At 61.2% G+C, this 40768-nt stretch carries 40 protein-coding genes, 1 tRNA gene and 1 pseudogene; 28 read left to right on the top strand and 14 right to left on the bottom strand.

Annotated features, from left to right (window positions below; genetic code table 11):
• The 4 genes and pseudogenes from VJV58_RS20715 to VJV58_RS20700 form a co-directional block, all read left to right on the top strand.
• A pseudogene (locus VJV58_RS20715) lies at positions 1-2068 on the top strand (helicase); the annotation flags it as partial.
• 77 nt (positions 2069-2145) lie between these two features.
• Positions 2146-2415, top strand: a complete 270-nt coding sequence (locus VJV58_RS20710) for an RNA-binding S4 domain-containing protein (protein ID WP_324139231.1) — start codon at positions 2146-2148, stop codon at positions 2413-2415.
• Positions 2416-2535: 120 nt separating this feature from the next.
• A complete protein-coding gene (fdxA, locus tag VJV58_RS20705; RefSeq protein ID WP_324139230.1) occupies positions 2536-2874 on the top strand; it encodes a ferredoxin FdxA in 339 nt (112 codons plus the stop codon).
• 370 nt (positions 2875-3244) lie between these two features.
• Positions 3245-4066, top strand: coding sequence for a CarD family transcriptional regulator (locus VJV58_RS20700; protein WP_324139229.1), 822 nt, complete (start codon positions 3245-3247; stop codon positions 4064-4066).
• Positions 4067-4221: 155 nt separating this feature from the next.
• Here VJV58_RS20700 and VJV58_RS20695 read toward each other — a convergent pair whose 3' ends face one another.
• Both VJV58_RS20695 and VJV58_RS20690 read right to left on the bottom strand, forming a co-directional pair.
• Complete coding sequence (locus tag VJV58_RS20695; RefSeq protein WP_324139234.1) at positions 4222-5676, bottom strand: M48 family metalloprotease; 1455 nt, start codon at positions 5674-5676, stop codon at positions 4222-4224.
• 65 nt (positions 5677-5741) lie between these two features.
• Positions 5742-6545 (bottom strand): thermonuclease family protein, encoded by an 804-nt coding sequence (locus tag VJV58_RS20690; protein ID WP_324139228.1) that lies wholly within the window; start codon positions 6543-6545, stop codon positions 5742-5744.
• Between the two features lie 276 nt (positions 6546-6821).
• Here VJV58_RS20690 and VJV58_RS20685 point away from each other — a divergent pair, with 276 nt between their 5' ends.
• From VJV58_RS20685 to VJV58_RS20675, 3 genes are all read left to right on the top strand, one after another.
• Positions 6822-8027: an ABC transporter substrate-binding protein gene (locus tag VJV58_RS20685; protein ID WP_324139227.1), complete on the top strand. Its 1206-nt coding sequence runs from the start codon at positions 6822-6824 to the stop codon at positions 8025-8027.
• A gap of 60 nt (positions 8028-8087) precedes the next feature.
• Positions 8088-8876, top strand: a complete 789-nt coding sequence (locus VJV58_RS20680; protein WP_324139226.1) for an enoyl-CoA hydratase — start codon at positions 8088-8090, stop codon at positions 8874-8876.
• A 75-nt stretch (positions 8877-8951) separates the two neighbouring features.
• The gene (locus VJV58_RS20675) at positions 8952-9713 is read left to right on the top strand and encodes a hypothetical protein (RefSeq protein WP_324139225.1); all 762 of its coding nucleotides are present in this window, start codon (positions 8952-8954) and stop codon (positions 9711-9713) included.
• Positions 9714-9893: 180 nt separating this feature from the next.
• Here VJV58_RS20675 and VJV58_RS20670 read toward each other — a convergent pair whose 3' ends face one another.
• The 3 genes from VJV58_RS20670 to VJV58_RS20660 all read right to left on the bottom strand — a co-directional run bounded on the left by VJV58_RS20670 (position 9894) and on the right by VJV58_RS20660 (position 13052).
• The gene (locus VJV58_RS20670; protein ID WP_324139224.1) at positions 9894-10700 is read right to left on the bottom strand and encodes an enoyl-CoA hydratase/isomerase family protein; all 807 of its coding nucleotides are present in this window, start codon (positions 10698-10700) and stop codon (positions 9894-9896) included.
• Positions 10701-10761: 61 nt separating this feature from the next.
• On the bottom strand, positions 10762-11922 hold the full coding sequence (locus tag VJV58_RS20665; RefSeq protein WP_324139223.1) for an acyl-CoA dehydrogenase family protein: 1161 nt from the start codon (positions 11920-11922) through the stop codon (positions 10762-10764).
• Positions 11923-11987: 65 nt separating this feature from the next.
• Positions 11988-13052, bottom strand: a complete 1065-nt coding sequence (locus VJV58_RS20660) for an acyl-CoA dehydrogenase family protein (RefSeq protein WP_324139222.1) — start codon at positions 13050-13052, stop codon at positions 11988-11990.
• A 269-nt stretch (positions 13053-13321) separates the two neighbouring features.
• Here VJV58_RS20660 and VJV58_RS20655 point away from each other — a divergent pair, with 269 nt between their 5' ends.
• Entirely contained in the window at positions 13322-14104 is a 783-nt protein-coding gene (locus VJV58_RS20655) for an SDR family oxidoreductase (protein WP_324139221.1), read from the top strand.
• Positions 14105-14127: 23 nt separating this feature from the next.
• Here the strand turns inward: VJV58_RS20655 and VJV58_RS20650 are convergent, their stop codons facing one another.
• Together VJV58_RS20650 and VJV58_RS20645 are read right to left on the bottom strand one after the other, a co-directional pair.
• Positions 14128-14406: a GlsB/YeaQ/YmgE family stress response membrane protein gene (locus tag VJV58_RS20650; RefSeq protein WP_324139220.1), complete on the bottom strand. Its 279-nt coding sequence runs from the start codon at positions 14404-14406 to the stop codon at positions 14128-14130.
• Positions 14407-14460: 54 nt separating this feature from the next.
• Positions 14461-15021 carry a YidB family protein gene (locus VJV58_RS20645; RefSeq protein WP_324139219.1) on the bottom strand — a complete coding sequence of 187 codons (561 nt, stop codon included), beginning with the start codon at positions 15019-15021 and terminating at the stop codon, positions 14461-14463.
• 151 nt (positions 15022-15172) lie between these two features.
• Between VJV58_RS20645 and VJV58_RS20640 the strand changes: the two genes are divergently transcribed.
• From VJV58_RS20640 to VJV58_RS20610, 7 genes are all read left to right on the top strand, one after another.
• Positions 15173-16177 carry a 2-dehydropantoate 2-reductase gene (locus VJV58_RS20640; RefSeq protein WP_324139218.1) on the top strand — a complete coding sequence of 335 codons (1005 nt, stop codon included), beginning with the start codon at positions 15173-15175 and terminating at the stop codon, positions 16175-16177.
• Positions 16178-16264: 87 nt separating this feature from the next.
• Positions 16265-16495: a hypothetical protein gene (locus tag VJV58_RS20635; protein WP_324139217.1), complete on the top strand. Its 231-nt coding sequence runs from the start codon at positions 16265-16267 to the stop codon at positions 16493-16495.
• A complete protein-coding gene (locus tag VJV58_RS20630; protein WP_324139216.1) occupies positions 16485-16940 on the top strand; it encodes a CAP domain-containing protein in 456 nt (151 codons plus the stop codon). Before VJV58_RS20635 ends, VJV58_RS20630 begins: the two co-directional genes overlap by 11 nt.
• 156 nt (positions 16941-17096) lie before the next feature.
• Positions 17097-17173: transfer RNA gene (locus VJV58_RS20625), tRNA-Arg, on the top strand.
• A 78-nt stretch (positions 17174-17251) separates the two neighbouring features.
• Positions 17252-17572 (top strand): monooxygenase, encoded by a 321-nt coding sequence (locus VJV58_RS20620; RefSeq protein ID WP_324139215.1) that lies wholly within the window; start codon positions 17252-17254, stop codon positions 17570-17572.
• A gap of 66 nt (positions 17573-17638) precedes the next feature.
• Entirely contained in the window at positions 17639-18064 is a 426-nt protein-coding gene (locus VJV58_RS20615; protein WP_324139214.1) for a DOPA 4,5-dioxygenase family protein, read from the top strand.
• A gap of 228 nt (positions 18065-18292) precedes the next feature.
• Complete coding sequence (locus VJV58_RS20610) at positions 18293-18436, top strand: hypothetical protein (protein ID WP_324139213.1); 144 nt, start codon at positions 18293-18295, stop codon at positions 18434-18436.
• A gap of 2 nt (positions 18437-18438) precedes the next feature.
• Here VJV58_RS20610 and VJV58_RS20605 read toward each other — a convergent pair whose 3' ends face one another.
• Positions 18439-18726, bottom strand: coding sequence for a hypothetical protein (locus VJV58_RS20605; RefSeq protein WP_324139212.1), 288 nt, complete (start codon positions 18724-18726; stop codon positions 18439-18441).
• A gap of 127 nt (positions 18727-18853) precedes the next feature.
• On the opposite strand from VJV58_RS20605, the gene VJV58_RS20600 reads away from it, so the two are divergent.
• The 5 genes from VJV58_RS20600 (at position 18854) to VJV58_RS20580 (ending at position 23928) form a co-directional block, all read left to right on the top strand.
• Positions 18854-19657: an enoyl-CoA hydratase-related protein gene (locus VJV58_RS20600; protein WP_324139211.1), complete on the top strand. Its 804-nt coding sequence runs from the start codon at positions 18854-18856 to the stop codon at positions 19655-19657.
• A 70-nt stretch (positions 19658-19727) separates the two neighbouring features.
• Entirely contained in the window at positions 19728-21092 is a 1365-nt protein-coding gene (locus VJV58_RS20595; protein WP_324139210.1) for an FAD-dependent oxidoreductase, read from the top strand.
• A gap of 17 nt (positions 21093-21109) precedes the next feature.
• Entirely contained in the window at positions 21110-22138 is a 1029-nt protein-coding gene (locus VJV58_RS20590) for an ABC transporter substrate-binding protein (protein ID WP_414641537.1), read from the top strand.
• Positions 22139-22325: 187 nt separating this feature from the next.
• Positions 22326-23099: an ABC transporter ATP-binding protein gene (locus VJV58_RS20585; protein ID WP_324139209.1), complete on the top strand. Its 774-nt coding sequence runs from the start codon at positions 22326-22328 to the stop codon at positions 23097-23099.
• On the top strand, positions 23092-23928 hold the full coding sequence (locus VJV58_RS20580; RefSeq protein ID WP_324139208.1) for an ABC transporter permease: 837 nt from the start codon (positions 23092-23094) through the stop codon (positions 23926-23928). The genes VJV58_RS20585 and VJV58_RS20580 overlap by 8 nt, the downstream gene beginning before the upstream one ends.
• Before the next feature lie 34 nt (positions 23929-23962).
• Here the strand turns inward: VJV58_RS20580 and gtdA are convergent, their stop codons facing one another.
• Positions 23963-25003 (bottom strand): gentisate 1,2-dioxygenase, encoded by a 1041-nt coding sequence (gene gtdA / locus VJV58_RS20575; protein ID WP_324139207.1) that lies wholly within the window; start codon positions 25001-25003, stop codon positions 23963-23965.
• Between the two features lie 106 nt (positions 25004-25109).
• On the opposite strand from gtdA, the gene maiA reads away from it, so the two are divergent.
• From maiA to VJV58_RS20560, 3 genes are read left to right on the top strand one after another with little or no spacing between them, the layout of a single operon-like run.
• The gene (gene maiA / locus VJV58_RS20570) at positions 25110-25739 is read left to right on the top strand and encodes a maleylacetoacetate isomerase (RefSeq protein WP_324139206.1); all 630 of its coding nucleotides are present in this window, start codon (positions 25110-25112) and stop codon (positions 25737-25739) included.
• Positions 25729-26238: a MarR family transcriptional regulator gene (locus tag VJV58_RS20565; protein WP_324139205.1), complete on the top strand. Its 510-nt coding sequence runs from the start codon at positions 25729-25731 to the stop codon at positions 26236-26238. Before maiA ends, VJV58_RS20565 begins: the two co-directional genes overlap by 11 nt.
• On the top strand, positions 26238-27431 hold the full coding sequence (locus VJV58_RS20560) for a 3-hydroxybenzoate 6-monooxygenase (RefSeq protein WP_324139204.1): 1194 nt from the start codon (positions 26238-26240) through the stop codon (positions 27429-27431). Before VJV58_RS20565 ends, VJV58_RS20560 begins: the two co-directional genes overlap by 1 nt.
• Before the next feature lie 58 nt (positions 27432-27489).
• Here the strand turns inward: VJV58_RS20560 and VJV58_RS20555 are convergent, their stop codons facing one another.
• From VJV58_RS20555 to VJV58_RS20545, 3 genes are all read right to left on the bottom strand, one after another.
• On the bottom strand, positions 27490-29127 hold the full coding sequence (locus tag VJV58_RS20555) for a benzoate-CoA ligase family protein (protein WP_324139203.1): 1638 nt from the start codon (positions 29125-29127) through the stop codon (positions 27490-27492).
• Positions 29124-30275: an FAD-dependent monooxygenase gene (locus VJV58_RS20550; protein ID WP_324139202.1), complete on the bottom strand. Its 1152-nt coding sequence runs from the start codon at positions 30273-30275 to the stop codon at positions 29124-29126. Before VJV58_RS20550 ends, VJV58_RS20555 begins: the two co-directional genes overlap by 4 nt.
• A gap of 66 nt (positions 30276-30341) precedes the next feature.
• On the bottom strand, positions 30342-31343 hold the full coding sequence (locus VJV58_RS20545) for an NADP-dependent oxidoreductase (RefSeq protein ID WP_324139201.1): 1002 nt from the start codon (positions 31341-31343) through the stop codon (positions 30342-30344).
• A 219-nt stretch (positions 31344-31562) separates the two neighbouring features.
• Between VJV58_RS20545 and VJV58_RS20540 the strand changes: the two genes are divergently transcribed.
• Both VJV58_RS20540 and VJV58_RS20535 read left to right on the top strand, forming a co-directional pair.
• The gene (locus tag VJV58_RS20540) at positions 31563-32864 is read left to right on the top strand and encodes a dicarboxylate/amino acid:cation symporter (RefSeq protein WP_324139200.1); all 1302 of its coding nucleotides are present in this window, start codon (positions 31563-31565) and stop codon (positions 32862-32864) included.
• 70 nt (positions 32865-32934) lie between these two features.
• Positions 32935-33804: an amino acid ABC transporter substrate-binding protein gene (locus VJV58_RS20535; RefSeq protein WP_414641538.1), complete on the top strand. Its 870-nt coding sequence runs from the start codon at positions 32935-32937 to the stop codon at positions 33802-33804.
• A 6-nt stretch (positions 33805-33810) separates the two neighbouring features.
• Here VJV58_RS20535 and VJV58_RS20530 read toward each other — a convergent pair whose 3' ends face one another.
• Positions 33811-34755: a RimK-like protein gene (locus tag VJV58_RS20530; RefSeq protein WP_324139199.1), complete on the bottom strand. Its 945-nt coding sequence runs from the start codon at positions 34753-34755 to the stop codon at positions 33811-33813.
• Between the two features lie 314 nt (positions 34756-35069).
• Between VJV58_RS20530 and VJV58_RS20525 the strand changes: the two genes are divergently transcribed.
• The 3 genes from VJV58_RS20525 to VJV58_RS20515 all read left to right on the top strand — a co-directional run bounded on the left by VJV58_RS20525 (position 35070) and on the right by VJV58_RS20515 (position 38707).
• On the top strand, positions 35070-35843 hold the full coding sequence (locus VJV58_RS20525) for a ferredoxin--NADP reductase (RefSeq protein ID WP_324139198.1): 774 nt from the start codon (positions 35070-35072) through the stop codon (positions 35841-35843).
• A gap of 126 nt (positions 35844-35969) precedes the next feature.
• Positions 35970-36872, top strand: coding sequence for a patatin-like phospholipase family protein (locus VJV58_RS20520; RefSeq protein WP_324139197.1), 903 nt, complete (start codon positions 35970-35972; stop codon positions 36870-36872).
• 209 nt (positions 36873-37081) lie between these two features.
• Entirely contained in the window at positions 37082-38707 is a 1626-nt protein-coding gene (locus VJV58_RS20515; RefSeq protein WP_324139196.1) for an FMN-binding glutamate synthase family protein, read from the top strand.
• Between the two features lie 18 nt (positions 38708-38725).
• Here VJV58_RS20515 and VJV58_RS20510 read toward each other — a convergent pair whose 3' ends face one another.
• Positions 38726-40717 (bottom strand): carbohydrate porin, encoded by a 1992-nt coding sequence (locus tag VJV58_RS20510; RefSeq protein ID WP_324139195.1) that lies wholly within the window; start codon positions 40715-40717, stop codon positions 38726-38728.
• Between the last annotated feature and the right edge of the window lie 51 nt (positions 40718-40768).

Here is a 40768-nt window from a genome sequence, read left to right as displayed (position 1 = left end):
GCTGCATGAACGCCTCACGGAGCGTTTCGTTGACCGTCGGACCAGTGTATTGATGCGCCGCCTGCGGGAAAACACGATGTTGAATACGGAAATCGGCAAGACCGGCGAAGTGATCGTAGAAGGCCATGTGATCGGCCGACTCGACGGCTTCACCTTTGCGCCCGACGCGGCGGAGGCCGGCTCGGACGCGAAGGCGTTGCAGGCAACCGCGCAAAAGGCACTGGCCGGCGAGATCGACGCGCGCGCCGACAAATTATCCGCAGCTCCCGACGATCAGTTCGTGCTGACCTCGGACGGGACCATCCGCTGGACCGGCGATGCGGTGGCGAAGCTGACGGCGGCCGAAGACGCGCTGCATCCGCGCATCCGCATTATTTCCGACGAGCGGCTGAGCGGTGCGGCGCGCGAGGCGGTGCAGACGCGGCTCGATCTGTGGCTGAAGACGCATATCGAAAAGCTGCTGGGTCCGCTGTTCGAACTGGGCAAAGCCGAGGACATCACCGGGATCGCGCGCGGTATCGCGTTTCAACTAATCGAGGCGCTCGGCGTGCTGGAGCGCTCGAAAATCGCGGCCGAGATGAAGGATCTGGATCAGCCGTCGCGCGCGAGCCTGCGCAAATATGGCGTGCGGTTCGGCGCCTATCACATCTATTTTCCGGCGCTGCTCAAGCCGGCGGCGCGCGCGCTGGCTTCGCTGCTGTGGGCGTTGAAGCATGACAATGTCGATATGTCGGCGTTGTCAGGCGCGCAGCATCTGGCCGGCTCGGGTCGCACTTCGTTTCCGGTCGACAGGCAACTCGATCGCGACGCCTATCGCGTGCTCGGCTATCGGCAATGCGGCGAGCGCGCGGTGCGGGTCGACATCCTGGAGCGGCTCGCCGATCTGATCCGTCCGGCGCTGGCATGGCGCGAGTCCTCGCCCGGCGAGAAGCCGGCCGGCGCGTTCGACGGACGCGGTTTTGTGGTGACCCAGGCGATGACCTCGCTGACCGGTTCGGCTGGTGAAGATTTCGCCTCGATCCTGCGCGCGCTGGGCTATCGCATGGAGCGGCGGCCTGCGCCCCCGCCGAAACCGGCGGTGGTCGAGCCTGTGGCGGCGGAAACGGATCTCACGGCTCAGGTCGAGACGCCCGAGCCACAAACGCCCGAGGCACAGGCGGACAACGCCGTGACGGATCCCGCGCCAGAGACGCTGTCGGAAGCGGCGGCGGTTGAGGCTTCGGCGGCCACCGTCAATGTCGCTGCCGGCAATGACGAGCCGTTTGCCCCGGATGCCCAACACGGCGGTGAAGAGGCAGCCGCGCCTTCGGCAACGCGGCTTCCCGAACTCGCATTTTCGGAACCGGAGCGCTCCCTGGCCGAAGCCAATCCCGAACCAGCGGTTTCGACTGAAGGGGCGCCGCCCGAACTGACCCCCGAGCAGAGTGCCAGCCAGTCCGCAGCGGCTGCGGCCGAATCCAGCGATGCGCCGTCGAGTGGCGTTGATTCCGCCACGCCGGACGTTGTTGCCGCGCCGGAGATGGTCGAAGTCTGGCGACCGGCGGGCCGATCGGAGGAGCGCCGCCCGCGTCACGATCGAAGCCGCCGCAGTCATCATCGTGCGCCAGAGCCATCTGCAACTGCGGTCGCGGCGGGCGCGGCCACTGAAGCCGACAAGAGCGAGCGGCATGGGCGCGGGCGGCGTCATCGCCACAACGAGTTCCGTAAAGACCGCAACGCGCCGGCAGAGGGCGCGACGACCGCTCCCGATGGGGCGTCAGCTCGCGAGGGCGCGACTCATTCGCCGCGCGAACGCTTTCAAGGGAAGGGCCGGGAAAACGATAAGGGCAGGGACAAGGACCGGGCGAAATTCGGCGGCCGTGACCAGGGCAGCCGTGAGAAGGGTGGCCGCGATCGAGGCGCGCGCGAAAAGGGTGGTCGCGACAAGCGCCCCGATAGCGGGCCGTCGCACCGGCAATATGCCACCAGCGCCAGCCCGCGCGAGCGCGACCGGCCGATCGATCCGAATTCGCCCTTCGCGAAATTGGCGGCGCTGAAAGAACAACTCACCGCCGAGCGCAAGGACTGAGGGTTTTTACGAAAAGCCGGCGGCGGTTCGGCTGAAGGCTGCTTCAAGTGAACAACTAATCATTGCGGTGGTGTGGTTTGGAGCGCCAGCGTCTCGATAAATGGTTGTGGCACGCGCGAGTGGTGAAGGCCCGCACCAGTGCGGCCGCCCTGGTCGAAGCAGGTCGCGTCCGTATCAATGGCGTGCGCGAGAAGGCACCCGGTCATGCAGTCAAGGCCGGCGACGTGCTCACCATCGGGCTCGATCGCAGCGTGCGCGTGCTCAAAGTGCTGGGATTTGCGGAGCGGCGGGGGGATGCGTCCGCCGCGCGCGTTCTCTATGACGATTTGCAGGACGGCCAGGAATAACTATCTGCATCAGGACGACAGGACCAAGGACAAGCAGGCCTGGACCTTGGCTTCACTTGCGGCTGCGATGTTCCTGCGCTACGCAACCCACTCAAAATTGATCGTTTTTCGGAGCCTTGGATGACTTACGTCGTCACTGAAGCCTGCATCAAATGCAAATATACCGATTGCGTTGAAGTCTGCCCGGTGGACTGCTTCTACGAGGGCGAGAACATGCTGGTCATCCATCCGGACGAGTGCATCGATTGCGGCGTATGCGAGCCTGAATGCCCGGCCGATGCGATCAAGCCCGACACCGAGCCTGGCCTGGAGAAATGGCTGGAGGTAAATACCGAGTACGCCAAGAGTTGGCCGAACATCACCCAGAAAAAAGAATCTCCGGCCGACGCCAAGGAATACGAGGGCATGGAGGGCAAATTCGACAAGTACTTTTCGCCGAATCCCGGAACCGGCGACTGAGATTTTACTCGTTCCAATTTAACCGTAATCCGGAACTGATCGCCAAAACCAAGCCCCCGCGCCCGTTCGAGGGCGTAAATCGTTGATTTTTGCGGAAAATGTGCTATATTGGGCACACTACGAGCCGGACCCGTCAGCCCGCGTATGGCCCCAATGGGTTCTCCCGTGCAAACATCCAACAGGGGCGTGGCAGTTCCGCGCGCAGGCTGTGTCACAGAAAACGCGTAAAAAGAGTGCTTCCAAGGTGTCGAAGAAAGCCGCTGCGGTCAGCCGCGGTGCAACCAAACGCCGTGCCCGGACGTCTCTAAGGGATACCCGGACCGCCACCAAGGCCACGGCCGGAAAGTCCTCAAAAAACAAAAGAAGCGCAATGCCAAACAAGACTGCAAGAACTGCCGCGAAAGCGACAGGCTCGAAGCCTGCTGCCTCAAAGGCCTCCGGTTCGAAGGCCGCCCCAAAGACAGCTCCGAAGACACTCGCCAAATCTCCCGCTCACAAACCGGTGGCGCAGAAGCATGCTGCCGGCAAGCATGTCGCGCACAAGCCGACCGCCAAGGCTGTAGCAGCGGCGCCTCGCATCGAGGAGCCGAAGAAGGTGCTGACCCAGCGTCAGGGCTTCAAGACCAACGAATTCGTGGTCTATCCGGCTCACGGCGTGGGACAGATCCTCGCCATTGAGGATCAGGAGATCGCCGGCGCCAAGCTCGAGCTGTTCGTGATTAATTTCATCAAGGACAAGATGACGCTCCGGGTTCCGACCGCGAAGGTGGCCAATGTCGGCATGCGCAAGCTGTCCGAGCCGGTGCTGGTGAAGAAGGCGCTCGAAACCCTGAAGGGCCGCGCGCGCGTAAAGCGCACGATGTGGTCCCGTCGGGCCCAGGAATACGAAGCCAAGATCAATTCCGGAGACATTGTCGCGATCGCGGAAGTGGTGCGCGACCTCTATCGTTCGGAATCACAGCCCGAGCAGTCCTATAGCGAACGCCAGCTCTATGAAGCGGCGCTCGACCGGCTGTCGCGGGAAATCGCGGTGGTGCAGCACGTCACTGAAACCGAGGCGGTGAAGGAAATCGAAGGCCAGCTCGCCAAGAGCCCGCGCCGCGGCGCCAAGGCCGAAGTCGAAGCCGAGGCGGATGCCGACGGCGACGCCGACGCCGACGGCGATACGGCAGTAGCTGACGAAGCCGCGTAAGTAGCTTCCTGCTCGACAATCAAAAAGCCCGGTCCGCAACGGCCGGGCTTTTTTGGTGTCGGGGGCGCAATTCAACCGTGTTGCGGGAAACCGAAAGAGTTCTGCGTGCTCCAGAGCTATAAAGTAGACGTCTGGAGCTCTGTCGAAATGATCCGCTAATCCACCACGATCTTCACGAGGTCGCGGACCTTGACCTGGGCACGGGCGTCCAACCCGTTAAGAATGCGAAAGCGCTCCGTCGGGCGGTCGACCCCAGCCATGCGGTGGGACAGCGATTCCACGGTGTCGCCCGGTTGCACCGTGATGACCTTGATGCGCAGCGGCCGCGCGGCCTGGATTTCCTCAAGCGTCAGCCGGCGGAATGAATTGACGGTCTCCCGTGCGTTGCGTTCGCTCTCGGTGTTCTTCTGCCGTGCCGCGAAAATGAATCGATAGACGTCGCTGCCGAACCGCAGCGCGTAGACCTTGAACTGCCATTGGTCGCCATGCGCGCTGGCGGATGCGGCCGGGAATCCATTGATGGTCAGGTCCTCGGTCGAGGACTTGTCGACGTTGTCCATCCAGCCGGAATTGAGATAGTCACCGAGGGTCTGTTCGGCGGGCACCCGCACCACGTCGAAGCGCATCGCCTGGCTGCCGCCTTCGCGGACCCCGATCACCGCTTGCGCGGTATTGTCGAGCGTGAAATTTTCCGGCGCTGCGAAGGTGAAGCCAAGCTTGGGATGCAGGAACCGCCGCCCGCGCACGAAGCCTTCGCTCGGATCCTCACCATAAACGATGTTGTCCACGGCGGTCAGGTAGGTTTCGCGGTCGCGTTCGCCGCCCTCAGGCGAGACATATTGCCGGGCGGTATTCTGCGCGTTCTGAATCCGCTCCGGCGTCGCCGGATGCGACGACAGGAAGTCCTGCGCGCGCGGGTCGATCGAGGTCTTGCCCGCCTTGAGTTCCGCGTTGCGCTCCATCGAGGTAAGAAAGCGCGCCGCGCCATATGGATCGAAATGGGCGCGCGCCGAGATGCCCACGCCAATACCGTCGGCCTCGAACTCCTGCGCGCGCGAGAAGCTCGCCATGGTCAGCTTGGTTTTCGCCAAGGCCAGCGCGGTGAGATCGGGATCGTTGCTCATGTCGGTCACGACGCGGGTCACGACGGCCGCCTGGCGCGCCTGGTCTTCGCGGATGGAGGCGTGCTTCGCAAGCACATGGGCCATCTCATGCGATAGCACCGATGACAATTCGGAGGTGTCGCTCGCGAGCGCGATCAGTCCGCGAGTGACATAGAGCTGACCGGTCGGAAGGGCAAAGGCGTTCACGGCGCCGGAATTGAGGATCGTGACCTTGTAGGCCTGATCGGGGCGATCCGATGCGGCCACCAGCCGATCCACCGTCTTGGTGATGAGAGCTTCGAGCTTCGCATCCCCGTAGGTGCCGCCATAAGACGCGAGAATGCGCTCGTGCTCCCGCTCGGCGGCCGGGGTCTGCGCCACGGTGCGGGCGGGCTTGACCGGACTTACCGCGGGAGCGGCGGTCTGAAACCGATTCATATCCCCGCAGGCGGCAAGCGTGAGTGCCGCGCACAACACAACCGGCGCAGCCCAGAGGCTGCGGCCCATCCTGTCCTCGCGCCCTCCCGCAAAGTTCGCCACTTCAGCTACTCTTATTGCGCGCGCCCCACGCGCTACTTCCCGCCGATGACTTCCAGCTGTCCAACCCGCAACACTTCTATTCGCGGGCCGCCGCGCGCCTCAACCCAGCCACGGACACGAATACGACGATGTTCCAGCGATTTAATCAGAACTCCGCCAGCCTCAAACGCCGGCAGCGACCGCTTTGGAATAGTCACAGCGAAGTCCCGTGTCCAGTTTTGTCCGAAGTTCAGGTAAGTCGTTGCGCCCGCTTGGCGGACCGACAATACCTTACCCTCCACCACCGTAAATCGCCCGATCTCCGCCAAAATATCGCCCGGACTTTCCGCGTTTTTTATGGCCGCGGGGTCGGCCCAGGTCCCCTGCCGTGTCTGGCGGGCGGTTGCTTCAGCCGATGTCAGGACGGCCGCGCACTCTCTGTCGGTGACAGTAGCCGAAGCCAGCGCCTCGCCGCGCGAGAGCAGCAACGCCTGCACGGGACTATCGGAGGTGGCGAGAAACACGAAAGCGGTTTGACGACCGTACCGGTCGGGCGCGTCGTCTTCGGCGCGCAAAGTCACGTCCCGCCCCGCCACAACGGCCGATAGCGCCGCCGCTCCCTTTGTCTTGTCGAGTGAAGCCGGCTCGATGCCGGCGAGCCGTACCTCGCGACCATCCTCCAGCCGAAACGTGCGCGCGTCGATAATGGCGGCGACACGGCCTTCTCCCAGCGATTCGAAGGCGCAGCCTATCGCTCCTGCGGGAGAGGCTGCGGCAGCGAGAGATAGAATTAGGCTCCAGGCCGTCAGTTCAGCAAATAACCGAGGATGGCCCGGGGTTGTTGATATCGGTTTCATGGCCGCTCGAGGTCTAGCCTGTTTTCCTGCGGAGCGGGCGATTGTTGTTGGGAAATGGGCTGTGTTGGCAACAAGCATTTTCCGCAAACCGGAATGCCAATCTCGCAAACGCTTCTCGCCGTGATAACTCGCGCATGTTCCGGGTTGGCGTGCCCCACGTAGCAGCACATGCCTCTGCCTCGCGGGTTGCCGGTCGCAAGCGCATGCGGCATGATCAGCCGCGAAATAAATAAAAGGCCCCGCAAATCAGATGCGGCGTGCCAAAGGGAGGCTTTGATGAAACGAGTTCTTTCGGGCGTCTTCGCGCTGGTGTTGGCGTTGGCCGCCAGCGATGCATCGGCGCAAGGCAAGCCTCCGCTGAAGCTCGGCGGCATTCTCGACATGTCCAGCCTTTATGCCGACATCACTGGTGCCGGGAGCGAGGAAGCGGCGAAAATGGCGGCGGAGGATTTCGGCGGCGAGGTGCTGGGCCGCAAGATCGAGATCGTCGCCGCGGATCATCTCAACAAGGCCGATCTTGCCGCCAACATCGCGCGCGACATGTTCGATAATCAGGGCGTCGAGATGCTCTATGACGTGGCCGCCTCCGCTACCGCGCTCGCGGCCGGCGAGATCGCCAAGGCGCGCAACAAGATCGTGATATTCAACGGGCCGGGTTCGATCCGGCTGTCCAACGAAGCCTGCGGCCCATACACCGTGCACTATGTGTTCGACACGTTCGCGCAGGCCAACGTTACCGGTTTGGCCGCGGTCAAGCAGGGTCTCGACACCTGGTTCTTTCTCACGGCCGATTACGCGTTCGGGCAAGATCTGGAAAAAGATACCACCAATGTTGTGCTGAAGAGCGGCGGCAAGGTGGTTGGCAGCGTCCGTCATCCGCTCAACACCTCTGACTTCTCGTCATTCCTGCTACAGGCGCAAGCTTCGAAAGCCAAGGTGATCGGACTTGCCAATGCCGGCGGCGATACGGTCAACGCCATCAAGCAAGCTGCCGAATTCGGCATCATGAAGGGCGGACAGAAGGTGTCGCCGCTACTGGCCTTCGTTACCGATATCGACAGCATCGGCCTCGAGACCGCGCAGGGTCTGTTGCTGGCCGAGGCTTTCTATTGGGACCTAAATGACGACACCCGCGCCTTCTCCAAGCGCTTCATGGAGCGAGTCAAGCGGGTACCGACCTCGGCGCAGGCCGGCGTCTATTCATCCGTGACTCATTATCTGAAGGCGGTGAAGGCCGCCGGCACGACCGATTCAGCCGCCGTGATGAAAGTGATGAAGGAAACGCCGATCAACGACTTCTTCGCCAAGAACGGCAAGATTCGTGAAGACGGCCGCATGGTCCACGACATGTATCTGTTCGACGTCAAGAAGCCCTCGGAGTCGAAAGGACGTTGGGACGATTACCAGCTGCTGGCGACCATCCCCGGCAGCGAGGCTTTCCAGTCGCTGGAGTTATCGCGTTGTCCGCTGGTGAAGAAGTGAAGCGTTCTTGCGGACCGTGCTTCTCGCAATCACACTGAAAAATGTCGAAAGTGAAACCAGATGAACGACATCGTCCTGCAAGCGCTCGACTCCGGATTGCTCACGATTACCATGAACCGTCCCGACCGGCGCAACGCGCTTGATGCGGAAATGACGCGGGGCTTGGTCGATGCAGCGCGACGGGCCGCTGAAGATCACGAAGTCCGCGCCGTTCTGCTCAAGGGCGCGGGCGGCACGTTCTGCGTCGGCGGCGACGTGAAATCGATGGCGGAGGGTCGCGCGCCATTGCCGTTCGAGGCCAAGATGGCGAATCTGCGTCGTGGAATGGAAGTCTCCCGCATCCTGCATGAGATGCCGAAGCCTGTAGTCGCGCAGGTCGATGGCGCGGCTGCCGGAGCCGGCCTCTCGATCGCATTGGCATGCGACCTTCGGGTCGCATCTACGTCGGCCAAAATCACTACTGCCTTCGCCAAGGTCGGCTTGTCCGGTGATTACGGCGGCACGTATTTTCTGACCCATTTGCTCGGCAGCGCAAAGGCGCGCGAGCTTTATCTGATGTCGCCGGTGCTGACCGCCCAGGAAGCCTTGGCGCTCGGGATCGTTACGCGCGTCGTTCCCGATGCGGAGGTGGAGGCCAGCGCGCGCGATCTCGCGATGTCACTGGCGCAGGGCCCGTCGGTGACGCTGGGCTACATCAAACGCAATATCAACAATGCCGAGCATTTGTCGCTGGAAGCGTGTTTCGACGCCGAAGCGATCCATCACTCGCGGTCGGGCGAGACCGCCGACCACAAGGAAGCGGCCAAAGCCTTTGTCGAAAAGCGCAAACCTGTATTCGCCGGGCACTAGCTTCTTCTGACGCGTTTTCTTCACGCAAACCGGCGTCTACTTCGCTCAATACTTTTAATTACCGGGGTGACCGAGATGGCGAGCTACATCCGGCTGCGGCAAATCTGTTTGGTGGCGCCGCATCTGGAGCCCGTGATCAGCCACATCGCTGAGATCATGGGGCTGAACGTCTGTTACCGCGACGGTAACGTGGCCAAATATGGTCTGGAGAACGCATTGCTGCCGGTTGACACCATCCTGTTGGAGGTGGTCGCGCCGATTCAGCAGGGTACCGCGGCCGGCCGCTTTCTCGACAAGACCGGAGGTCGCGGTGGCTACATGGCGATTTTTTGCTGCGATGATCCCGACGAGCGCGGCCGGCACGCCAGGGAGATGGGCGTACGCATCGCCAACGTCATCGATCACGCGCCCTATCATGGCGTGCAGTTGCATCCGCGCGATTGTCGGGCGGCCTTTATCGAGTTCAACCACACCGCGGGTAGCGACGACATTCTCGGGCCCTATCCTCCGGCCGGCCCGGAGTGGCAGAAATCCATCCGCAAAGACGTGACGCAAGTTTTGACTGCCGTTGAAATGGAAAGTCCGGGGCCGCGGCAATTGGCCGAGCACTGGGGCAAGATCATCGGCATTCCCGTCGGCGAAAGTAAAGGCCGCGAGCCTGAACTCAGGCTTCCCAATTGCGTATTCCGCTTTGTGCCGGGCGAGAGCGATTCGATGAGTGCGCTGACGTTCCGGATTGGCGATGTCGCTAAGGTGCGCGAGGCCGCCAAATCCAGAGGCTATGCGGTGTCAGGTAATTCGTTTGTGCTCGGCGGCGTGACATTCCATCTGTCGTGAATCCACCATTGCGAGCGCAATTCGACGGGGCACGGCAAGAGCGGATTGCCTCATCGCTCCGCTCCGCAAAGACGCAGTGCGCAATGCCCCACAACGGCGCTGTTGGGTGGCTGGCCAAACGCCGGCTGGCGAGGTAGGTAGCGGACTGCTTGCGCTCCGAATAGCGGGACACCGCGAAGATTACCGTCCTTTGAAATTCGCGACCCGGCGCTCCGCGGTTGCCTTGACACCCTCCTTGAAATCCTCGGTCGCGCGCAGCCGGCTTTGTTCCGCCAATTCATGGTTGGTGGCGGCGAGTACGCGGTCGGCGAGGCCCGCGCGCATGGTGGCGCGGGTCGAGAGCAGACCGAGCGGCGAGCATTCGGCGATCTCCTGGGCCAGCTTCATCGCCTCGGCTCGCACTCGATCCTGCGGCACACAGACGTTAGCGAGCCCCATTCGCGTCGCGTCTTCGCCGGTCACCCGGCGACTGGTGTAGAAAATCAATTCGGCATTGTTCTTGCCGACCAGCTCCGGAAGCGTCGCGGTCAACCCAAATCCCGGATGAAAGCCGAGCTTGGTGAAATTGGCGGCAAATCGCGCTTCCGGGCAGGTGACGCGGAAATCCGCCGATACGGCAAGGCCCAAACCGCCACCAATGGCGGCACCGTGAACTGCCGCGACGATCGGCTTCTTGTTGCGAAAAATGCGCACGGCCTGGACGTAGAGGTGGTTGATCTGCCCGAGGCTATCAGCCGGATCGCCCTTGGCGGCGCGCGCTTCCTGTTCCTGCCGCGCCGGATCATTGAAATTGGCGCCCGCGCAGAACGCCTTGCCCTGCGCCGCGAGCACCGACGAGCGAATCTCGACGTCGCGATCGAATTCCTCCAGCGCATCGGCGATCTGATTGATCAGCGAGATGTCGAAAAAATTCAGCGGCGGCCGCTGGATTTCGATGATGCCGACATGTCCGATTTTTTCGACACCAAGGTCCGTAAACTTGCTCATGGTAATCCTCGATTGAGACGAATTGCGAAATCCCGCCGCCGCTGCCGCGGAGGAAGCCTGGCTAGCGCAGGCCGAGCCCGCGCGCGATGATGCCTCGCAGCACCTCCGTGGTACCGCCCTGAATGGTGAGCTTCGGCGCGGTTTTGATCGCGAATGATAACTGCTTTTCCAGGGTTTCGTGATTGGAAGCGTCGGGATCGACGAACGCGGCGAGGTCACGGACCCGATGCGGCAGTTGCTGTTCCCACACCGTGCCGATGTCCTTGACGATCGAGGCTTCGACCACCGGCTCCTTGCCTGCCTGCAGCATGCCGGCGACCGACACCGACATCCGGCGCATGGTGTGAAGCTGCGCGACCAGCCTGCCGATACCTTCGGCGCTGCGGGTGTCCGGCTTCGATCCGACCGCGCGAACCAGTTCGGTCAGCACATAATAGGTTTCGAGAAACCGCTCCGGGCCGCTGCGCTCATACGCTAGTTCGCTGGTCGCCTGTTTCCAGGCACCGTCAATCTCGCCGAGCACATGATCGTCGGGCATGAAAGCGTCAGTGAATACCACCTCATTGAATTCGAATTGGCCGGTGATCTGGCCGATCGGGTTGACCTTGATCCCCGGCGTTTTCATGTCGACCAGGAATTGCGTGAGACCGTGTCGGCGGTTTTCCTTGGTCGGCGGCGAGGTGCGGAAAATCGCGATCATGTAATCGGCGATGTGCGCCGATGAGGTCCAGATCTTGGTGCCGTTGATGAGCCAGCCGCCGTCGGTCTTGGTTGCCTTGGTCTTGGCCGCGAACAGGTCGGAGCCGGAATTAGGTTCGCTCATACCGATCGCAAAACAAACCTCGCCACGACAGATGCGCGGCAGGATATCCATCTTGATGTGCTCGGGCGCGTATTTCAAAAGCACCGGTCCGCTCTGCCGGTCGGCCACAAAGAACCGCCGGGTCGGCGCGTTGGCGACGCGCATTTCCTCGGTCACTACATAACGCTCGAGGAATGAACGCTCGTGGCCGCCATATTTCTTCGGCCAGGTCATGCCGAGCCAGCCGCGTTCACCGACGCGACGGCTGAATTCCCGCGCGTCGGCGTCCTCGCGATTGGGCTTGTGCGGATCGAAAGTGCCGGCGCCGATTTCTTCGGCGAGAAACGCGCGCACTTCCTTGCGCAGCTTTTCGCATTCCGGGGGAAGACGGATCGGATCGAAACGAAGGGCTGCGGTCATTTCAAAATCTCATCGAGGATCGGATGGGGACTAGAAACCTGATACGAAGTTTTCGACGGGCATGCTCAACGCGAGGCCACCAACGGCCATAGCTCGTCGGCCCCACGCGCGGCAACGAGCTTGCCCAGTTCCACGGCCCAGTAGCTCTCGGATCCGAAATCGTCACGCCACGCCAGCGCGCGCAAGGTATAGCGATGCAGGATGTGCTCGATGGTGAAGCCGATCGCGCCGTGCACTTGGTGGGCAATCGCAGAGCCCTTTTCGGCGGCTTCCGAGCAGCGGATTTTCGCCGACGCCGCCTCGAGGAACACCTCGTCATCGAATGTCTTGCAGTTGGCGATCGCATCGGCAGCCGAAGTCGCCGCCGCCAGTGCCGCGGCGGACTCGCCGGCGAGCCTTGCGAGATTGTGCTGCACGGCCTGGAATTTCGATATCTTTTTCTCGAATGCGACGCGCTCGTTGGAGTAGCGCACGCTGACTTCAAGCATGGATTCAAGGCTGCCCGCGATCTGCAGGCTTCGCGCAACCCCGCCCATCAGCATCAACTGCGTCTGGTTGAATGGCTTCGGCACTGGCGCGATCGCGACCGGCTGGATGTTGTTGAGCATGACCGTGTCGCTGGGATCGCTGGCGAGATTAAGTCCGGCCTCGATGCGACATCCAGCAGCGTCAACCAGCGCGATCGACAAGCCGCTCGAGCCATGCGCCAGCACCGCGATATGTCTGGCCTCCTTGGCAAAGGGAACATCGCGCGCGCGTCCGGATAATGTGCCGTCGGTGTTGAGCGTGATGCGGTCTTTGGGGCTTGCGGGCACCACAGTCATCGGCCCCTCGGGACATCCGATTTTTGCAAGCGCCAACAGCCATCCCGCCAGCATCGTCTCGGCCAGCGGTACGGCCACGGCGAAACGCCCGGCCCCGCTCAAGACACTGAAGCCTTCGGCCAGGCTGGCGCCGGAACCGCCGCAAGCTTCAGGCACCCATGACAGCGGCAAGCCGGCTTCGCTCAGCGCCTTCCATAGCGGCGCTTTCCAATTGCCCTTTTTGTCGGAGTTAATGGTTTGCGCGTCGGCGAGATCGGCGAATATTTTTTCCGCGGTCTCGGCGACGATGTTATCACTCTCCGCCACAGCGTTCCCCAGCTTTCGTTCTCGGCTGTTGGTGCGCAGTCCAATCGGACGGCTTCAGCCCAGGCCAACTGCGCACTTTTCTTGCACCTCATGATGAGGAAAAGCCACCGCCATGACAAGCGCTCTCCGCAAGGCGCTCTGCGCGGGCGGTATGCGGCGCTGGAAGCACTAATTCCGCGCAACGGAGTTTGGCGGTTTGCGCGCCTTTCCGCAGGCGATATGGTAGGTCGCCGGCAGCGGCATTGGCCGAAATCATATGAGGAATGCGGATGTCTGGGGATGGTTTGTGCGCGATCGTAACCGGCTCGGCCTCTGGACTGGGAGCGGCCACCGCCTCAATCCTTGCCAACGGCGGGGCACGGATCGTTGTCAATTATTCCTCCAGCAAAAAGGAAGCCGAACAGACCGCCGATGCTTGCCGCTCAGCGGGTGGCGAGGTCGTCGTGGTGCAGGGCGATGTATCGCGCGACGATGACTGTAAGAGAATCGTTGCGGCGGCGGCGCCCTGGGGGCGCCTCGATGCGCTAGTCAATAATGCCGGCACCACCAAGCACATGGCACACGGCAATCTGGATGGATTGTCGGCCGAGGATTTTCAACGGTTGTTCGGGGTGAATACCATCGGCCCATTTCAGATGGTGCGCGCGGCGCGGGCTCTGCTGGAAGCCGGCGCGAAAGCCTCGGGGCGCGCTTCCGCCGTGGTCAACGTGTCATCGATCGCCGGGATCAGCGGCATTGGCTCGTCGGTCGCCTATGCAGCGAGCAAGGGCGCGCTGAACACCATCACGCTGTCGCTGGCGCGCGCGCTGGCGCCGCTGATCCGGGTCAACACGGTTTGTCCCGGCTATATCGACACGCCCTGGTTCACCAAGGGACGCGGCGAGGAAGCGGCCAAGCAAGTGCGCGACAACGTGATCGCGAGAGTGCCGCTCAAGGTTGCCTCGTCAGCGCAGGATATCGCGGCGCTGGTGTGTTTTCTCGCCACGCCGCAGTCGAGCAACATGACCGGCGAAATCGTGCGGATGGACGCCGGACTGCATCTGATCACGTGAACGAACGATTCGCTGGTGCGCGGTCACCTTCGGCCGACGTCTGAAATGGTGCCGCTCGCCACCAGCCGGTTCCAGATGAACAGCACCACCAGCGCGCCGATGGTGGCGGTGATGAAGCCCGCGCCCTGATTGGGACCGTAATGGCCGATGGCCTGACCGACAAACGTCGCGAGAAATGCGCCAGCGATCCCGAGCACGGTGGTCAAAATAAATCCGCTCGGATTGTTAGGTCCCGGCGACAGCAACCGCGCAATGATTCCTGCGACAAAGCCGACGATGATCACCCAAAGAATGCCGCTCATGATTGCCGTCCTTTCGTGAAAAGAACACCGGTTAAAACTTTGCTGCTGGTGGCCTCAGATCCGGCCTGATAGTTCGTCTTCGCTCGGCAGACGGCCATCGGGAGTTAAGTGATTGATGACCTCCGGCAGATGCCGGCTCAGTCCGGCGAGCAATTCGTCACGCGACAGTCCGGTCTGTGCCGAAAGCGCATTGAGTTGATCGGCGCCCAAGGCACGGCCGAGATCGTCAGGTGAAATCTGCTTGTTGGGGCCGTTGCTGACCCATGAGTTAGCCGCGTCGCCTTGGCCATGCTGCTGGAATTGCCTGAGCAGGTCGCCAAGCCCGCCGCTGATGACGCTTCCCGCCGCGCCGCCTGCGAGCAGACCGCCGAGCCCGCCCTTAAGAACATCGCCCAGACCTCTGCCCATTCCGCCGCCTGTGGCGTTGCCCGGTGATGGCGCCGATCCGGCCGTGGCGCTCGCCTGGTTGCCGCTGAAATGCTTGATGGCCTTCCAGGCGAGCAGGCCGAGGATCGCCATCGTCATCGGCGACATGCCGCCGCTGCTCTGGGTGTCGGGATTGCTTGGACCACGCGGTCCCTGCTGCATTCCGTTGAGTACATCGAGTAAACCCATTGCTTGCTCCTGCCGAATGCTGCCCGGGCGAAAACATAAGGACCTGCCACGACCGTTACAAGGCGGCCCGATGGTCCCGCGCGGCGCTGCGCGCATTCAATGCGAAACTCTGCTATCGAAGCCTTCGCACAACCTGATCGGATCACGCGCAATGATTTTGGACAGACCGATCGCCATCGCAGGCGCCGGCAGCATCGGATGCTTTGTCGGCGGCATGTATGCGGCTGCCGGCCACCGCGTCACGCTGCTGGCGCGCCCGCGCGTGATCGAGGAGATCGAAGCCAATGGTTTGCGGCTGAGCAGCTTCGAGGGTCTTGAACGTAACATCGCATCCAGCCAGCTCACCATGTCGGAAGATGCCGCGGTTCTCGGCAATGCCGGCGCAGTGCTGGTAACGGTAAAGAGCACTGATACTGCGGCCATGGCCGAAGCGATTGCGCGGCATGCGCCGGCGGACGCCGTCATTGTCAGCCTGCAGAACGGCGTGGGCAATGTGCCGGTGCTGCGTCAGCATTTGCCCGGTCACCGCGTGCTGGCCGGAATGGTGCCGTTCAATGTTGTCGCGCCGGGCAAGGCGCGGTTTCGCCGCGCCAGTTCCGGCGACATCGTGATCGAACAAGACGACGCCGGCACGGCAGCCCAGCTCTCGGTTCCGGGTTTGCGAGTGCGCTCCACGACGCGTATCGCCGGTGTGCAATGGGGGAAGTTGCTGTTCAATCTTACCAACGCGGCCAATGCGCTTGCTGATCTGCCGCTGCGCCAGCAGCTTGCGCAACGCTCGTGGCGCAGGCTATTGGCCGACCAACTGGCGGAAGGGCTTCAAGCGATACGGGCGGAAGGCATCCGGCCGGTATCGCCGACCCCGCTGCCCTCGGGCTGGACGCCACATTTGCTGCGCCTGCCCGATCCGCTGTTCGCGGCGCTGCTCGGCAGCCTCATGAAGATCGAAGCCGACGCGCGCTCGTCGATGTCCGAAGATTTGCGGCGCGGCCGCCGCACGGAAATCGACTACCTGCAGGGCGCCATCATCGAAATTGCCGAACGGCGCGGGCTTCAGGTGCCGCTGGTCCGGCGCGTCGTTGCGTTGATCAAACAGGCGGAGGCTGCCGGCAAGGGCTCGCCCGGGCTGACGCCGGAGCAGGTCCGGCCCGACTGATGCTTTCGCGAATTGCCTTGAAAAGGCAATTTTTCACGGGCGAATGAGTGGGAGCGGCCATTCCCAAATGGCGGGCAGGGAGGATTTATGAAATCAACGAACGCAATTTCGGTGAGTGCCGCCGTCGCGGCGCTCGGCTGGGCGATGATGGTTGCGGCCAGCGCCGCGCCGCCGACGGTGACGCCATCGCCGGGCTATGACGCAAGGCTGCAGGAGCAACACGCCGCGCTGAACCATCGTGCACCGGCGTACCAAGCCTTCGTGAGCCGCAGGCCGGCCCGCCGTCATCATCATAGGCGGATGCATGATGGCCATTGAGATTCGGCGGGCGCGAGTGCCGATCAGGTTATTGCTGCTCACGCTCGGCTTCGGCCTGAGTTTTGCGACGGTGGCGAACGCAAGCGATTATGCGAGTGCTATCAGCGCCTACCGCCATGCGCATGGGTTGCCACGGGTGCGGTTGGATAGCCATCTCAACGCGCTGGCGCTGAGACAGGCCCAGGCCATGTCGCTCACGGGCTCCGTGAGCCACAGCGCGGCCGGCAGTTTTGAGTCTCGCCTGGGCAGGTTGCGCATGTCGAGGGCGGCGGAGAACATCGGCGCGGGCTATTTGAGTTTCAGCGAGATGCTGAGGCAGTGGGAAGACTCCGCCGGCCACCGCCAGAATTTATTGATGTCCGGCGCCCGCCGCGTCGGCGTGGCTTCGGTCACTAACTCCAAGTCGCCATACCGGAAGTTCTGGGCCATGGTGATTACCGACTGACCAGTTCCCACCAGAGGAGGCACGGCCAGCCATCCGACAAGGCAAACGCGCGGGTAGAAAGATTTCCGATTCCGCCGGCGGTTGCCGGACGCTGGCGATCAGGCGCCGGCTCTGATATCTAACGCGCCAGTACCCGTTGAGATCGGCGGGTTCTCCGGTCCCGTAGCTCAGCTGGATAGAGCGACGGTTTCCTAAACCGTAGGTCGCATGTTCGAGTCATGCCGGGATCGCCATTTAAATGAGCCACTATTTGCCTGAGCCAGTAGCCGTGGCTTGAACCCGAATTCAACACGTGCGTGGAGGATGTGCCGATGATTACCGCCATTGTCCGTTTCAAGCTGCCCGTATCGATCGACGCCGCCAAAGCCGCCGAACTGTTCCAGGGTTCAGCGCCGAAGTACCAAGGCTTGGCCGGGCTTGTTCGCAAATATTACCTGTTCGATGAGCAGAGCCGGACCGGCGGCGGCTGCTATCTGTGGGAGAGCCGCGAGGCCGCCGATCGTCTCTATACCAGCGAGTGGCGCAAGATGATCACCGATCGCTACGGCGCCGCCCCCGAGATCAGCTATTTCGAGACGCCGGTTGTGGTCGACAACACGCTCGGCAAGACGATTCTCGACGCCGCCGAGTAGAACACGCCAGATCTCTGAGACCCGATTGTTCGATCAGAAATCGGGCTGCGACGGCGGAGAAGATCGATGGTCGAATTGAAATCGGTATCCGCTCCGCGATCCCTCAGAGAAATCGCGAGCTATCACGCCCACATCTATTACGAGCCTGCGAGCACGCGACATATTGCGGAGCGATTGCGCTTGTGGATCGGCGAGCGCTTTCTGGTGCGACTGGGCAGCTGGCACGACACCAAGGTCGGCCCTCACGATCGCGCAATGTTTCAAGTCGCCTTCGGCAAGGATGTCTTCGCTTCGCTCGTGCCATGGCTGATGCTCAATCACGGCGACCTTAGTATTTTGATTCACCCGAACACGACAAACCCGCGCCGCGATCATCTCGCCGATCCTTTCTGGATCGGGCAGCCGCTCCCGGTCCATGCCGACATTCTCTCGGAGCAGGCCGAAGCAGAGGAGCCTTTGGAGCCAAATACCACGCCGCATTTGCCGGCCTAGAGCCATCGGTTCCATAACTTATTCTTCCGACGCGTTTTCCTCATGCGAACCGTCGTCCACTTCGCGCGAGAACGCTCTGGGAGGGCACGCCAGGGCAAGCCGTCGCTGACGGGAGCAAAAATGGCGCCGCCTGATCGGAGGCCCCTGATTGGACGCCCGGCGAAAGTCTTGGCAAGTTCTGGAAATTCGATAGTCTCTCAAAAGCTGACCGTCGGAGGAGTGGACGCCATGAATTCCACCTCAGCCCTCAAGAACCCCAGGCCGGATGCAAGAAGCCTGATCGAGAAGATCAAGGACGACATCAAAAAGCGCGCGGCGGCGAAGGCCAGACGCATGTTGCTGAAGACCCCCAAGAGATTGGCAAAGAGATAACGCTATCCAGCCAATTTCTCAGGCTCGCTCTCTTCCTTGAAAAGCGTCCTCAACAACCGCCATAGTTCCCTGTGCCCGGCGGTTTGGCCGCCTTGCTTAAGATAATCCGCGATGTCCATGGTCGCGGTTTGGTAGTCGATCGTGCCGCCGGCGTTCGTGTCCAGGTGCGCGATCTCGCGCTCGACGTATAAGCTCTTTCTGTCGGTATCGAACACCAGGGTACAGCGATCCGCGTTGGTGACCTCTGGACCTTTCAGGTGACGGTACAGTTCTCGTTTTAGCAGAGCCATTTTTCTGCTCCCAACGCTTCGACTCAAGTATAGCGATGCTGCTCGAGTTCAATTGGTTCCGATCGGTGCTACAAATAGTTGGCCTCTGGCCTGAGCCCATCGGAAACCTTTAAACAGAGAGATTGCGATGCCAGACAGTTCCGTGTTGTGGAGCCTCGACAAACGTGGGGTCGCCACCGTTACGTTGAACCGGCCCGAGGTCAACAATGCCTATGATAGTGGCCTGATTCATGGCGTGCTTTCGGCAATAGACGAACTGGGAAAGCAAAGTCTGCTGCGGGTGGTAGTACTGAAAGGCAATGGCAAGCACTTCCAGGCCGGAGCCGACCTGAAATGGATCAACGCGGTGCGACCGCAATCACGCGCCGAAAACGAAGCCGTGTCGCGGGCCACCTTCGAAGCCGTGCAACGGCTGAACGGCTTGCCGATTCCGACGGTGGCGCTGGTGCAAGGTGGTTGCTTCGGGGGCGGCACCGGCGTGATCTCGGCCTGCGACGTGGTGATCGCCGCCGACAACGCGATGTTCTCGATCACCGAAGTACGTTGGGGACTGACGGCGGCAATCATCATCCCGCAATTGTGTGACGCTATTGGTGTACGGCAGGTTCGACGCTATGCGCTCACTGGCGAGCGTTTCGGCGCACAGGAGGCGCGGCGCATCGGTCTCGTGCACGAGGTGGTGCCGTTGGGTGAGCTGGAATCCGCGGGCGCCAAATTCGTGGACCAGTTATTGGCCAACGGCCCTGAAGCCATGGCCGAAACCAAGGCGCTTGCGATGGAAAGCTCGTTCGGCGGAATGGGCGTGGAGCATGAAGCTTATACGCGGTTGGTCCGGATGCATGCGGCGAGGCGCCAGACCGCGGAGGCCTCGGAGGGGCTGGCCTCGTTCGCCGAAAAAAGGGCGGCCAATTGGGACACTGGCCGCGCCTAGCGGGTGGGCGGGCGTAGCTAAATGTCCAACGGCGGGGCATGATGGCCGGTGAACATCCGGGAATCCGAAATTGGTTCGAACTTTTGTCGAAGAGCCCGCGCGGCGAGTGCCGCTGTATGGCGAATATGAGGTCGTGGTTCTCGGCGGCGGACCGGCAGGCATTGCGGCCGCAGTGGCTGCGGCGCGCGCGGGCCGGCGCACGCTATTGATCGAGCGCTATGGTTTCCTCGGCGGCATGGGGACGGCTGCAGGCGTGACCAATTTCTGCGGGCTGCATGCTAATGTATATGGCGAGATGCATCGGGTGGTGCAGGGCGTTGCATCCGAGTTGCTTGATCGCATCGACCAACTCGGCGGGCTGAATGCGCCTCATCTGATTCTCGGAAAAATTCTTGCGCAGGCCTACGACACCGCTGCTTACAAGATCGCTGCCGACGATCTGCTCGCCGCCCACAACGTCGAACTCCTTTTGCACGCGCTCGCCGCCGGCGTCGTCATGCATAATGAAAAGCGCATCGACGCCCTGCTCATTGAAACCAAGGCCGGCCGACAGGCGGTTCGCGGTCTGACGTTCATTGACTGCTCCGGTGATGGCGATCTCGCGGCCTGGGCTGGCGCGCGTTACGAGATCGGCGATAACAACGGCAGCATGCTTTATCCCTCGATGATGTTTCGCCTCAACGGCATCGATCCGGAAAGGGCGGGCGAGGCGTGGCGGACCATTCCGGCACTGATGGAGCAGGCCGAAGCGGCGGGCACGCATCATTTTCCGCGCAAGGCGGCGATCGTGCGGCCGCAGCGCTCGGGTATAGAGTGGCGAGTGAACTTTACCCAGCTTGCACGCGCTGATGGCGCTGCCATCAACGGGCTGGAACCTGATGATTTGACGCGCGGCGAAATCGATGGCCGGCGTCAGGCCGTCAACGCCTTCAATTTCCTTCGCACCGTGGCAGGGTTCGAGAAATCGTACATTGTCGACCTGCCGCCGCAGCTCGGCATTCGCGAGACCCGCCGCGTCGTCGGCGGCTATATGCTGTCCGGCGAGGACGTGCTCGGTTGCGCGAGCTTTGAGGATTCGATCGGCGTCAACGGCTGGCCAATCGAATCCCATGTCGCCGGTGATGTTGTCTTCAAGTTCCCGCCGATTCCGGAATCTCGCGGGTTCAACGAATTGCCATATCGGATGTTGGTCCCTGAAGGTCTGGAGAATTTACTCGTTGCGGGGCGCTGCGCCTCGATGACTCATGACGGTCAATCGGCGGCGCGGGTTTCGGGTGCCTGTTTTGCGATGGGCGAAGCCGCCGGGACCGCCACGGCCCTGGCGCTGGGCGGCAATACAATCCCGCGCGACATCGCTGTAAACAAACTGCAACTCGAGTTGAGAAAACGGGGAGCTTTCCTGGGCCGGAATCAAGCGGTCCCCAAAGGGCTTTAGAGATGAAGGAAATAGTGATGCAGCGTTCTCGCTCGCGCTTGGCCGGGATGTTTTTGGCGAGCCTGCTGGCACTCGCGGGCGCGCTTGTCGCGCCAACGGCGGGTGTTTGCGAACAGGCCTTGAAGGCGAAAGTGGGCGTACTCAGGCTCTCCTCCTCGGCACCGGTATTCATCGCACAGGACAAAGGCTATTTCCGCGACGCCGGTCTCGACATCGAGCTGAAATTCTTTGATGCCGCGCAACCGATCGCAGTCGCGACGACGTCGGGTGATGTCGATTTCGGCATCACGGCATTCACCGCCGGGTTGTACAACCTCGCTGGCAAGGGCACGCTAAAGGTGATCGGCGGCATGAGCCGCGAGAAGGCGGGCTATCCGCTGATCGGTTATTTCGCCAGCAACAACGCTTATGCCGCCGGCTTAATGAGCCCCCGCGATCTCGCCGGCAAGAGGGTCGCGGTGACACAGACCGGCTCCAGCTTTCACTACTCGTTGGGACTGCTGGCGGACAAATACGGCTTCAAGCTCAGCGATGTTAAGATAGTCCCCTTGCAGTCGCTCTCGAACGCGGCCGCTGCGCTAAAGGGCGAGACCGTGGACGCCGCGCTGCTGCCGGTCTCGACCGCGCGCAAGCTGATGGATGATGGCGGGGCCAAACTATTGGGCTGGGTCGGTGACGAGACGCCGTGGCAGTTGGGCGCGGTGTTCGCCTCGACCAGAACGCTCGCCGAAAAGCCGCTGGTCACCAGGCTTCTTGCCGCGCTTGCCCGCGCCGATCGCGAATATCATGATGTCATCTTGGCTGCTGTCTCCGATGGCAAGGCGCCTCTCAATGAGAAGACCCGGCCGCTGTTGGAGATCATCGCGAAATATACCAATCTGCCCGTCGAGCAGGTGATCGGCAACTGCGCCTATATCGACCCCGACGGCAAGCTCGACGTCGGCAATGTCGCTAACCAGATCGCATGGCTCCAGCAACAGGGCTTTGTCGATAAAGGCGTCACGGCCGACGCGATCATTGCCAAAGAATATGTGAAGCCGGATTGAGATGGCGGATTTTCCGGTTCTCGCACCCATCCTTCGGGACGCATCGCTTCGCGCTCCTCGGGATGAGGACTCAAACCTCGTAATGAGGAGCGAAGTGCCAAGAACGCAAACCTCATGGTGAGGAGCGCGAGCGCGCCTCGAACCACCACGCCATGCTACCTGACCAGGCAAATTGGAACGGAACAACATGGACCTGATTGCCGATCGCATTAGCCACCGCTTCGGCGCGCTCGAAGTGCTCGACAACGTGTCATTCACCGTCGGCCCGGGCGAGGTTGTCGCCATCGTTGGTCCCTCCGGCTGCGGCAAGAGTACGTTGCTGTCGATCTTGGGCGGGCTGCTGCGGCCGAGCGCGGGCGCCGCTCAATTGCGTGGTGCGCAGCCGGCCGATAGCCGTAACCCTCTGACATTTGTTTTTCAGGATTTCGCGCTGCTGCCGTGGTGTACGGTTGGAGAGAACGTCGAGTTTCCGCTGCTGCATACAGGGCTGACGATCACTAACCGCTGCGCGATCGTCGATGACGTTTTGCGCCGGACCGGCCTGACGGATTTCCGAGCGATGTATCCCAAGCAGTTATCCGGCGGCATGCGCCAGCGCGTCGGCATTGCCCGCGCGCTCGCGGTCCGGCCTGCGATCCTTTTGATGGACGAACCGCTGTCGGCGCTGGATTCGCAAACCCGCGAACTACTGATGGAGGATTTTATCCGGCTGCTCGCCGACGGCTCAATGGGCGCGGTCTACGTAACGCATAATCTGGAGGAAGCGGTGCGGCTTGCCGATCGCATCCTCGTGCTGTCGAGGCGGCCGGGCCGCGTCCGCGAAGTCGTTGGTATCCCGATGACGCGAGGAGAACGTGGCGACATCGGCGCTCGTGAAAAACTGCTCGTGCTGCAAAGCGAACTGTGGTCGCTGATCCGGGAGCAGGCCATCGATGCCGAGCGCGAGGTTCAGCATGCTTGACCGCGCACCATCGGACCGTGAGGCGGCGCCAGCGGATCTCGGCTCTGGAACGCGGCCCGTCCGCTTTCGCGGCGCCGGTTTTATGCCGAAGGCCGGGCGCTATTCCGGCTGGATTGCGTTGTTGGCGGCAATTCTCATCTGGCAACTTGCCGGCAGTACCGGGCTGGTCAATCCGCTGTTCCTGCCGACGCCGTTTGCGATCTCGCGGGCGATCTGGCAACTCGCGACCAGCGGCGCGCTCTGGCACCACCTGTCCTATTCAATCCTGCGGATCGGAATGGGATGGATCCTCGGCACGATTGCCGGCATTATCGTCGGTTTCGCGATCGGGCTCTCGAGCCTCGCACGCGGAGTGGGGATCACCTTTATCTCGGCGCTGTTTCCCATTCCGAAAATCGCGTTGCTGCCGTTGCTGATACTTTGGCTCGGCATCGGTGAGGAGCCGAAGATCGCCACCATCGCGCTAGGCGTGTTCTTTTCCACGGCGGTTTCGGTGTATAGCGGCGTCGATGCCGTGCCGCGCAACCTGATCCGCATGGCCCAAAGTTTCAACGTGCCGTTTCAAGCCATTGTCCGTCGCGTGATCTGGCCGGGCGCGCTGCCCTCGATCCTCGCGGGCTTCCGCATCACCGCCTCGATTGCATTGCTGCTGGTGGTGAGCGCCGAGATGATCGGCGCCGAATTCGGGATCGGCGCCTTCGTGCTGCAGGCCGGCAATTTGATGCAGACCGATCAACTACTGGCCGGCGTGGTGATCCTGTCGCTGTTTGGCCTGGCCATTGGCAAGGCGATCAATTGGCTGGAAACGCGGCTGTTACACTGGCGCTGAAAGCTGCTCTCGCGCCCCTGTGCCGAAGGAATGTTCAGGCGTTGCCGCGATCCTCGCGAAACAGATCGAGCTTCTGCTGCACCGGGCGATCCGAGAAGCTGAACAGCACCGAATCCTGATCGGCTTCGTGGGTCACCCATTGCCAACTCGGCACCACGAACAGGTCGCGCGGGCCCCAGTCAAACGTCTGTTCGCCGATCCGCGACCGACCCTTGCCTTCGATCGCCGCGAATACGGTGGCATCCGTGGAACGATAGCGCGCGGTCTTGAAGCCCTTCGGCAGCAATTGGATGAACGTGCCGATGGTCGGCATCGCAAAATCGCCGGTTTCGGGATTGGAGAATTTCAGTTTCAGTCCATGACAGGCGTCCCACTCCTCGCGGGCCTTGGCCCGCTCCAGCGCCTCGCGCGTGTACTGATAGGGATAATTGAAGATCGGCGAGGTTTTTGATGTTCGTTTCTCATCGACCGGCAGCAGGTTGTGGCCGTACCGGGCAAAGCTATCGCCGGGCGGTCGGGTGACCTTCTGCTGGTCTTCGTTCGAGCCTTCTGCGAAAGACGCGTCGAAGAATTGCACCATCGGAATGTCGAGCCCGTCGAGCCAGAACATCGGCTCCGAGGTCTCGTTGCTGTGGTCGTGCCAGGTCATCGAGGGCGTAATCACGAAATCGCCCGGCTCCATCGCGGTGCGCTCACCGTCGACCGCCGTATAAGCGCCCTTGCCTTCCAGCACGAAACGCAGTGCCGACTGGCTGTGGCGGTGCGCCGGAGCGATGTCGCCGGGGACCACCATTTGCACACCGGCAAACAGGGAAGTGGTAATTTTCGATTGGCCACGCAACCCGGGATTCTCCAGCACCAACACGCGCCGCTCGGCTTCCTTGGCGGTGATCAGTTTGCCGGCCTCAGTCATGTATTCGCGGATCGCGTCGAATTTCCACAAATGCGGGCGGCAGGCGCTCTTCGGCTCCGGCGTAATCAGATCGCCCATCACGTTCCACAGCGCAGAGAGATTTTCGCCATCGATCTTGCGATAGAACGCCTCGCGTTCCGGCGTCTTCTGTACGGCTTCCATGGCGAGCCTCCCGCGCTTCTTTGGACACAGATTGACAGCATACTTACAATATGGATAGCGTCAATGCCGGCGTGAAAGCCAACGATACAAGTCCAGGGAGGTTCCGATGAAGCTGCACGGCTATTTCCGCAGCAGCGCGTCCTACCGGGTCAGAATTGCCTTGAATCTGAAGGGGCTGAACGCGGAGCACTTGCCGCACCACCTGCGAAAGGGCGAGCAGCGCGATCCCGCCTATCTCGCCATCAATCCGCAGGGGCTGGTCCCGACGCTGCAGGACCACGGCATCACCATTACCCAATCGCTCGCCATCATCGAGTGGCTGGAAGAAACTCACCCCGAGCCGCCGTTGCTGCCAAAGGACCCGCTGCGCCGGGCGCATGTGCGTGCATTCGCCCAAGTTGTCGCCTGCGATACGCACCCGGTACAGAATCTGAAGGTGCTGACGCGACTGCGCGAGCTCGGTGTTGCCAAAGAAAAAGTGACGGACTGGGCGGCATGGGCGAACCGGGAGGGCCTCGCGGCGTGCGAAGCATTGCTCGCCAACGAGACCGGCCCGTTCTGTTTCGGCGAAGCACCCGGCATGGCCGATCTGTGTCTGGTGCCTCAGCTTGCCAACGCGCGGCGGTTTGGGGTCGAGCTCGCTGGTTTTCCGCGCCTGCTGAAGGCAGAAGCGGCGGCAAGGAACATCAAGGCGTTCGCCGACGCCGCACCCGAGCGGCAGCCCGATGCGGAATAGAATTTCGACGCTCAACATGGATGCGGTCTACACCAAACCCGGCTATCTGTTTCGCCGCATGCAGCAGATCGCGGTGTCGATATTTATCGAAGAGTGCAGCGAATACGAACTGACGCCGGTGCAGTTCGCAGCCCTGGTCGCGATCCAGACTCATCCCGGCATCGACGCGACCCGGCTCTCCGCGGTCATCGCGTTCGATCGCTCCACGCTCGGCAACGTGATCGAACGGTTGGAGGCAAAGCAGTATGTGGAGCGCAAGCCGTCATTCGAAGACAGACGCACGAAGCTGCTGTATCTCACAAGATCAGGCGCGGCGCTGCTGCGCGATGTCATGCCCGCAGTCGATCGGGCGCAAGCGCGGATGTTGCAGCCGCTGAAACCGGCCGATCGCAAGCTGCTGATGGCGCTATTGACGCAACTGGTCGATCTCAACAACGAGGCGTCTCGGGTGCCGTTGCGCGCCGAAGACGCGCTCGAACATTTGGGAAAATCGAACTGATGGCGCGGCTGGAGAGGCGGCCGGTCCTGATCGCCGGCGGCGGCATCGGCGGTCTCGCCGCCGCGCTCGGGCTGGCGCAAAAGGGCATTGCCTCGGTGCTGCTTGAAAAGGCCGCCGCGCTCGGCGAAATCGGCGCGGGCATCCAGCTCGGGCCGAACGCGTTTCACGCCTTTGACTATCTCGGCATCGGCGAAGCCGCGCGCGCCATGGCGGTCTATATCGATCAGCTCAGGCTGATGGACGCGCTCACGGCCGAAGAAATCACCCATGTCGATTTGCGTGAAGCCTTCCGCAAGCGGTTCGGCAATCCCTATGCGGTGGTGCATCGTGGTGATCTGCATGGGGTGTTCCTGAAGGCCTGTCGCGAACACAGTCTGATCGAGTTGCGCGTCAGCTCCGAAGTGACCGGCTATGATCAGGACGGCTCCTCGGTGACCGCACATCTCGTCTCCGGCGACCGCCTCACCGGTTCGCTGTTGATCGGTGCCGACGGGCTGTGGTCGAACCTTCGCAAGCAGGTCATTGGCGACGGGCCGCCGCGTGTTTCCGGCCACACCACCTATCGTTCAGTAATTCCGACCGAACAGATGCCCGAAGACCTGCGCTGGAACGCCGCGACGCTGTGGGCGGGCCCGAAATGCCACATCGTTCATTATCCGCTCTCGGGCTGGAAGGTGTTCAACCTCGTCGTCACCTATCACAACGACGCACCGGAGCCAGTCGCGGGTAAGCCGGTTTCCGAACAGGAGGTGATGCAGGGCTTCACCCACGTGCATGCGCAAGCGCAGAACATCATTCGCCATGGCAAGAATTGGAAGCTATGGGTGTTGTGCGATCGCGACCCCAGCGAGCGCTGGATAGATGGCCGTGTCGCCCTGCTCGGTGACGCCGCGCATCCAATGCTGCAATATTTCGCGCAAGGTGCCTGTCAGGCGATGGAAGATGCGGTTTGCCTGTCGCATATGCTCGCCTCGTATCCTGACGATCACCAAGCCGCGCTAGAACATTATCAGTCACAGCGCTTTCCGCGGACCGCGCGGGTCCAGCTATTATCCCGTGCCATCGGCGAGCACATTTACCATCCCTCCGGCGAACACGCGCGCATTCGCAACGCCATCATGAGCGCGAAGACATCGGAGGATTACTATCGCGATCTCGCTTGGCTCTATGGCGGCACCGGGCTTGACGCCTAGAGTGTTTTCGAGCGAGGTGGACGCCGGTTCGCGTGAAAAAACGCGCTAAAAGAGAGATCTAACACATCTTGATCAGCGCCTGCCGGTCGATCTTGCCGGTACCCGTCTTCGGCAATTCGTCCACGAACCTGATCTCCCGCGGATATTTGTAAGGCAGCAGTTTCGCCTTCACAAAGTCCTGCAGCATTCTGGTTGCATCGCTCTCCTCGAAGGGGCGGGTGTTCATCGCCACAACGGCCTTCAAAGTCATGCGCCGGTCCGGCAGCTCGGCTGCGAACACCGCGCACTCGCGCACCTCGGGATGTTCCGCGAGGCAAAGCTCGACTTCCAGCGGATAGACCCATTGGCCGGAGATCTTGATCAGATCGTCGGCGCGGCCGCGGAAGAAATAAAATCCATCGCTGTCGCGCACAAAACGGTCTCCGGTATAAATCCAGCCGCCATCCCGCACGGTTTCGGCGGTCTTGTCTGGCCGGTTCCAATAAAGCGGCGTGCTCGAATCGCCGCGCACCCACATGACGCCTTCCTGGTTGTCACCAACTTCGCGCCCGTCACTGTCTCGAAGCGCGATTTCGTAGCCGGGAACGCGCATTCCGGCGGCGCCGAGTTTCCTTCGGTCCGCACGATTGCAGACATAGATGTGCAGCGCCTCGGTGGACCCGAGCCCCTCGATGATTTCAAGCCCGCTCAATTTCTTCCAGCCGTTGAACACGTCGGCCGACAGAACCTCAGCCGCCGATATCGCCATGCGCAGCGAGGAAAAATCCGTGACCGCCGCGGCGTTGGCTTTGGTCAGAGAAGTATAGAGCGTCGGCAGTCCGAAAAACACGCTGGGACGATAACGCTCGATCGCCTCAAAGATCGCGGCCGGCTTGGGTTGGCCCGGCAGCAGCAGCGTCGCCGCGCCCATTGAAAATGGAAACGTGATCGAATTGCCGAAGCCGTAGGCGAAAAATATCTTTGGCACCGAAAAACAGATGTCGTCGGGCGTGAGCTTCAGCACATTGCGCGCAAAAGCGGCGTCGGTATAAGCCATGTCGTGTTGCAGATGGACGATGCCTTTGGGACGTCCAGTTGAACCCGACGAATACATCCAGAACGCCATTTCATCGCGGTCGGTGTCCGCCTCGGGAAGATCAGCTGAAAAATCACCCAGCCAGGCTTCCGCGACAATTGATTTCGGCGCGGCGTGATCTCCTGGCGCGCCGTTGACCACGATCAGCGTCCGCAATGCGGTATTCGCGCAGGCCTGGGCATCGAAGCGGGAGCAAAACTCGGCTTCGGCGACGGCGGCGGCAGCGCCGGAATCCGAGAGGTAAAACTGCAGCAGGTCCGGCGGTGTCAGCGTGTTGATGAGAAGCGGCACGAAGCCGGCGCGAACCGCGCCGAAAAATGCCGCTGGATAGGCCGGCGTATCGTCGAGGAACATCAATATGCGATCGCCGCGCTCAAGCCCCAGTGACGTGAAGCCGAGGCCCCAGCGACACGCCTCGACGCATAGCTCGGCATAGCTAAGGCTACCGAGCGGGCCGATCAGCGCGGGTCTGTCGCCCCGGCCTTTGCCGACATTGTCGAACAGGATTCGGCTGGCATTGTATCGTTGCGGGATCGTAAAGCCGATCTCCCTTGCACCGGGGCTGTCCCGTGGAACGGGATCGACAATCGGGCGCGCCGGCTGCGCGTGTGGTGAGCTCATGCCGTGCTCCCGCTTTGCCGCAAGGATCGCCTCGAGGCTTCATACCGCGCCATGAACGCCGGTGACATCGCACGTAGCCGCGCATCGTCAATTCGTCCCGAGCGGGTGACGTAGCTATATGCGAAGTCCATCAGGCCGAGCTGCATGTGGTCAGGGAATTTCTCGTACCACGCCGCGCTGGTCTGCGCCGCGCTGACCAGTTTTTTCACGACCGGCTTGCGCTCCTGCTCGTAGCGCTGAAGCGCCGCTGCAATTTCGCCCTCTGATTCCAACGCCTTTGTCAGCGCGATCGCGTCTTCGATGGCGAGCCGCGTCCCCGAACCGATCGAAAAATGCGCGGAATGCAAGGCATCGCCAATCAGCACCATATTTCGGAACGACCAGCGTTCATTCCAGATCCACGGAAAATTGCGCCATACCGACTTGTTCGACACCAACTGATGTCCGCCAAGGGTCACGGCGAATACGCGCTCGCAAATGGCGTTGGACTGCTCAAGAGTCTTGTCGGCGAAGCCGTAACGGTTCCAGGTCGAAAGGTCGCATTCGACCAGGAACGTGCTCATCTCAGGCGAGTATCGGTAGTGGTGCGCATTGAAGGCGCCGAGTTCGGTCTGCACAAATGTCTGGGACAACGTTTCGAATCGTTTGGTGGTCCCATACCAGGCGAATTTGTTGGCCGAGTACGACAATGAGGTGCCGAAGTCGCCCTCGAAGCTGCGCCGCATAAACGAGTTCAGTCCATCGGCGCCGACGATCAGGTCGTAGCCGGTTAACTGATCGAGTGAGGAGATCATTGTCTCATATCGTGGCGCGACGCCGGCCGAAGCCGCGCGCTGTTGCAGGATTTTGAGTAGCTCAAGCCGGCCGATCGATGAAAAGCCGACGCCGTCGATTTCGACGCTCTCGTCGCGCAAATTGAGGGTGATGTTGTTCCAGCTCTCCATGAGCGGCGCGATCGCCTCGACCGTGTCGGGATCGTCGGCGCGCAGGAATTCCAAGGCCTGCTTGGAGAACACCACGCCAAATCCCCAGGTGGCGCCTGCGGGGTTCTGTTCGAATAAATCGATTTCGGCGTCGGGATGGCGCTTCTTCCAGAGATAGCTGAAATAGAGACCTCCAGGGCCCCCGCCGATCACGGCGATACGCAAGACGTCATTCTCCTGGAGTGGTTTTTGCGTGATGGGGCATCCTGAGGTTCACTCAGATTGAAAGCATTACACCTTGATCATACGTTTGCCGCGGTTCTCGCCGGCCAGCAGTCCGATCAGCGCGTTCGGCGTGTTCTCAAGGCCGTTGATGACGTCCTCCTGGACCTTCAGCTTACCGGCCGCCACCCAGGACTGCAGATCTTTCAAGGCCTCGTCGCGTCGAGCCATGAAATCCATCACAATGAAGCCCTGCATGATGAGACGCTTCACCACTATCAACCCAGGCACGCCGCGCGGGCCATGCGCGGACGGCACGCCGTCATATTGCGAAATTGCGCCGCAACAGGCGATCCGGCCGCGATTGTTCATCAGCGACAGGCAGGCTTCGAGAATGTCGCCGCCGACATTATCGAAATAGACGTCGATGCCGTCAGGCGCTGCCGCGCGAAGCGCCTTGAACACCGCGCCATCCTTGTAATCGACGGCGGCGTCGAAACCGAGCTCGGACGTCAACCAGTTGCATTTGTCCTTGCCGCCGGCAATTCCTATCGCGCGGCAACCCCTGATTTTGGCGATCTGGCCGACAATCGATCCGACCGAGCCGGCGGCGGCCGAGACCACCACGGTCTCGCCGGGCTTTGGCTTGCCGATATCGAGCAGGCCGAAATAGGCGGTCAGCCCGGCGATGCCGTAGACGCTGAGAAGATGCGTCATCGGGTCGATCTTCGGCAATTTGCTGACGCTTTTTGCCGAAACGATTGCGTAATCCTGCCATCCAGTGTCGCCGAAGACGATATCGCCGGGCGCAAGCCCCGGCGCCTTCGAGGTCACGACTTCGGCAATGCCGCCGCCGGCCATCACTGTGTTCGGCTCGACCGCCGCTCGATAGGTTGCGCCGTGCATCCAGGCGCGGTTCGCGGCGTCCAGGGAAATATATCGTACCCGCACTAACGCCTCGCCATCCCCCGGTTCAGCCATAGCCGCCTCTGACATCTTGAAATGCTCGGGGCCGAGTTTTCCCGCCGGCTTCTCGGCCAGCAGCACCTGACGATTGACACCCTTGCTCATGACATTCTCCCGATTTCCGGCCGTTATGGATGCGGCGAGCGCGTAGTAAGCGCGTACTAAATGCGTCTGAGCAGAAATAATCGCGCTGCCGGCGCCGCCGCGCACCGGAGTCTGATCTCACATCGGAATTTGGAGGCTATCGGGATCGGCTCGTCAAGCTTGTTGCGTCGGGGCGGAGATGTGCCAAACTCCCCACCTGCCGAAGTGGGGGGCTTGGAAATGTCGAACAGGTTTACGCAATACATCCTGATCGCGATGGCGCTCGGCATCGTGATGGGCACGCTGGTGTTCAGCTATCTTCCGGACAGCCGCGCCGACATTGCGTCCGCGGTCAATCTCATCGCGATGCTATTCCTGCGCCTGATCAAAATGATCATCGCGCCTCTGGTGTTTGCAACGCTGGTGGGCGGCATCGCCCATATGGGTACCGGCGCCAAGCTTGGGCGGATATTCGCAAAAACCATGGGCTGGTTTGTCAGTGCCTCCTTCGTCTCGCTGCTGCTCGGCCTGATCATGGTCAATCTTTTGCAGCCGGGCGCAAATTTCCCGGGCACGTTGCCTGACAAGGCGCAGGCGACGGGACTGCCTGTATCGGCGTTCTCGATCGAGAAATTCCTGACTCACCTGATTCCGACCTCGATCGCGGATGCGATGGCGCAGAACGAAATCCTGCAGATCGTGGTGTTCGCGGTGTTCTTCTCGGTGGCGCTGGGTGCGATGCCGGAGCGCTCCAAGCAAATACTTTCGGTGATCGATGACCTCGGGCACATCATGCTAAAGGTCACAGGTTACGTGATGCTGTTCGCGCCGATCGCGGTGTGGGCGGCTATCATGGCGACGGTCTCGAAGAATGGACTTGGCGTATTGTGGAAGCTGGTCGTCTTCATGGGCGGCTTCTATCTGTCGCTGCTGATCTTGTGGGCCATACTTGTGGTCGTGGGTTTCGTGGTTATCGGCCCGAGATACAGCCGCCTGCTCCATTTGATCCGCGAGCCGCTGATGATCGCGTTCTCGACGGCGAGTTCCGAGGCCGCTTATCCCAAGACGCTGGAGGGTCTCAACCGTTTCGGCGCATCGTCCCGGATCTCGAGCTTCGTGCTACCGCTCGGCTATTCCTTCAATCTCGATGGCACGATGATGTATTGCACGTTTGCCAGCATCTTCATCGCCCAGACCTATCACATTGAAATGTCGCTCGGCACGCAGCTTGCGATGTTGGCCACGTTGATGATCACGTCAAAGGGTGTGGCGGGCGTGCCCCGCGCGTCCCTGGTCGTGATTGCCTCGACCTTGAGCCAGTTCGGAATTCCCGAGGCGGGCCTGCTGATGATCATGGGCATCGATACCTTCCTCGACATGGGACGCAGCGCCACCAATGTGATCGGCAACTCGCTCGCGACCTCCGTCGTCGCGAAATGGGAGGGCGAACTGGCGCCGGAGGCGGCGCTTGCTCCCGATGACATCGTGCCGCCGGACCTGATCCCCGGTGAACTGCCGGGCATGCAGGCCGGTCCCGCTTAGGAGGTGAGCCATGGGCTACCTCCTGAGGCGGTGGATGCCGGCAACGATCGTGCTCGCGGCTCTGGTCTTTATGACTACGGCCGCCGCAGCGCAGAGCGGTATCGACGAAGGGCTGAGCCCGACGCTTGCCAACATCAAAAGGACGCATGTGGTGCGGCTCGGCTATCGCGAGAGCTCGCCGCCTTTTTCATTTCTCGATCAGGCCAACCGGCCGATCGGTTACAGCCTGGAGCTTTGCCAGGCCATCGTCGATGAGATCGGCGCGGAAATCGACGATGCCGACTTGCGCATCGAATATGTCAAGGTCACCTCCGACGACCGGATTCCGGCGGTGACGCAGAACAAAATCGACCTTGAATGCGGATCGACCACAGCGAATGCCGAGCGCGGGAAGCTGGTGGCGTTCTCGCCGCTGATGTTCGTGGCCGGCACCAAGCTGATGGTCCCCAAAGCCTCGCCGATCTCGGGACCGAAAGACCTGCAGGGCAAAACGGTCGTCGTGACCAAGGGCACGACCAACGAACAGGCGATACATGCGTTGGACAAAAAGTTTGCGCTCGGAATGAGCATCGTCACGGGCGATGATCACGAACAATCGTATCAGAAGCTGGTGGACGGAAAGGCCGACGCGTTCGCGACCGACGATATCCTGCTTTACGGTCTGATCGCGCGGCACAAGGCGCAGAACTCGTTTCGCGTCACCGGCGATTATCTGTCCTACGATCCTTACGGCATCATGTTTCGCAAAGGCGAGCCGCAGATGGCGGCGGTGGTGGAACGGGCGTTCCGCAAGCTCGGTTCAAACCGCGATCTGATCCCGCTGTACAATAAGTGGTTTGTGTCGCGCCTTCCCACCGGCGAAAAGCTCAGCGTCCAGATTTCCCCGCAACTCGAAGAAGCCTTCAAGGTCCTCAACGATAGCGAGGCATCGAGCAATTAACGTCGGTTAGTCGAAAACCTTGTCCAGGGCTGCGCTGTAGGCGGCGTAGACCAGCTCGGGATGCAGTCTGCCCAGTGCCTCCATCATGACTCCCGAATTGATTTCGAGGATCTTCCAAGCGCCGTTGACATTGACAACGTCAATCGAGCTGAACCGGATTCCAATCGCATTCGCGGCTTGTGCGGCGAGCTCCACGCAATCGTCCCGGACTTTTCCTTCCCCGAGAAGAACCGGTTGCGCTCCCTTGTCGAGGTTATGGCGCCAGCTCAATAGCTGTCGCTCGCCCGGCGGTGGAATGCTGTTCAGCGTGGCGCTATCGAGATTGTAGATCATATCGCTAAACACGGTCGATCGCATCTCGTAGGGCATGCCCGCGAGCGCCAGTTCAAGCACAGAGCGGACGCCGTCACCCAAGATCGTGGGCCGGCTCTTGCTGTAAACGAGGAGCGGCCGGTCATCCAGCAGGACCACGCGGACCTCGTCTTCGATGTCGAGCCAAGGCGACATCGCGAGGCTGGGACTCGAAGCGAAGATCCTGTGCGCCGCAAGTTCAAGCTCGGGGCCGTTGGAAACCCTGAAAACGGAATTGCCGCTTGTCCCTTCATTCGGCTTAATGACGACCCCGCTTGGGTTCGCCCTCAGAATGGCGATCATCGCTTCCCATGACGCTTGCGGAGGCATGACCTCGTTCATTTGCGGACTGAAAAACACCGTGTGCGGCACGCAAGGAATGCCGAGGGCGTGCAGAACTTCCGCTGTTGCGGCCTTGTCGTTCGCAATTCGATGCGCAACTGAACTGTTCAGTCCAAGGTCATATCCAAATGCCAGATGCTGCTTGGTCCCGCGCCGCATCACCACGAGCCAACCCGCGGCTCTGATCTCGATTTGAATGCCGTGCGTAACGCAGTATTTGCTTACAGCATCGAGGAATATGCGCGGGCTGTTAAGCATGACTGGTTCGTCCCAAGTGGGTCTCAAGCGGCAGGCTGATCTCAGCTTGCCATCCGCAACTTAGTGCCAGCAACCCGCCGGATTGAGCAAGGTAATTGCGCTTCTCAGCTGCCACGGTGAACAAAACATCGAGTGTTGACGCTGAATGAACCTGGAGAATTTCCGGCAGGTCAGTTGCGCGTCCACCCTGGTTGACTATCTCCGAGATTGCGTTACTTGAAACGCGAAATCCTCAATCACTGCAGGGGTTTTTGCCTCCTTTGAGGCGGCAACCCGTTCGTTCTACGTCAGGCCAATCGGAAAAAACAGAACACATGAGCGCTTTCCATAGAGAGAAAGTTCTTTCAGTCCGGCACTGGACCGATACCCTTTTCAGCTTCACCGCGACCCGCAATTCCGGCTTTCGTTTCCTCAATGGCCAGTTCGCCATGATCGGGCTGGAGGTCGATGGCCGGCCGCTAATGCGCGCCTATAGCATGGCTAGCGCCAACCACGAGGACGAGCTGGAGTTTTTCAGCATCAAGGTTGCCGACGGGCCGCTGACCTCGAGACTGCAGCAAATCAAGCAGGGCGATACTATCCTGGTCGGCCGCAAGGCCACCGGCACGCTGATCTCGGACAATCTGATTCCGGGCAAGCGCCTGCTGTTGCTGTCGACCGGAACGGGTCTGGCGCCGTTCGCCAGCCTGATCAAGGATCCAGAAGTTTACGAACGCTTCGAAGCCATCGTTCTCGTGCACGGCTGCCGACAGGTCTCCGAACTGGCTTACGGGGAGCAGCTGGTCCAGAAGTTGCGGGAGGACGAATTATTCGGTCCGCTTCTGTCCGACAAGCTGTCGTATTATCCGACCGTCACCCGCGAGCCGTTCCGCAACCGCGGCCGCATCACCGACCTGATCACATCAGAACAATTGTTCAACGACATCGGCCAGCCGCCGCTCGACATTGAAAGCGACCGCATCATGATGTGTGGCAGCCCGGCGATGCTGGAAGAGCTTCGGCAGATGTTCGAAGCGAGCGGCTTTGTCGAGGGCAGCAACAGCGAGCCCGGCCATTTCGTGATTGAGAAGGCGTTTGTGGAACGCTGATTTCCGAGCCGCTGCGCTGCCCTGAGGCTTCCGATCAATCGAGGTGCGCGCGATCAACAATCATTGTTGGTGGCGCGAACACTCCCTTGGCTGCTATAACCGCCGCCGGCATCGCGCGATTTTTCCTTGCGCGGCCGAAGTGGAGCGAACAAGATTTCCCTGGTATCTGGTGAAGCCGGATCGGCCAAAACGGCGTTTGTGTTCGCCGGTGGCGGCAGCTTTGGCGCGATTCAGGTCGGCATGATGCATTCGCTGGCTGCCCACGACATATCAGCGGACATGGTGGTTGGGTCCAGCGTCGGCGCGTTGAACGGCGCTTATTACGCTGGCGATCCCACGCTGAAGGGCGTTCTGCAGCTCGAGACGATCTGGCGCGGCTTGCAACGGCACGACGTGTTTCCGGTCACCTGGCGGACGCTGCTCGGATTTCTCTGGCGCCGCGATTTCCTGATTCCACATGATGGGATTCAGAAACTGCTCGACGACAATCTACCCTATCGCGATCTCCAGGATGCCAAGCTCCCAGTTCACATTGTCACCACGGATATTGTTTCGGGCGACAGCGTGGTGCTCTCGGAAGGGCCCGCGGTGCAGGCGATCATCGCGTCGACCGCGATCCCGGGTGCTTTTGCGCCGGTCCGCTACAAGGATTTCTATTTGGCCGACGGCGCGATCTCCTCGAACACGCCGATCAGGGTCGCGGTTGCGAAGGGTGCGCGACGACTGATCGTTCTGCCGACGGGTTACGCCTGCTCAACACATACACCGCCTGTCGGCGCCGTAGCCACCGCGTTACATGCGCTGACCCTCCTGATTGCCCGCCAGTTGGTTTCCGAGTTGGAAGGACTTGCTCCGGATATCGAGTATTACGTGGTGCCGCCATTGTGTCCGCTGGTTGGTTCGCCATATGATTTCTCACGAACCGCCGACCATATCGAGCGCGCGATCCGCAGCACCGACGACTGGCTGGCGCAGGAGGGATTGCAGCAAGGCGGGATTCCGGATGAGATGCGGCCGCACAATCATTGACCGCCCGCATTGCGCTGCAAAAAAGACAATGGACGGGTCAGCTGCCGATTGATTCGCCGGCTACGGATTCGCTAGCTTTGCCGCGAGAAATCTCGATCCGATGAGTGGTTACATCCGTCGGTAAGGCGGATATCCTCGATGACATCGTTCTGTTGGTGGGTTAATCGTCGCGACAACAAATAATACGGCAGAAGCTGCCTGAGGGACCCATGGAAACGTTGCTGCTTCCGTTCTCGCCGCGCTTCATCGTCCTTACGATCTGCGCCGTCGTCACTGCGCTGCTATTGGGTCTCGGGATCGTAGATCGCAAGCTATTCGACGTCGTCATAATCCCGATCCTTATTTTCGGGGCCCTCACCGCGCTCGGGATTCGCGATCTCGTGCAAAAGAGCCACGCTGTTTTGCGCAACTACCCGATCTCCGCCCACATCCGCTTCCTGTTGGAAGAGATCAGGCCGGAAATGCGGCAATATTTTTTCGAAAGCGAAAAGGACGGTATGCCGTTCAGTCGCGACACGCGCGCGGTGATTTACCAGCGAGCGAAGATGGTGCTCGACAAGAGGCCATTCGGCACCCAGGAGGATGTCTACCGGGATGGTTACGAGTGGATCCACCATTCCGTGGCGCCGAAACCTCGTGCCAACGAACAATTCCGCGTCACGATCGGTGGCCCGGATTGTAGCAAACCGTATTCGGCGTCGGTGTTCAATATTTCGGCCATGAGCTTCGGCGCGCTCAGCCCAAATGCCGTGCGGGCACTAAATGCAGGCGCGAAAAAGGGCGGCTTCGCGCATGACACCGGCGAGGGCGGCGTCAGTCCTTATCATCGCGAGAACGGGGGCGACCTGATCTGGGAAATCGGGTCCGGATATTTCGGCTGCCGCAATCGCGACGGCTCGTTCAATCCAGACGAGTTCGCCCGAGTGGCCGCGCATGATCAAATCAAGATGGTCGAGCTCAAGGTCAGCCAGGGCGCCAAGCCCGGACATGGCGGGGTGCTTCCCGCCGCCAAGGTTTCGGAAGAGATATCCAAGATTCGCGGCGTCGCGATGGATGAGGACTGCATTTCGCCCGCCACCCACCGGGCATTTACAACGCCGCTGGAGATGATGGCCTTCATCGCCGAAATGCGGCGGCTGTCTGGCGGCAAGCCTGCCGGATTCAAGTTGTGCATCGGCCATCCCTGGGAATTCCTCGCAATCTGCAAGGCCATGCTTCAGAGCGGAATCTATCCGGATTTCATCGTCGTCGACGGCAACGAAGGCGGCACCGGCGCGGCGCCCTTGGAATTCATGGACCATATGGGCATGCCGATGCGCGAGGGCGTCAGTTTCGTCCACAATGCGCTGATCGGGATCAATGCGCGGCATCGTATCCGGATCGGCGCCGCCGGAAAAATCGCGACCGCGTTCGATATGGCGCGCGCGATGGCGATCGGCGCCGACTGGTGCAATTCGGCGCGCGGCTTCATGTTTGCGCTCGGCTGTATTCAGTCGTTGTCTTGCCATACCGATCGGTGTCCGACCGGGGTGACAACGCAAGACCCGTCACGCAATCGGGCCTTGGTGGTACCGCACAAGATCGAGCGGGTTTACAATTACCACCACGCCACGCTGCATGCGCTCGCGGAACTGGTTGCAGCCGCCGGACTCGATCATCCGCAGCAGTTGCGGCCGATTCACTTCTCGCAGCGGACCTCCACGACAGAGGTTCAGTCGTTTGCGAGGCTGTATCCCTCGCTTAATCCCGGCGAACTGATCGACGGTACCAACGATCCGCGCTACCGCGACGCGTGGGCGATGGCGCGAGCCGATAGCTTCGCTGCGGTACTCTAAGATGTTCGGTGGAAGAATCTAAAACTCGCCATGCAGGCGGCCTGAAAAAATGTGCACCGGCCCGCGGTCGGCGTTGTATGCCGGGTTCGTGATGAATTGATAATCCGCGGTGACGGTGAAATTTTTGTCGATGGCAAAGGCGTAGTAGGTCTCGAGAATCTGTTCAGGATGGTAGTTGAGCCGACCGTCGCCGATCAAAAGCCCGAGCCCGCCGGCCGCGAGAAAATCGCGATGGGCGCTTGAGAGTCCGTTGATCGCGCCGCCGACACCTATGGTATCGCTCGACCGACCCCAATAGCTGCCCTTAATGGAAAAACCGCCCGACAGGCTGCGATCAATATCGCTAAATGAGAGGATTTCGTTCTGGCCGTCGTTCCAGCTCGCCCGCGCAAATATCCCGACGTCCTTTGCGATCTGCTGCTCGGCATTGAGATAGACACCATATTTTTCGTTCTGGCGACGTATGGCGGCCATTACAGCGTTGATGTCGAGCATCGGGTCGGCGGCTTCGATCGAGAGTGCTTGCCGGTAATTACCGCTGTTACCGCGGTTGGCGAAAATGCCGAGCCGCAGCTTGCCTGGCTGATCGAATATTTTGTGGCGCTCTTCGAATTCGATGGCCGCTCCGCCGGTGTTGAAAGTGAGGACGTCGGTATTGGGCGCCGAAGGCACCTCGAACACGCCGGCGCGCAGGGCCCAATCCTTGCGATTTAGCTCGACCACCGCGCCGCGGGTATATCCCGGCAAGTCCGCCGGGAAATCGTAAGCGGCCGATGACCACATGGCCCAGTTCATGAAATCCGCGCGGGGATCCTTGGCGTAGGAGTTGCCGTCAAAGAAATCCCCGACAGCGAAGCGGCCGACGATAAGCGTGACGCGGTCGATATCGCGCTTGCCCGAAAGTTGATGGGCGGCGTCGGAGACATCTTCCTGCTCGCCGCCCAGTCCGAATGTCTGGCGGAGGTAATAGCGCTCAGGTCGATATTTGGGGAAAGGCGCGCCGGCTTTTTGCGCTTCACCGTTCGGGAATCCCGCCAGCCCAAGAGTGCCGTTCAGGCCAAAGCCCTGCGCAAGCTCCGGGTCGAAATAGAATTCGCCGCCTTGCCACAGGCGCACGCCGAGGAACGCCGTGGTGGTCCAGGTCTCGCGCGCCTGTCCGCTGCCCGGCAGGCTGAAGGACCCCGCATAGGGAGAGCGGAAGGCAGGATAGGCAGTTGGAAGAAACGTGGTTTGCGCGTGCACATTCCAGTCGTTCGATTCCGGGAGCGCGCTCCTTCCCGATGCCGACGGGACCAAAAGTTGATGGTCGCCGAAACGGTAATTCAACCCCAACTTGACCAGGTGGATGTTGGGATCGACATTGACGGGCGGCAGCCCGAAGCCGCTCAGGTCGTACACATGCCGCGCTAGTTCGATGTAGTCATATTCGAGCTTGGCACTCCAGTTGCCGCTGACCGCAACTTCGACGCCGGCTCCTGCGGTCCAGCCGGTCTGAGTATGGCCGGGCGTCGAGACGACGCTGCCGATATCGTTGATGTCGATGTGGCTATGTCCCCAGGCGAACCCGCCGGTGACGTAAGGCAACCATGTGCCCAAGGCATAACCGGCGCGGCCGCGCACCGTCCCCAGGGAATCAATCGTCGTGTTGAAAGGCGCAGGCCTGAGCGCCGGAGCGTCCAGCGGGCTTGTGAACGTAGCATCCGCTTCGATTCCGAGTACGACGTGGTTCGGAAATTGCCTGACATAGCCGATTTGATAGCCGCCGGTCAGACCCGTGATGCTGTGCGGAAGAAACACGCCTTGCTCCGGGAGCGGATTGGTGCCAGGGCCGAAGCTGCCCCCGCCATAGCCGACGTGACCGCCCAGATAAAATCCGGTCCAGTCATAGACGGCTTTGGATACGGCCGCCTTGGTCGGCATGTCCGCGGCATTGGCGGCGCGATCGAGCACGAACAGGCCTAAGCTTGCCGTGGTCAACACTAACCGCGAGAACAATTTTCTGCGGTTCATTGTGTCAGTGTTTCCGGCGCAAGCATTCCCTTGGTTCTCTTTCCTGATCTC

Source organism: Bradyrhizobium sp. (assembly GCF_035273305.1).
GTDB lineage: Bacteria > Pseudomonadota > Alphaproteobacteria > Rhizobiales > Xanthobacteraceae > Bradyrhizobium.
The sequence above is the reverse complement of the archived record's forward strand: the minus strand, read 5'-3'. Positions and strand labels throughout refer to the sequence as shown.

Bases quoted from the DNA above. Each gene is read 5' to 3' on its own strand.
- fdxA (WP_324139230.1), top strand. From the start codon at position 2,536: ATGACTTACGTCGTCACTGAAGCCTGCATCAAATGCAAATATACCGAT.
- VJV58_RS20700 (WP_324139229.1), top strand. From the start codon at position 3,245: ATGCCAAACAAGACTGCAAGAACTGCCGCGAAAGCGACAGGCTCGAAG.
- VJV58_RS20695 (WP_324139234.1), bottom strand. From the start codon at position 5,676: ATGGGCCGCAGCCTCTGGGCTGCGCCGGTTGTGTTGTGCGCGGCACTC.
- VJV58_RS20690 (WP_324139228.1), bottom strand. From the start codon at position 6,545: ATGAAACCGATATCAACAACCCCGGGCCATCCTCGGTTATTTGCTGAA.
- VJV58_RS20685 (WP_324139227.1), top strand. From the start codon at position 6,822: ATGAAACGAGTTCTTTCGGGCGTCTTCGCGCTGGTGTTGGCGTTGGCC.
- VJV58_RS20680 (WP_324139226.1), top strand. From the start codon at position 8,088: ATGAACGACATCGTCCTGCAAGCGCTCGACTCCGGATTGCTCACGATT.
- VJV58_RS20675 (WP_324139225.1), top strand. From the start codon at position 8,952: ATGGCGAGCTACATCCGGCTGCGGCAAATCTGTTTGGTGGCGCCGCAT.
- VJV58_RS20670 (WP_324139224.1), bottom strand. From the start codon at position 10,700: ATGAGCAAGTTTACGGACCTTGGTGTCGAAAAAATCGGACATGTCGGC.
- VJV58_RS20665 (WP_324139223.1), bottom strand. From the start codon at position 11,922: ATGACCGCAGCCCTTCGTTTCGATCCGATCCGTCTTCCCCCGGAATGC.
- VJV58_RS20655 (WP_324139221.1), top strand. From the start codon at position 13,322: ATGTCTGGGGATGGTTTGTGCGCGATCGTAACCGGCTCGGCCTCTGGA.
- VJV58_RS20650 (WP_324139220.1), bottom strand. From the start codon at position 14,406: ATGAGCGGCATTCTTTGGGTGATCATCGTCGGCTTTGTCGCAGGAATC.
- VJV58_RS20645 (WP_324139219.1), bottom strand. From the start codon at position 15,021: ATGGGTTTACTCGATGTACTCAACGGAATGCAGCAGGGACCGCGTGGT.
- VJV58_RS20640 (WP_324139218.1), top strand. From the start codon at position 15,173: ATGATTTTGGACAGACCGATCGCCATCGCAGGCGCCGGCAGCATCGGA.
- VJV58_RS20635 (WP_324139217.1), top strand. From the start codon at position 16,265: ATGAAATCAACGAACGCAATTTCGGTGAGTGCCGCCGTCGCGGCGCTC.
- VJV58_RS20630 (WP_324139216.1), top strand. From the start codon at position 16,485: ATGGCCATTGAGATTCGGCGGGCGCGAGTGCCGATCAGGTTATTGCTG.
- VJV58_RS20620 (WP_324139215.1), top strand. From the start codon at position 17,252: ATGATTACCGCCATTGTCCGTTTCAAGCTGCCCGTATCGATCGACGCC.
- VJV58_RS20615 (WP_324139214.1), top strand. From the start codon at position 17,639: ATGGTCGAATTGAAATCGGTATCCGCTCCGCGATCCCTCAGAGAAATC.
- VJV58_RS20610 (WP_324139213.1), top strand. From the start codon at position 18,293: ATGAATTCCACCTCAGCCCTCAAGAACCCCAGGCCGGATGCAAGAAGC.
- VJV58_RS20605 (WP_324139212.1), bottom strand. From the start codon at position 18,726: ATGGCTCTGCTAAAACGAGAACTGTACCGTCACCTGAAAGGTCCAGAG.
- VJV58_RS20600 (WP_324139211.1), top strand. From the start codon at position 18,854: ATGCCAGACAGTTCCGTGTTGTGGAGCCTCGACAAACGTGGGGTCGCC.
- VJV58_RS20590 (WP_414641537.1), top strand. From the start codon at position 21,110: ATGCAGCGTTCTCGCTCGCGCTTGGCCGGGATGTTTTTGGCGAGCCTG.
- VJV58_RS20585 (WP_324139209.1), top strand. From the start codon at position 22,326: ATGGACCTGATTGCCGATCGCATTAGCCACCGCTTCGGCGCGCTCGAA.
- VJV58_RS20580 (WP_324139208.1), top strand. From the start codon at position 23,092: ATGCTTGACCGCGCACCATCGGACCGTGAGGCGGCGCCAGCGGATCTC.
- gtdA (WP_324139207.1), bottom strand. From the start codon at position 25,003: ATGGAAGCCGTACAGAAGACGCCGGAACGCGAGGCGTTCTATCGCAAG.
- maiA (WP_324139206.1), top strand. From the start codon at position 25,110: ATGAAGCTGCACGGCTATTTCCGCAGCAGCGCGTCCTACCGGGTCAGA.
- VJV58_RS20565 (WP_324139205.1), top strand. From the start codon at position 25,729: ATGCGGAATAGAATTTCGACGCTCAACATGGATGCGGTCTACACCAAA.
- VJV58_RS20560 (WP_324139204.1), top strand. From the start codon at position 26,238: ATGGCGCGGCTGGAGAGGCGGCCGGTCCTGATCGCCGGCGGCGGCATC.
- VJV58_RS20555 (WP_324139203.1), bottom strand. From the start codon at position 29,127: ATGAGCTCACCACACGCGCAGCCGGCGCGCCCGATTGTCGATCCCGTT.
- VJV58_RS20545 (WP_324139201.1), bottom strand. From the start codon at position 31,343: ATGAGCAAGGGTGTCAATCGTCAGGTGCTGCTGGCCGAGAAGCCGGCG.
- VJV58_RS20540 (WP_324139200.1), top strand. From the start codon at position 31,563: ATGTCGAACAGGTTTACGCAATACATCCTGATCGCGATGGCGCTCGGC.
- VJV58_RS20535 (WP_414641538.1), top strand. From the start codon at position 32,935: ATGACTACGGCCGCCGCAGCGCAGAGCGGTATCGACGAAGGGCTGAGC.
- VJV58_RS20530 (WP_324139199.1), bottom strand. From the start codon at position 34,755: ATGCTTAACAGCCCGCGCATATTCCTCGATGCTGTAAGCAAATACTGC.
- VJV58_RS20525 (WP_324139198.1), top strand. From the start codon at position 35,070: ATGAGCGCTTTCCATAGAGAGAAAGTTCTTTCAGTCCGGCACTGGACC.
- VJV58_RS20515 (WP_324139196.1), top strand. From the start codon at position 37,082: ATGGAAACGTTGCTGCTTCCGTTCTCGCCGCGCTTCATCGTCCTTACG.
- VJV58_RS20510 (WP_324139195.1), bottom strand. From the start codon at position 40,717: ATGAACCGCAGAAAATTGTTCTCGCGGTTAGTGTTGACCACGGCAAGC.